The organism is Dysgonomonas sp. ZJ709 (assembly GCF_011039195.1).
In the GTDB taxonomy this organism is placed as follows: domain Bacteria; phylum Bacteroidota; class Bacteroidia; order Bacteroidales; family Dysgonomonadaceae; genus Dysgonomonas.
On the sequence record NZ_JAAKEM010000017.1, the window covers coordinates 1 to 57,671 of the forward strand.

47 protein-coding genes and 1 pseudogene (1 of these 48 running past the window's edge) are annotated in these 57,671 nt (G+C 35.2%); 17 read left to right on the forward strand and 31 right to left on the reverse strand.

Annotated features, from left to right (window positions below; all coding sequences use genetic code 11):
* Positions 1 to 127: 127 nt before the first annotated feature.
* The 11 genes and pseudogenes from G7Y56_RS12050 to G7Y56_RS12100 all read right to left on the reverse strand — a co-directional run.
* Positions 128 to 832, reverse strand: a pseudogene (locus tag G7Y56_RS12050) (YWFCY domain-containing protein); the annotation flags it as partial.
* Positions 833 to 1,151: 319 nt separating this feature from the next.
* Complete coding sequence (locus G7Y56_RS12055) at positions 1,152 to 1,469, reverse strand: hypothetical protein (RefSeq protein WP_165043762.1); 318 nt, start codon at positions 1,467 to 1,469, stop codon at positions 1,152 to 1,154.
* Between the two features lie 10 nt (positions 1,470 to 1,479).
* The gene (locus G7Y56_RS12060) at positions 1,480 to 3,315 is read right to left on the reverse strand and encodes a hypothetical protein (RefSeq protein WP_165043764.1); all 1,836 of its coding nucleotides are present in this window, start codon (positions 3,313 to 3,315) and stop codon (positions 1,480 to 1,482) included.
* 44 nt (positions 3,316 to 3,359) lie between these two features.
* On the reverse strand, positions 3,360 to 5,276 hold the full coding sequence (locus G7Y56_RS12065) for a WG repeat-containing protein (protein ID WP_165043766.1): 1,917 nt from the start codon (positions 5,274 to 5,276) through the stop codon (positions 3,360 to 3,362).
* A 38-nt stretch (positions 5,277 to 5,314) separates the two neighbouring features.
* Positions 5,315 to 6,226, reverse strand: coding sequence for a hypothetical protein (locus tag G7Y56_RS12070; RefSeq protein ID WP_165043768.1), 912 nt, complete (start codon positions 6,224 to 6,226; stop codon positions 5,315 to 5,317).
* Positions 6,227 to 6,337: 111 nt separating this feature from the next.
* Positions 6,338 to 6,628 (reverse strand): hypothetical protein, encoded by a 291-nt coding sequence (locus G7Y56_RS12075; protein WP_165043770.1) that lies wholly within the window; start codon positions 6,626 to 6,628, stop codon positions 6,338 to 6,340.
* A 230-nt stretch (positions 6,629 to 6,858) separates the two neighbouring features.
* Positions 6,859 to 8,880 (reverse strand): DUF4280 domain-containing protein, encoded by a 2,022-nt coding sequence (locus tag G7Y56_RS12080; protein ID WP_165043772.1) that lies wholly within the window; start codon positions 8,878 to 8,880, stop codon positions 6,859 to 6,861.
* A complete protein-coding gene (locus G7Y56_RS12085) occupies positions 8,877 to 9,695 on the reverse strand; it encodes a hypothetical protein (protein ID WP_165043774.1) in 819 nt (272 codons plus the stop codon). Before G7Y56_RS12085 ends, G7Y56_RS12080 begins: the two co-directional genes overlap by 4 nt.
* A 59-nt stretch (positions 9,696 to 9,754) precedes the next feature.
* On the reverse strand, positions 9,755 to 11,062 hold the full coding sequence (locus G7Y56_RS12090; protein ID WP_165043776.1) for a WG repeat-containing protein: 1,308 nt from the start codon (positions 11,060 to 11,062) through the stop codon (positions 9,755 to 9,757).
* A gap of 69 nt (positions 11,063 to 11,131) precedes the next feature.
* Positions 11,132 to 12,391: a hypothetical protein gene (locus tag G7Y56_RS12095; RefSeq protein WP_165043779.1), complete on the reverse strand. Its 1,260-nt coding sequence runs from the start codon at positions 12,389 to 12,391 to the stop codon at positions 11,132 to 11,134.
* 25 nt (positions 12,392 to 12,416) lie between these two features.
* Positions 12,417 to 14,264: a type VI secretion system Vgr family protein gene (locus G7Y56_RS12100; protein ID WP_165043781.1), complete on the reverse strand. Its 1,848-nt coding sequence runs from the start codon at positions 14,262 to 14,264 to the stop codon at positions 12,417 to 12,419.
* Between the two features lie 199 nt (positions 14,265 to 14,463).
* On the opposite strand from G7Y56_RS12100, the gene G7Y56_RS12105 reads away from it, so the two are divergent.
* Positions 14,464 to 15,207 carry a TetR/AcrR family transcriptional regulator gene (locus tag G7Y56_RS12105; protein ID WP_165043783.1) on the forward strand — a complete coding sequence of 248 codons (744 nt, stop codon included), beginning with the start codon at positions 14,464 to 14,466 and terminating at the stop codon, positions 15,205 to 15,207.
* Between the two features lie 212 nt (positions 15,208 to 15,419).
* Here G7Y56_RS12105 and G7Y56_RS12110 read toward each other — a convergent pair whose 3' ends face one another.
* Both G7Y56_RS12110 and G7Y56_RS18625 read right to left on the reverse strand, forming a co-directional pair.
* Positions 15,420 to 17,093, reverse strand: coding sequence for a tetratricopeptide repeat protein (locus tag G7Y56_RS12110; RefSeq protein WP_165043785.1), 1,674 nt, complete (start codon positions 17,091 to 17,093; stop codon positions 15,420 to 15,422).
* Between the two features lie 55 nt (positions 17,094 to 17,148).
* On the reverse strand, positions 17,149 to 17,277 hold the full coding sequence (locus tag G7Y56_RS18625) for a hypothetical protein (protein WP_255498745.1): 129 nt from the start codon (positions 17,275 to 17,277) through the stop codon (positions 17,149 to 17,151).
* Between the two features lie 816 nt (positions 17,278 to 18,093).
* Here G7Y56_RS18625 and G7Y56_RS12115 point away from each other — a divergent pair.
* Both G7Y56_RS12115 and G7Y56_RS12120 read left to right on the forward strand, forming a co-directional pair.
* A complete protein-coding gene (locus tag G7Y56_RS12115; RefSeq protein ID WP_165043787.1) occupies positions 18,094 to 18,279 on the forward strand; it encodes a hypothetical protein in 186 nt (61 codons plus the stop codon).
* Positions 18,280 to 18,406: 127 nt separating this feature from the next.
* Entirely contained in the window at positions 18,407 to 20,065 is a 1,659-nt protein-coding gene (locus tag G7Y56_RS12120) for a M48 family metallopeptidase (protein WP_165043789.1), read from the forward strand.
* A gap of 114 nt (positions 20,066 to 20,179) precedes the next feature.
* On the opposite strand, the gene G7Y56_RS12125 is transcribed toward G7Y56_RS12120, so the two are convergent.
* Positions 20,180 to 21,514, reverse strand: a complete 1,335-nt coding sequence (locus tag G7Y56_RS12125) for a tetratricopeptide repeat protein (protein ID WP_165043791.1) — start codon at positions 21,512 to 21,514, stop codon at positions 20,180 to 20,182.
* A 79-nt stretch (positions 21,515 to 21,593) separates the two neighbouring features.
* Positions 21,594 to 21,935 carry a hypothetical protein gene (locus G7Y56_RS12130; protein WP_165043793.1) on the reverse strand — a complete coding sequence of 114 codons (342 nt, stop codon included), beginning with the start codon at positions 21,933 to 21,935 and terminating at the stop codon, positions 21,594 to 21,596.
* A gap of 572 nt (positions 21,936 to 22,507) precedes the next feature.
* Between G7Y56_RS12130 and G7Y56_RS12135 the strand changes: the two genes are divergently transcribed.
* Positions 22,508 to 22,783, forward strand: coding sequence for an HU family DNA-binding protein (locus G7Y56_RS12135; protein ID WP_165043795.1), 276 nt, complete (start codon positions 22,508 to 22,510; stop codon positions 22,781 to 22,783).
* Positions 22,784 to 22,896: 113 nt separating this feature from the next.
* Here G7Y56_RS12135 and G7Y56_RS12140 read toward each other — a convergent pair whose 3' ends face one another.
* The 3 genes from G7Y56_RS12140 to mobA form a co-directional block, all read right to left on the reverse strand.
* Positions 22,897 to 24,525: a hypothetical protein gene (locus G7Y56_RS12140; RefSeq protein WP_165043797.1), complete on the reverse strand. Its 1,629-nt coding sequence runs from the start codon at positions 24,523 to 24,525 to the stop codon at positions 22,897 to 22,899.
* A gap of 130 nt (positions 24,526 to 24,655) precedes the next feature.
* Entirely contained in the window at positions 24,656 to 25,918 is a 1,263-nt protein-coding gene (gene mobB / locus G7Y56_RS12145) for a conjugal transfer protein MobB (protein WP_165043799.1), read from the reverse strand.
* A complete protein-coding gene (mobA, locus tag G7Y56_RS12150) occupies positions 25,903 to 26,337 on the reverse strand; it encodes a conjugal transfer protein MobA (RefSeq protein WP_165043801.1) in 435 nt (144 codons plus the stop codon). Before mobA ends, mobB begins: the two co-directional genes overlap by 16 nt.
* A 672-nt stretch (positions 26,338 to 27,009) precedes the next feature.
* Between mobA and G7Y56_RS12155 the strand changes: the two genes are divergently transcribed.
* From G7Y56_RS12155 to G7Y56_RS12165, 3 genes are read left to right on the forward strand one after another with little or no spacing between them, the layout of a single operon-like run.
* Positions 27,010 to 27,774, forward strand: a complete 765-nt coding sequence (locus tag G7Y56_RS12155) for a ParA family protein (RefSeq protein ID WP_165043803.1) — start codon at positions 27,010 to 27,012, stop codon at positions 27,772 to 27,774.
* A gap of 3 nt (positions 27,775 to 27,777) precedes the next feature.
* Positions 27,778 to 28,272 carry a DUF3408 domain-containing protein gene (locus G7Y56_RS12160; RefSeq protein ID WP_165043805.1) on the forward strand — a complete coding sequence of 165 codons (495 nt, stop codon included), beginning with the start codon at positions 27,778 to 27,780 and terminating at the stop codon, positions 28,270 to 28,272.
* Positions 28,273 to 28,280: 8 nt separating this feature from the next.
* Positions 28,281 to 29,012, forward strand: coding sequence for a hypothetical protein (locus G7Y56_RS12165; RefSeq protein WP_165043807.1), 732 nt, complete (start codon positions 28,281 to 28,283; stop codon positions 29,010 to 29,012).
* A 142-nt stretch (positions 29,013 to 29,154) separates the two neighbouring features.
* Here the strand turns inward: G7Y56_RS12165 and G7Y56_RS12170 are convergent, their stop codons facing one another.
* The 10 genes from G7Y56_RS12170 to G7Y56_RS12215 all read right to left on the reverse strand — a co-directional run bounded on the left by G7Y56_RS12170 (position 29,155) and on the right by G7Y56_RS12215 (position 44,588).
* Positions 29,155 to 30,186 carry a hypothetical protein gene (locus G7Y56_RS12170; RefSeq protein WP_185153998.1) on the reverse strand — a complete coding sequence of 344 codons (1,032 nt, stop codon included), beginning with the start codon at positions 30,184 to 30,186 and terminating at the stop codon, positions 29,155 to 29,157.
* Positions 30,187 to 30,234: 48 nt separating this feature from the next.
* Positions 30,235 to 31,461 carry a hypothetical protein gene (locus tag G7Y56_RS12175; RefSeq protein WP_165043809.1) on the reverse strand — a complete coding sequence of 409 codons (1,227 nt, stop codon included), beginning with the start codon at positions 31,459 to 31,461 and terminating at the stop codon, positions 30,235 to 30,237.
* A gap of 658 nt (positions 31,462 to 32,119) precedes the next feature.
* Entirely contained in the window at positions 32,120 to 33,439 is a 1,320-nt protein-coding gene (locus G7Y56_RS12180) for an MFS transporter (RefSeq protein ID WP_165043811.1), read from the reverse strand.
* The gene (locus tag G7Y56_RS12185; protein WP_165043813.1) at positions 33,432 to 34,328 is read right to left on the reverse strand and encodes a glycerophosphodiester phosphodiesterase family protein; all 897 of its coding nucleotides are present in this window, start codon (positions 34,326 to 34,328) and stop codon (positions 33,432 to 33,434) included. Before G7Y56_RS12185 ends, G7Y56_RS12180 begins: the two co-directional genes overlap by 8 nt.
* Before the next feature lie 95 nt (positions 34,329 to 34,423).
* The gene (locus G7Y56_RS12190) at positions 34,424 to 36,175 is read right to left on the reverse strand and encodes a PKD domain-containing protein (RefSeq protein ID WP_165043815.1); all 1,752 of its coding nucleotides are present in this window, start codon (positions 36,173 to 36,175) and stop codon (positions 34,424 to 34,426) included.
* Positions 36,176 to 36,194: 19 nt separating this feature from the next.
* Positions 36,195 to 37,349: a glycerophosphodiester phosphodiesterase family protein gene (locus tag G7Y56_RS12195; RefSeq protein ID WP_165043817.1), complete on the reverse strand. Its 1,155-nt coding sequence runs from the start codon at positions 37,347 to 37,349 to the stop codon at positions 36,195 to 36,197.
* 19 nt (positions 37,350 to 37,368) lie between these two features.
* Positions 37,369 to 38,820, reverse strand: coding sequence for a RagB/SusD family nutrient uptake outer membrane protein (locus tag G7Y56_RS12200; protein ID WP_165043820.1), 1,452 nt, complete (start codon positions 38,818 to 38,820; stop codon positions 37,369 to 37,371).
* 19 nt (positions 38,821 to 38,839) lie between these two features.
* Positions 38,840 to 42,391: a TonB-dependent receptor gene (locus G7Y56_RS12205; RefSeq protein ID WP_165043822.1), complete on the reverse strand. Its 3,552-nt coding sequence runs from the start codon at positions 42,389 to 42,391 to the stop codon at positions 38,840 to 38,842.
* A gap of 209 nt (positions 42,392 to 42,600) precedes the next feature.
* Positions 42,601 to 43,587 (reverse strand): FecR family protein, encoded by a 987-nt coding sequence (locus G7Y56_RS12210; RefSeq protein ID WP_165043824.1) that lies wholly within the window; start codon positions 43,585 to 43,587, stop codon positions 42,601 to 42,603.
* Positions 43,588 to 43,979: 392 nt separating this feature from the next.
* A complete protein-coding gene (locus G7Y56_RS12215; RefSeq protein ID WP_165043826.1) occupies positions 43,980 to 44,588 on the reverse strand; it encodes an RNA polymerase sigma factor in 609 nt (202 codons plus the stop codon).
* Positions 44,589 to 45,276: 688 nt separating this feature from the next.
* Between G7Y56_RS12215 and G7Y56_RS12220 the strand changes: the two genes are divergently transcribed.
* From G7Y56_RS12220 to G7Y56_RS12240, 5 genes are all read left to right on the forward strand, one after another.
* Positions 45,277 to 45,813 (forward strand): helix-turn-helix transcriptional regulator, encoded by a 537-nt coding sequence (locus tag G7Y56_RS12220; RefSeq protein ID WP_165043828.1) that lies wholly within the window; start codon positions 45,277 to 45,279, stop codon positions 45,811 to 45,813.
* 624 nt (positions 45,814 to 46,437) lie between these two features.
* On the forward strand, positions 46,438 to 48,045 hold the full coding sequence (locus tag G7Y56_RS12225) for a glycerophosphodiester phosphodiesterase family protein (RefSeq protein ID WP_165043830.1): 1,608 nt from the start codon (positions 46,438 to 46,440) through the stop codon (positions 48,043 to 48,045).
* Entirely contained in the window at positions 48,026 to 48,757 is a 732-nt protein-coding gene (locus G7Y56_RS12230) for a hypothetical protein (RefSeq protein ID WP_165043832.1), read from the forward strand. Before G7Y56_RS12225 ends, G7Y56_RS12230 begins: the two co-directional genes overlap by 20 nt.
* A gap of 27 nt (positions 48,758 to 48,784) precedes the next feature.
* Complete coding sequence (locus G7Y56_RS12235) at positions 48,785 to 49,828, forward strand: hypothetical protein (RefSeq protein ID WP_165043834.1); 1,044 nt, start codon at positions 48,785 to 48,787, stop codon at positions 49,826 to 49,828.
* 72 nt (positions 49,829 to 49,900) lie between these two features.
* Complete coding sequence (locus G7Y56_RS12240; RefSeq protein ID WP_165043836.1) at positions 49,901 to 50,995, forward strand: hypothetical protein; 1,095 nt, start codon at positions 49,901 to 49,903, stop codon at positions 50,993 to 50,995.
* A 115-nt stretch (positions 50,996 to 51,110) separates the two neighbouring features.
* On the opposite strand, the gene G7Y56_RS12245 is transcribed toward G7Y56_RS12240, so the two are convergent.
* The 3 genes from G7Y56_RS12245 to G7Y56_RS12255 are packed head-to-tail and all read right to left on the reverse strand — an operon-like array spanning position 51,111 to position 53,507.
* A complete protein-coding gene (locus G7Y56_RS12245; protein ID WP_165043838.1) occupies positions 51,111 to 52,214 on the reverse strand; it encodes a hypothetical protein in 1,104 nt (367 codons plus the stop codon).
* Positions 52,211 to 53,089, reverse strand: a complete 879-nt coding sequence (locus G7Y56_RS12250) for an HNH endonuclease (RefSeq protein WP_165043840.1) — start codon at positions 53,087 to 53,089, stop codon at positions 52,211 to 52,213. The genes G7Y56_RS12245 and G7Y56_RS12250 overlap by 4 nt, the downstream gene beginning before the upstream one ends.
* Positions 53,090 to 53,096: 7 nt before the next feature.
* Positions 53,097 to 53,507, reverse strand: coding sequence for a hypothetical protein (locus tag G7Y56_RS12255; protein ID WP_165043842.1), 411 nt, complete (start codon positions 53,505 to 53,507; stop codon positions 53,097 to 53,099).
* A 393-nt stretch (positions 53,508 to 53,900) separates the two neighbouring features.
* Here G7Y56_RS12255 and G7Y56_RS12260 point away from each other — a divergent pair, with 393 nt between their 5' ends.
* The 5 genes from G7Y56_RS12260 to G7Y56_RS12280 all read left to right on the forward strand — a co-directional run.
* Complete coding sequence (locus G7Y56_RS12260) at positions 53,901 to 54,194, forward strand: DUF4134 domain-containing protein (RefSeq protein ID WP_165043911.1); 294 nt, start codon at positions 53,901 to 53,903, stop codon at positions 54,192 to 54,194.
* Between the two features lie 10 nt (positions 54,195 to 54,204).
* Positions 54,205 to 54,534, forward strand: a complete 330-nt coding sequence (locus tag G7Y56_RS12265; RefSeq protein ID WP_165043844.1) for a DUF4133 domain-containing protein — start codon at positions 54,205 to 54,207, stop codon at positions 54,532 to 54,534.
* Complete coding sequence (locus G7Y56_RS12270) at positions 54,531 to 57,032, forward strand: TraG family conjugative transposon ATPase (RefSeq protein ID WP_165043846.1); 2,502 nt, start codon at positions 54,531 to 54,533, stop codon at positions 57,030 to 57,032. Before G7Y56_RS12265 ends, G7Y56_RS12270 begins: the two co-directional genes overlap by 4 nt.
* 72 nt (positions 57,033 to 57,104) lie before the next feature.
* The gene (locus tag G7Y56_RS12275; RefSeq protein WP_165043848.1) at positions 57,105 to 57,626 is read left to right on the forward strand and encodes a hypothetical protein; all 522 of its coding nucleotides are present in this window, start codon (positions 57,105 to 57,107) and stop codon (positions 57,624 to 57,626) included.
* A gap of 26 nt (positions 57,627 to 57,652) precedes the next feature.
* A protein-coding gene (locus G7Y56_RS12280) for a DUF3575 domain-containing protein (RefSeq protein WP_165043850.1) crosses the window boundary here: on the forward strand, positions 57,653 to 57,671 show its beginning. It continues 527 nt past the right edge of the window; the window shows 19 of its 546 coding nt (coding positions 1–19); it begins with the start codon at positions 57,653 to 57,655; its stop codon lies beyond the right edge, outside the window.

A 57,671-nucleotide genomic window follows, 5' to 3' on the forward strand; every position in this document is an offset into this window, starting at 1 on the left:
CGAGCGTGCTACACTCCCTGTCGTCTTTCGTTGAACAGATGAGCCGGTGATGATAGGTCATTTTCAAAGAACACTTGCCTAATCCTTGCCAAAGGGACGATTATTATACTACCTTGACTGGCGCACCGTATATATACATCGAGAAGCCTTTTTTTATGTGCTGCTTGATGTAATTATTGACTACTGCATATGATTTTCCAGATCCCGGAGTTCCTAAAACGATTGTTGCCCGAAATGGGTTCACAACGTTTATCCACCCTTCGTTCCATTTTTTCTCATAATAGAATCTCGTCGGAAGGTTAACAGAGTATTCGTTCTCCATTAAACGTGTCTCTTGCATGAAAGACTCATTCTCGATATTGAATACATCATCCATGAGGGTATTTTTTAGTAGTCTGCTCATCCACAAGCCTGCAACAAATAGTAAGACGAAACCCAATGAAATTACAGTTATGTATAGAGCAGCATTGGCTTCAATGGGTAAAGGGAGTTTTAGTATCCACCAGTTCAGAAAAAACAGGACAAAGCCGAAAAATAAACAGATATTTATATTTCGCCAGGTAATCTTCTCGTTTTTAACGCCTTTAGATCCCAGACAGGAAAGAGCCAGAAAGACGAATGAGAAAAGTTTTGTCCACAAGATATTAGAAAAAAGCCCTGATGTGTTTTGGAAGTTCAGTAAGATCCTGTCTACAACTCCAATGTTTATACCCCATTTTACAACGCATTGGTAACAATACCAATAAAGATGTATTACTACAAATAAAATACTCAATGTACGCATAAAGCCCATTACCTTACCCAATCCTTTTACATCATCCTCATTTTGCATAAAATATCTATTTTAGTTAACGAATTAATTAATCCGTCAAAAAAAGTAGTTACCTATTGCTATTTGAAAGATGTATGTATATATGTCCGCATATGTCCGCATTATACATCTGAAGCTCCTGCTAACATTGGGTACTACCCGAATAAGAATCCGTGGTTGACCTAAGAAAAACTAGATTATTGCTTATTTATTTTCTTTAAGATATTTTCAATAGAAGCCATTGGTCTGAAGGTATATGCCATTTATTTCTGTCCTGATTACTATATTTGAAGTGCCTGACTTCATATCAGCATTAATTATACTTGAATTTGATTGCAGGTTATTTATCATCATGAAGTACTTTGAAAAATCCACTCTCGACTATATTTTCGATTTCTTCTTCATAAAGATTCCAATATTTCTCAGCAAATTCAGAGTCGAAGTCTTTTACATATTCCAATATTCTGGAAAATAATATCCGTCCTTTTTCGGTATGTGCAACAAGCAATACAAGTTCAATTATGCCACTAAGGATAGCTGCTTGTTGTTTCTGGTCATAGTCGGTTTTAATTTTTTCAACCGAACTTTCAAAAGAATCCATCCTCTGATAAACATAAATCCTTAGCTTTGAAAAAGTATCGTATTCTTCTTGCGTCATAAAAGGCATACTACATATTACTATTGGGTGATGATGGAGTTTTTTCCTGACCTGATTCCCCTTCATTTACTACAGACTTAATTTTTATATTGAAGTTAAAATTGCCGGGAGATCGATTTCTCATTCTTATCAATAAGTCTCTCAATACTCCTTTGCGTTTAATCAGGTAAGGATATTCTTTAGAAGGAGTAAGTTGAATCTCCATTACATTGATAATTCCTTCGTGTGGTTTGGGACTTATCTTGGCTGCTCTTTTTGCATCTACATCACTGATAGCACGACCTAGTTCAGCCTTACAAAAGGAGGTTATATTATGGTGTGTAAGTATACGGTCTCTCGATGACAGTAAATAGAAGAACACTGCATTAAGATCAGCTATTTCTGTAAATTCCTTACCGCCATGAACATCGACTAAAGATAATACTGGATTATTGTCTAACCCTGCTCCTTTTTCAGCCATAAAAGAAGTTCCCTTTTCAATTCCATTGACAAGCTCACCGTTACAGACCCAATACTTTACATCAATAACATTTGATTTTTCACTGTCGATGAAAAACCTTGCGATTGTTTCTTTATAATATTTATCGTTTTCTGATTTGCTTTCTGATGTAGTTTGTAATAATTGGTTTATTTTATCTACCTGATTTTCTATCGACTCAATATCGATCTCTCGAAAGGCTGTCTTTTCGTTTGTAAGTGTATGAACCAGCCGTTCCATAACACTATGCAAATCAATTTTTTTGTGGAAAATCCAATTCGTATTCTCAACACAATAATTATTATCTTCTAATTCATTCCTGCCATTTACAGCATTGAATTTAGTTTCAAGATCATCGGAAACATTATCCACTGCCAGGAATTTTTCGGTATAATCGCCTGTTAAATCTTCAAATTTATAGGATTGTTCGCCTGTAATTTTTTGTTTATGTAGCCTCTTATTACTCGCAGGAAAAGTATTTATTCCTATAAGCATTTTTGCCAGATCTGGTGGCGTGAAATTAGGGAGAAATTGCAGTTCAATCCAACGTTTAGGGGTTAATCCGGAAATTGCTTCGGTATCTGCAAGTGCTAATAGTTCGGGTGGTAAGACCTCTAAAGGTATATCACGCACATATGCTGTTTCTTTAATAGTCAGATAATTGTTTTTGTAGTAGTTCAGTATGTTTTTTTCGAAATGATCGATCTCTTTATTAGATAATAGGGGATAACCTTGAGTTAGTTGCAGTTGTTTACCTCCTGCATAACATTTGGTATATGATATGAGTTCAAAAAAGTCGTGGAGTTCTGGTAATTCAGGAAAATCGATATAAAAAGAAAGCCCTTTGAGATCAATAATTGCCGGGTCTATATCGAGTCCCAGATAAATCTTATTATAAGTGGAGTGGTGTTCTGTCGTTGTTATTATGCTCTTCTTGTCAACCGTATCGATGTAATATAATTCTTTTCGGTGAAAGAGGTAATTAAATTTGATATTGTACAATTTAGAATCTACAACGGGATGAAAGCTGATTATTTCAGCTCCGGAAGATTCAATTTGTTTGGGTATAGTATTCAAATAGAAAGCTGTATACCGATCAAAAACTTGCTCGGGAATGAGGGGTTGTGCCTGAAGTATAGTATGTGCCGGACGGAGGGCTAAATAGTATAAGGGCGTGAGCTCTCTGGCCAAATTATCCTTCGCAGAGTAAGCTATATCTTTCATTCTGGATTCCAAGAGGGAAATCTCCTGAACTACGCATTCAAACATTATTTTTACCAGAGGATCCAAATTATCGAACTTATTTGTTTCCCAAGCTAAGCAAGCTAATTTTTGAAGGCGATTACGGATTTTTTGGGCATGTGGCATAATTGGAGTCTATTTTTTATCTACTTGAATGTTCTAATTTATCATTAGAGAATAATAGTCATTCGGTCAAATGTATAATCTTCGAATGGATAAAATTCTTTATCTTTTTTTGTATGCTCCTGTCTTAAGAACTGAGCAGCATTGATATGGCATTTTATGCTATTACTTATAATGGTTTTATAATATGATGTTTTACCTTTTGTCCCGGATTTTACCCCCAGATTCACTATTAGCCTCATTTCAGTTTCAAATCCACCATCATAGACTGGGGTAAGTACTGCCCAATATTCATTGGGTTTTAGCATGGTCTTTTTATCGGTTACTGTATGAGATAATGATCCTGATCGTGATTGAATATCTTGCCAGATACCTTTTTTATCTTTAGCTTGTGCGGTTATTTCCAATTTGGAATCGTCTATTGATATTGTATCATTTGTCGGATTTATCAAATAACATTCGTAATGAAGTTTTTTGCCATTAAAAATATTTTCTTCTACCTGTATTGGCGATATAACCAAAGAAATAGAATTATCATGTTTAAGGTCATTTGTTATTTTTTTTGCAGATTTATACCCATAGTCTTCGTACTGGCTATATTCTTTTACTTCATAAAAATGTCCGCCATCAATTGCATAATCTACATTATACTTCGACTGCTCTCTACAATCTTGCATCCATATTGTGATTAGATTTTTGTTGATATAGGCATGCTTACCTTCTGATAATTCAACATAAAGCAAGTCTCCAATTAGCCCACTTTCATAATCCACACTGTAATAAAACGAATTTGACTCATTATTTATATGGTTATTGGCGAGATACCAACAGTCTGTAGCGAAATTTCCGCCAATTGCCGGATTTATATTGTTCAGTAACCAAAAATCCCCCTCCTTTAAAACCGGATACCAAGGGTTTCCTTCTGTACCTATTTTTGATATAACTGTACCCTTTTTATCCACAATGGCATTATCGGTTAGGTACAATTCTTTTTCTTTGTCATATCCATAGACAGGTGTATTATCCAACCTAACAATATTACCGTCTACATCCCACAGATAATACATTGTTTCTGCTTTATTCTCTTCTATAAGTGAGTAGCCCAAACGAAATGGTGAGATTGTGGATACATTTTCTCCAATATGTGAATAAACAATATTTCCTTTTTTATCGAGTATGTCATACATGGTTATATTATCTGTGCCGGACTCCCATTCGACCAAACATCTGTCATCAGAATATTGCTTTCCAACGAGTGTAGATTTCTTCCTTTTAAATACAAGTTCTCCTTTGGTATTTATAAATCCTATCGTTTTGTTCTCCCAGTTTTTAGATTCAACCAGCGCCATACCGTTTGAGAATTCGCTTATATGGTTATATTCTCCAAAAGGTACTATTATTGTTCCTTTTGTATTAACTACACCATACTCCATATACCCCTTTTGAACAACAGACACATCATCATTAAAAAGTGAAAAACGATCAAACTTTTGTGGACTCATTATTGATTTCCCATATTTATCCACCAGACCTGTCAAGTTATCTTTTTGAGTAGTTACTTTAAATAATGGTATATTCTTATCTGTACAGGCATGATCAATAAATTTATAATTATGGCTGAACATTATATTCCCTCTATCATCAATCAGGTAAGGCTTTTTGTTTTTCCATACCCTTGCTACCCCGGCATGAAAAGGCAATGCATATTCAAACTGAGGCTTTATAATAAATTCGCCTTTTCTGTTTATATAACCTGCATAACCATTTAGTGTTGCAACAGCTTTGCCTTCGAAAAAGCGACCTGCATGATCAAATGTTTTGTTTATAATTAGGTTACCATTATTATCAATATATGTATAGCCTGAATCTGTCTTTATCAAAAAGATATCCTTGTCTTGTGTTTTTGCAGCCAAGCTAAAAATAAAATATAAGATTAATGATATGGATACTCTGATTAATGTCATTGATTTGTATCTGAGATTATTTTTGCCTATTTTCATTTCTATTCAAGAAAAGGATTTTCTTTACCTTTTCTTAACTTAACTGGTTGCCTTTCCCATTCTACAGCTTTTTTTATTTTCTGATCCATTTCTTTACTATTGTAAAATCGATATTCTGTAATTAATTCCCCTTTGGAATATTTTTCAACGTATATATTGCATATCTCTACTATCCCATTTTCATTATTAATCTTTCCAACATAATATTTCCATGTACCGACTTTTTTCCCTTTTATTAATGCTCCTTCAACTAATACATCATCATACCCCGTTGGGTAATAATCTTTATAGTAACCAGTTCCATTAACAAAATCAGTATTGTAGATATATTTTCCTGCGTCATTCAATACTGCATATTTTCCATCTAATAGACCATCTTTAAAGTATTCAATTTTTAAGATTGATGTATTTTTCCAGATAGTTTTATTGTTTTCTCCAAGAAACTCATCATACTCATCCCATTTAATTCTTGAATACCTACTACAACAAGGCACGCCTTGATCAAAACAGCCTTTTACAGAAACTATTATTTTATCAGCCTTCCTAAAATTCTCTAATAAAGCTGCTGAATAATTTGGAGAACTACCCATTAATCCTTTCTGGCTATTATCTGTTATTAATCTTGAAATGAGATCAAAAGAGTACCAACCATGAAGACTAGTTCCATTTTTATCAATGTAATTCCTATTTAAAGATTTTGTTAAATCAAATTCGTAAGACAACTTATTAAGTCTCTTAAAACCAGAAGTACTTGATTTATTCAACTCATCATATCTATTCTTGCACAATGAATCAACATTGTTTTGAGCTTGTAGATAAAAAGAAAAGAAAAGGAATAAATATAAAATTATCTTCATCATTATTCTGTGTTTTGATGGTTTATTGCTGTTAAACGTAGTCTTATCCATTGCCATTTGTAAAAATCATCATGATTAGAATAGTAATCCATTACATTAGATGTATTACCGGCACAGGTTTGTCCCATTATATATAAAACCTTTTCAGATGAATTAATTCCATTAAATCTATTTCTTCAAATCCAAAAGTGTACTATCTATTACTAATGTCCATTGTTGTGCTGTCAGTAGATTCTCCTTATTAGCAATATATTCAGGTATCGCATGTTCCATAAATGAATTATAATTTAGTTCCTTTAAAAGTTGACTTTTATCCTTATTATAAATTTTAACATAGAATGCTTTGGGGAATTTTACAGAATCGGTTCTCAATACAGGTAATAATAAGCTTGATTCATTACTCGGATAATGATTAAGCATAAGAGAATCCCGTTTACTAAATGAAACTATTGAGTCCATTTTAGACTTAGTATATGATAAAGAATCTTGCGAAGTGTATTCGAAATTAATCTTGATAAAAAAATAGGTAGAATCATATTTATTTTCAAATCGAAGAGATTTATATTGAGTTCTAATTTGACTTTGTATCTCTCTAGGATCAGGTGCTCCTCTCCACATGTACCAGACCAAACATATGATAGAGATCCCAAGAGCTATTAATAAATATAATATTATAAGTGATATTTTTTTCATTTTGATATTTTTATGCTTGTTAACCAAATTAAACCTTTCAAATCTTCTTCTGCTGCAACAATGCGACCAAAAGCTTTGCCTCCATGATAATATTTCATTAAGTCTTGCTCCCCTGTGCTTGGTGCATTTTCTCCTTTAACATCTTTCATCTGATCTTTACTCCAATCCCAAATATTTTCTGCTAATGTTTTATCATACCATTTTTTGTTGTCAGGAGTTGTAGGTTTTGTCTCCTGAGTAAGATAAGAAGAGCCTTTATGTTGATAAGAATAAATATCACCCCCAAACGCTTGTAATATTTCGTGTCCAAGCTCATGTGCTGATGTCTCAGTAAATTCGTCATCAGCATCTTTATCAGTCTCGTACCCCCATCTACCACTTGAATATCTGAGATAGCCTACGCTATAAGTTGTTTGTTGTATCATATTAATAATTGCATCTATACCTTTTACTACTTTTGCAATGCCTAGCCCATAGGAAGAACCTCCCGGATTGCCCGATCGCCCCCAATCTCCATTCGTATTATATATAAGGGGCATATCATCCAGAGAATAGGGCGGTTTCTTAGTTGTATTTTCTGCTAAAGTATTGACTGTGAAGTTTACATTATTTACAGTAACACCATTGTCTCTGCTACCATTACGGCTCCAATAAATTTTCATGCCCTTTAATACCATATTAACCAGATCATCAAAAGAGCGGGTTCTTGACTTAATAACTGGGTTTACAGGATTGATAGATGATGCTGGAATTTTATCCCAATCACAAACAGTACCTGAGTGGTATTCTCCGGGAGCTCCAACAGTAGGACTTCCTCCAGTGGTATAATGATATGTACTACAGCTCAAACCTTTTTCTCCACCATCAACCAGATTTATATTGATTGCAATGTCAATGTTTTTTGTACTGCCGGTATTGGTTATTACAGCTTTTACCCATTTTGCTGCTGGTTCTATTTTCTCGGTTGTCACTTCTTTCGCGGAAACTACTGATATTGAGCCGTCCGATCCGACTACAGAAACCTGAAAACGTAGGCTACCTAACAAATTTGCCGTATCTAAAACACCTTCATCACTGAAACCATCCCATTTTATAACATGACTTCCTTGTTTCAGATGTTTGTCTTCTATAATCCTATTTTCCATGATAATACTGTGAGTCGCCTTTTTATCAGCTTTGTTTCCTGTTTTTTGACCTGTAACTACTACTTCCTGTAAGTTAGCTAAAGATGCGAAACCGACTAAATTGCCATATTTTGTAAAAACTGAAAAGCGTATAGATGTCGCATCTTCTCCTGTTATTTTATATTTTATGGAAAAATATCCTGATGTTTTTATATTCTTATTTACAGGATTCTGAATTCCCAGTGGTGTAAAATACTCAGTATCTATTGATTCTAAAGTAACATGAATCTTTGATTCTTTTCTATCCGGCTCTATTTTGGTCAAAGTTGCTTTCTGACCGCTATCTTTTATTTTCAGGTCTTGTCCGCTTATCATACACGGAATAGTTGACTCAACTACAATGGCGTTCTTACCATCGATCAGCGTTTTCGAGAAATTCTTCCATGCTCCCAGACTGATTACAGTTTTGCAGGGAGGAGGAGGTGAACCCGGTTTTTGTTGTGAAGGATGCTTACAAACTCCGGTGAAGTTAAAGTTCTTTTTGCCATCTTTATCATCAACAGTAACCCACGGCTTGTCCTGCAATTTGACAGTAGTGGAAGTTACTATTATATCAGCAAATGTCGGAGAGCAGAATGAACACTCTATTTTACCGCCCATAATTACATATTTGGCATGTTCATTGGGGTCGCTCCACTTATTATCTTGTTTTTCTTTCTTGTAAGCTTCCTTATCCTTATCATTCATCTTGTCGGGAGTGGTCGGCTTGTTCTTTTCTTCCTCGGCTGCCTTTTCTTTCATATTTTCGTTCATCACGAAATTTATACTGGCTATTATAACTATTAACATTATTACAACAACGATTGCTATTGCAATTAATCCCATTAAACTCATAATGTCTGATTATTTAAGTTTTCTATTTTTTCCAATCTGAAATTCCATTTGTTGATGATACTGTCATCATAAGCAAATGTGATATGAGCTTCAGCTTTTTTTAAAGTATTGCTGAGTGTACAATATTCAATATTTCCTTTTGCTTCTTTTAGTTCGATTGGTGAATCAGGATCATGTTTCTTCCAATCCAAAATATACCTTCTGGTATTTTCGTGTTTATCTTTAAATGATAAGGTTTCCATTAGTTTTGTTTCCGGCGTGTTATCCAGTTTTATTAAACGCTGTATTTTCCATTCTTCCCCATGAGATTCAGGTATGGGAGGGTAGAGCAGTCCATACTCGTAATACTGGCTGAATATGTCTTTAAAATGATTGTCATGTTCAAAATCATCAGATATTTTTTCCAGATAAGATTCAGCAGCCTCTCCTTTATAATGGTGTAATATCCGTTCTTTCAGCTTAATCCAGTTCTTACGTAATTCATCCAGATTAGATACTCTTGTTATTTTGCCGTTATCATTTTTTTCAAGGTGAATCCAGTCGTATTTATAATTCAGCCTACGAAGAAAATCTTGGGCTTTGCGGAATTCTTTAGCCATATTCACATGTATATCCTCCACTTCTATTTCATAGGAATAGAAAGATTCCGGAGACTCAAAATGCATATTCAATTCCTTGTTATAGAATACTTTTTTGTCGGTCTTCGTTTTTAACGGTATGACTCTAAGGTATCTTCTATAAGAAAATTCCTGAACAGAATCCGTATCTTTTATCTTGCTCCTGCTATAAGTGTTAGTCTGTATATAATCAATCATATATTTAAGGATTAATCCGATGATTTATATTGTTTTGTGTTATTTGAAATAAGAGATATTCATTTTAGTATTCTAACAGGTAACATTTTTACGATATACTCTCTTCCATTTTTATCTAATAGCATTGTTTTATTTTGAAATGCAAGCGAATCATTTTTTGTATACACAAATCCGTTTCCAAATAAATCGTCTGAATTATATTCAATTTTATATTTACTTGGAATAATGAGTTCTGCCTGTGTATTAATAAAGCCTTCTTCTCCAGTAGTTCCTCTAACTATGCACATTCCATTCTTAAATTTTGAAATATCTGCAAATTGGGCTGACAAACGTTCTTTTCCCGACTTATCTATAACTGCATACAAACCATTTGTTTTACCTCTGTAAAACCCGTATTCGATATATTCTATCGATTCGTATCGGTATGGAATAATTTCATTCAGTTTGTTATCGACCAGTTTCGATTTCTGTATTTGCTTATTGTAAATTAAGATTGTAGAATCTTCTAAAATAGTATATGTGGAGTCCAGCGTAAAAGGCAGGACTAATTCATTACTTTTATTTATAACCGCATTCTTATTCTTTGTTGGGTTCTCTCCTTTCTCGGAAACAACGGCAAATCCTCCAATGAAACCGAAAGTATCAACAAAGTCGTACGTATAGGGTATAGCCAGTTTGCCATCGGTATCTATAAAGCCCCATTTGCCATTTCCATCACGTTTTATAAAAGCCATCAGTCCTTCTTTATAAGCGGGGGAACCTACCCAACCATATCGTTCTGAAAATATGGTTTTGCCTGTTTTGTCTATCACGCTGATTCTATTGTCCCCCTGGTCGATTATCCTGACATTATCCTGATTTAATTCTTTTACGTCTATAAGCTGGTTTAAGGTAATGAAAGAGTCACCGTTAGATATTCCGGGCATGTTATTGTAGATGCCAAATTCATTATATTCCAATGGTATGTTTTCCCGTTGTTCCTGTATATCATAGCAGCCCCATTTACCATTTTTCTTTACAAAAAAGTATCTGCTGTCGGCTGAACGGATATCTTCATAAATGCAGGGAATAACTTCTTTCATCTTAGAGTCGAACAGGCATGCTATGTTGTCTTTCTTTGCATGGATATACCCGTTTTCTATATAAATCAGTTTATATTCAGGATACAGAGCATAATTATCCAAGCTATCTATAACACCGAATCTGAATTGTCCGTTTTCCTCGAATCCGACAATTGCATAACTATTTATAAATGGGTATGCCAGATTGTATTTAGGTGGTATAACTTCTTTATGGGAAGTATAGTCCATATAACCCCACAATCCTTTTTCATTGTCAAACGGGACTAAATCTTTTCTTTCTGCCATCGAACAATTCACAAACAGAAGAAAGCATAAGAAATAAGTAATTGTATATTTTATGCTCATAATAATATTCTATTTGATTTTTACCGACTTACGAACTTGTGTCACAAAGTATTTTTTGTAGCCTGTTGCACTGATAAATGTATTTGTAGCGGATGAAGTCATCGTATTCTCAATACAGTTACTATATATTTTATTACTTGTGGAATAGCCATTAGATACTGCATTATCAAAAAAGTAAAAATAGCAGGTCGACTCGTTCCCATGAATAATGCTACTGTCTTTGTCCATACCTACAAATACGATGAAATGATCAGATGTCCCGTCTCCACCTGTACTGGGATAGCTGGCTGACCGTTGTGAATGATCGACTCCTACGATAACAGGGACAGAATTAGGCATCGATTCTTTCAAATATGCAACCGCTTTAGTAAAGGCTTCCTTATAGATAATCGGATCTTTGGGTTTGTTTGTAACAAGAGGATTACCTTTAGCATCCTTATCTCCTAAACGTCCTTTTTGATCCTTGTATACCAGATAGGCATAATCAAAATCTTCACTATACCCACTGTCCGCTGTGCGGTATTTTTCTTTTTTTATCTGAGCTTTTGCAGCAACTAAACAATCTGTGGTATAAACAACAAAATCAGAATCCGCAATAAAAGGAGATACTTTAGACCAGCCTTCATTTACACAACTCCAGGGAAGAATCGCAAATTTACCGACTAAAATTTTCCCTGACACTGTTCCTTTAAAGTCAAAATAACCAGAAGTATCATCGTAAGCATAAAATTCGATACTTGGTGCTTTAAGCATGTTTTGCGTTTTCCCGGAAACTGAACCTGACTCAATATAAGGTGTGATTTTATTAACTTTCAGTTTGATCTTTATTGTTTGTCCAATGTTTACATCAAATTTTTGAGTACCGACTAACTCAAATTCCGATTTGTCAGCCACAAGTTTCACTTCAATGACACCGTCATTGTCTGTTGCATTTTTATTCCCGTTTATTATTTTGAACTCTAACTCTATTTCTCCTTTACCCCATACTTGAAGATATTCAAGTTTTCTCTCGTTTTTCTCTAAATAGTTAGATAGTTTATAACTTAAATAATCAAAGCCTTGGGCTTCTATTTTTTGTTTTCTTGCACTTTCACAAATCGGGCAGGTATTAAAATAGACACTTCCTTTCCATTCGTTTGATATCCCTGTATTATCCCATTTATAGAAATTTCCGGCACTCTTATTACCCGAAAATACAACTTCGGGTACAAAATCGTATTTACTGACTGGTTCTACTTTCCGGCTTTCATCGAATGCTAATGCAGACATAGGCTTTATTATTTTATTTGTGAATTTATGCTTTACTTATTCTCGCGTCTTCAGCACCTTGTATAAGGGCTACACCGGCACTCTGAACTGTAAAATCGCCACTTTCAGCAACAAATTTAGTTTCTCCGGAAGTAATATCCAGCTTAGTTCCAATCGTTACATTGGATGCTTCGGAAACATCCTGAGAATGGTTGGCTGATCTTGTTTTGATATCACCGCCTACCATATTCGTCTGGTTCTCTCCAACCTGAATATCCATATTTTTTCCGGCTTCAGCACTTATATTTTCATCTGCCTGAATAATTATATTTTTAGCTGTGAGTGTCATGGTTTCCAGAGCAGTAATCTCAATATTATTTCCTTTGCTGTCTATATGTAGGAAATTACCTTTCTTATCCTTAAGGGTAATACTTAACGATTCTTCGGCATCATCAAATTCGAGTGTATGCCCACTACGGGTAATCATACTTTTAATATGGTTTTCGGCTTGTCCCCCCATACCGTTCTTGCCATGAAACATGCTGCCCATTACAAACGGAAAATTGGGATTGCCAAATTCAAAGCCGATCATTACCTGATCTCCTTTTTCGGGAATAAATACAAATCCTCTGTTTTTAGATACATCTTCACTCATACCTGCATTAGGGGTCATAACACGTAGCCACGCCTTACTGTAATGTTTATCCGCGAATGGAAAATCGACCTGAACCCTTCCTATAGCTTGTGGGTCCTGATTACTTGTTACTGTTGCCCTGACAGAGTGGGCAGTCGGTATTACCGGTGGTGTATCGACCGGCATTACTTTTAATTTGGCAGGTACTGCTTCAAATTCATTTGTATACCGATGGTTCTGATCGATTATATGTTTTGATTTGATAACCCTGTAAGTTCCCAATTCGCGTCCGTTAGACATGTTTTTGGGAAGGGTGATTTGAATTATCCTGCCTATTGTCGGTTTATATGTATTGGCTTCTCCATAAATGTAAACGGATTTTGCTGCATTACGGACTTGTTTTCTTTTGACAAATTCCAGAAGGGAACCTACATCTCCCGCATTTACTTCAATCGGCATATTGGGTACTAATTCGCTGTTCAGGGATGCATTTTTAGCATGCATTTTGTCTATATATACATCCGAATTCTCAACGTTCTTAGGGGTGTCTCTTGTTAAAGTATCGTCACGGTCTGCCATATATTCATAGTTCAGGAACATATTCGGTAGATATTTTGTGCACGATTGGAAAGAAGTTATTTCCTTGTCATAGGTTAGATTTATGGTTGAAAATTCTTCATATTCACCAATCAATAGCTGACTACCGCTATAGAAGATATTTTCAGTATACAGATAGGCTGTCCGTTTTAAAAATTCCCAGTCTGTTTCATTGTATTGCATCAGAAAATCTACTTTTCCTTTATGAATCGGGGAATTTACGATCTCCAATAAGTTATCGTCTATTCCATATGCTGCTTCTTCGAAAACTTTTTTGAGTGACATATCTGAATATATATCATATCGTTTACCCCTGTCCAATAAGATTGTCGGGCTATATCCCGATAGTATGAAATAGCCGTTTTGTCCTCTTTCTCCTGTTTTTCTTACATCTGTTATGATACCTTTAAAGGGATAAGTCGTACCTCCGCCATCACCGTGCATAAATTGTATTGTAACAGGTTGACCGTTCAGTTCTATCTGTTCTAGGGGATTGTCCATGAATGTTTGTTGTAGAAGCACATAATCCAGTTTTATACTAAACTGGTGATGTTCACCATAGGCTTGAATAACGGATAATTCTACAAAATTCATTTCTTTACCGGCGACTGTTAATTTCGCAGATATTTGAATGTTTTTTTCATTTGAATTTGGTGTGGCCATAGTAATTATATAATTAGTGTATATTTGTTGTCTTTTGTGCTAATTGAAAGAGGTATATTAAAGTTTGTGAGATATAAATTCCGAATTAGAACGATCTTATATTAGTTAATATACAAATATATAATTAATTTTATTTAAATAAATACAAGTCTTTGATATAAATAATACTATCTAATTATTTTATATGCAATCTTCGGTTATGGAAAAAGATCAAAAGAAAGTAAATCGCCGGACTAATTATAATTTGGAGAAAGATATAATGGCTGCTACAAAGCAATTGATTGAGGCTATGGGTTTTCAAAAGACTACGCTTACTAGCATTGCTCAATTATCTGAAACGACAGCTCCTGTTTTTTATAAGTGGTACGATGGTTTGGACGGATTATTCGATAAGTTTGTGGAGAAACAAAGTTTATGGTTTACCGATATTGTGGATGATGCTTTCGATAAGAGAAAGGCTGAAGATGTGGAAGCTTATTTAAAACGGATATTAAATGGGTTGGTAAAAGACCTGTATAAGAATAAGACAATGCAACAGGTTTTAATATGGGAAATGGTTGAAGATAATAAGACAACCGCAAGAAGTGTTAAATCAAGAGAGATTATTTATAACAGATACCTTATTGAAGAATACCTTAAGTCTTTTACAGAAAGAGGTGTAAATATAAATGTAATAATGGGCTTGTTGGTCGGTGGTATATATTATCTGACTCTTATAAAGGATAAGTCAACTTACTGGGGGATTGATTTTAATACACGTGACGGAAAAAAACAGTTATTAGAGACATTGGATCAAATCTGCGAGTGGTTGTTTTCAAAGTTATTGCCCGATAAACAAGTAATAGAAATAGCATCTAAAATGAAAAGCAAAGGTATTGATATACAAATCATTTCTGACTGTACAGGCTTGATGTTAGACCAAATCATAAAGTTGTCAATTTAAACCGATTAAAGGATATTTCACTCTAGTGAACGGATAAACAAATAGATAGAAATCAGAATTATTTAGCTTAAAAATTTTAAACCAAAAATATGTTCTAAAATTTCTTCACATAAATCTTTCCTGTAAACTACGATTAATTCAATTTGTAAAGCAGTAATACCTACTTATAAGCAGCAAAATAAGTTTTATAAAATTGATAAATATAGAGTAATTTATAATTGTTCCGGATTTAAGATCAGCCTGATAGAATGCTCACTCATTCCGGCATTGCGTAATTTAGCGTGTATTGCAAGTTTAGATTCATTTAAATCAAATATCCGGGAATTGTTCCCTGTAATAATTGCTATTGCAGATTCACTATATTCAAGATGACACAACATTAGTATGACCAGTTCCATATCTGTCAATGCAGCAGATGCTTTTTTCCCGGTATGAACATGTGAGTATAGATAGCTTTTTGCCAGTTCCTTTAATTGTTCATTAGTTTGATACTTTAGCTCTTCAACCATTGATTTAATTTCTACATAGATGGATAAATTTATTTCTTGCCCCAACAACAATATTTGGGTAACTTTTTCATCAATATCTGCCCATTTGATTATAAAATTTTCATATATTGTTTCAAGGTAGTTTTTACTGGCTATACTATGTTCATAAAGGACTTGCTGAGTATTAAAATGTAGTTTTTCTTCGAGTTTTTTTTGTCGTTTGTATGTGGTTTTACGACAAAATAAATAGGTCATTATTATTATAATTACCACAATTATATTTATTGAAAGCATCTGTTTTCTTTTAGCAGCATATTCCTGATCCAATAAATACATCCTGTACTTATTTTCTGCTTTCATGACATTTTCTAAATTAGTTTCTTCAGCTATTTTCTGAACAATCGCCATTTGCAATGTTTTATAATGTAATGCCTGCTGATAATCTGCCGACTGATAATGATAATCGGATATAGAACCATAAACACTCCTGAGTATATAATTATTCTTTATTTCGGCCAATCGCTCTTTAATTCTGTCTGTATAGTATTTAGATGAATCCAGTTGATTTGTTTTATTGAATATTTTCGATAGGTTTAAATATATTTGTATAGAATCTCCTGAATTTGTATTCTGATGTAAAGCTTTGTGTAAATAATCAGACGCTTTTAAATATTCCCCTTTTTCACGGGAGACCACTCCTAATCTGTGATTAAAAGTTATAATATTAGGTACGTTATTTATTTTAGTCGCCAAATCTAAACCTTTTTGATAATTAAATAATGCACTGTCAAGTTGATTAAGATTAAAGTAGGCTGATCCGATAGAATTAATTGCCTCTAATTTAAACAGGTCAGTAGAAGGGTTAGTATTATATATGCTTAATGCCTGCCCGTAGTAAACAATAGCACTATCCATCATTCCCTGATTGTAAAATATAAAACCAATATTATCATTTATCTTTCCTGTTAATACTTGATTTTGTGATTTACATGCAAATTCTCCTCCTATCAGAAAACTTTCCAATGCTTTATCAAAAAAACTATTTTCTTTGTAAACAATTGCTGCATAAAAATATGCAAGCGCAGCTTCATCCGGATTGTTTTTTTTGTTGAAATAGTTCTGAGCTTTAAATATTAAAGTGTCATTTTTTACATCCTGATATGTCTTATATTTTGCTTGTACATGTGTAACTATAAATAGCATGTATTTATCGCACCCCATTTCTTGCGGATTTCGTATTGAATCAAGAAAATTAAGAGCGTCAATGGGGCTGTTCTCAATGACATTTCTGGCTTTTGTTAATAATTCGTCTGAATAAGTGCTTTTATCACAAGAGGACAGTAAAGCAAACACGCTCAGTGCAAGAAAGAAAACTTTCCCGGATATTGTTATTTTCATAAATAAGCATTGAATTAGTAAGTTCAGTTCAAAATAAACTGATTAGTGTTTACTTTTACTGAAAAGTCTCTGAATTCGTCTTAGCATCAATGCTATCTTCATGTTGATGTAAAGAAGTTTGTTGACTGGCTCTTGGAGGGTTGCCGGGACTTACATCTCCACTATCCTGTTCATCGAATTCCATCTGTGAACAAGAAGATAAAAGTAAGATAATACCTGTTAAAATAATTAAAAATAATAGGGAGTTAGTTTTCATAGTTATGTAGTTTATTATGAAGAAAAATACAGGAATAAATTAATAGCATTTGGTTTTCGAAAGAAATTCTGTTCAGCATGGGAATAAAAATACAATGACTAACTGATACTTCAAGTTAAATAATAAACAATCTTGATTCACATACAACTGATTCGTATTTTGTTTAATTCCTAACAAAGTTAATTGTGGATTATGAAAGAATAATGCCAGAATAGAGTAGATATAGATTATCTGTCGAGAAAATATATTTAAATAACTAATTTTTAGAATATTAAAAAAAACACCTAAAAGATTTTTATAAGGCTAATATCAAATTTTATCTATGATTTTAAGTTTAAATCAAGACTCATAAAAACATTTTAATCAATTCTCAACGTAAAGTATAGAATAGAATATATACATAATGTAAATAAATATTAAATAAATTACACTTATCAATAATAAATAAATAGGATGAATATAAGAGACATTCTAAGATAGCATATAACTGAATTCCCGGTCAACTACTAGAGATATTGATTTCTTTATTTTGACAATAACATATAATAAAACAATAACAGAAGTCACAATTCATTTAAGACTTTCAATAGTCACTCCTATAATTGCCTGGTATTTATCAATATACTATAAAATCATTTTATTTATACTATCACAATACGTACGTCCTCCCCCTACCTCTTGTACATTTTATATTGTTTTATTAATATTACAGTTTAAAACACGCTAATCTATATTGCCAGAACAATGAAAAAAGTACTTTTAATAATGACTTTACTTTGCGGAATTTTATTTTCAATGGCTTCCTGCTCAAAACTATGGGATGATAAAGATGATCCGGGAGAAGGAGGAAGACCTATTGAACCAAATTATAAAGAATCTATTACTATCCCACGAGATAGTATGGACTTAAAGGATTCCATTAGAAATTGATTAATTCATAATTAAAGTATGCTAAATCAAAAAGTTCTCGATTGCACTTACTTTGATTACCTCGCAATCATATTACATTCAGTAAACTTATACTGAAAACCAATTCACGATATTTATGAATAGCACTATGAAAGACAAGGTAAATTGTCTGCTTATACTTCTCCTATCTATGTTGTTTTCCTGTAAAGAGAACAGTAAATCAGTTGAATTATTAACGCAATCCAGAAACCTGCTATTTGATAAGCCTACTGACGCTTTGATACTCTTAGACTCCATCCAAAATCCGGAGCTAATGGACAGTGAAGATTATATGTCATATATTGTAACATATGTTGAAGCAAAACTTAAAACACAGCAAGACATTTCCAATGACACATTGATTTACAAAGCTCAGGAATATTACAACAATTCGAATGATTCGGATAAGGGGGCAATTGCTAACTATATCTCTGGAAGAGTATCAATGGTTAGAGAAAAGCAAGATATGGCTCTGGCATCCTTTCTCAAAGCCGAATACGATGCACATCAGTCCAATAATGATCCTATTATTGCAAAGAGTTTGCATAGTATAGCAAACTTATATTACTACAACGAGAATACAGATACGGCAATAGTGCGATATAAGGAAGCCTATCAGTACTATATTAAACTCGAAGGCACTGAAAATAACCAAATACTCGTTTTACAACAAATAGGCCGGACATATAATGATATGAATAGCTTAGACAGCGCGCTTGTATATCTACACAATGGCTTGGAATTAGCAAAGAAAAGAAATAATCAAGCCTATGAAACAAGTATCACCCATCTAGTTGGCACAGTTCTGCGTGAAAAAGGAGAGTATCAAAATTCAAAGGAGTACTTAAACAGGGCATTAAAAAAAACGAAAAATGAAGAAGAGTCTTTGAGGGTACACCTAAGTTTAGCAAGGTTGTATTTAAAAATGCAGGAAAATGATTCGGTACTGTTTCATATCGATGAAATAAAAAAAGGTTTATCTAAAATAAACGACAATTTAATTCTTAGAAGTATTTATACATCTTTAGCCGATTTTTATGCTTTGAATTCCGATTGTAATGAAGTTTCACTGTATTACAATTTAATACAGGAGGTAAACAAAAAGATAAGTGATGATAAAGGATTGAAAAACTTGATGAATGTACAAAAAGAACATCAGCTATATCAAAAAAATGAGGAAATTGCCAAAGGTGAGCTAAAGTTCAAAATAGTTATCATACTAAGTATTAGCATGGTTCTGATCCTTACTCTAATTATTATTCTCATTGTAAAGAATAACCGGCTAAAACATCAGAGAGAAGAGGAAAAGAGCAGGAAAGAACAGGAGAAAAGTAGATTGTTAGAGACTGAAAATGAATTTTTAAAACTCAAAGTAGAAAACTTATCATTCGTCCAGGGTATTTATCAGAACATAATTCATGACTGGGATAATGTTGAAAATGAGATAAAAGAACTGGCTGTAGAATTTGGCGCAGATGAATATCCCGAATTAATTAATAAAATCAAACACATTATTGAGGATCTGAAGAAAAAATCAAACAACTACCTAATAGAAAATGCCAAAATATACCTGCGGAAATCCGGTGTCAAAAATCAAATTATAAAACATTTAACGGATAAACAGTTACTTATATTCATTCTGAATGAATATGGCTACTGCAAAAAAGACATGCTGGCAATAATAAACTTAGGAGAACCCATAGACGAAGATAATATTGAATTTGAATTAACGGCAATAAGAAAACAACTCAAAAAGTATCGTCTATAATTACTGCAATACTGCTTTAGAACATTACCCGATAAATGTAAATCCGATGTTGCCAAAAAGCAAAAACACCACAAGAAAAACTCCTGCGGTGCTAAAAAAAATTGAGTGTAGTATTTATTTCTCTCCTTCTTTACTTTTTTCTTTTTCTATTTCATCCAGAATCGCTTTTATTTCAGCTCCCGAATTATCACTCTTATTCATTGAGCGAAGCATCCCTAGAATTAGGTCATACTTTTCAGTAATTCCTTTGATTTCTTCTTCATCCTTTTTATTATGCCTATAAACACTTATTACAAAAAATAAGATAGTTCCCAGAACAAGTAGCCCTCCAATAATACACTGAATAACAAACATTCTGAATTCCTGAGCTACCATGTCCTTTTGAGTCAGGTAGAAGTTCTTGTCAGCTTCAAACAATCCCGCTGCATTTTCTTCATCTTCGATCTGAATCTGGCTTATCTTTTCAAGGTCTCTGTATTGTATTGCTTTTTGATAGTCACCCGTTAATTGATAATACTCGGAAAGTGCCACATACGCTGATTTTAAAGTATAATTATTTGTTATTGCGGGCAGGTCTGCTATTGTTAATTCGGCATATTGTTTAGCTAGATCAGTATTTTTCTTTTTATTATAAATCATCAGCATACCTACATTCATCTTTCGTACATTTTCTTTGTCTGTAGCAGCTAAATTCAATGCAGACAGGTAATACTCAATAGCCTTTTCATATTCCTGCATATTATAGAATAATACTCCTAAATTTTGTAAAGAATAACTTTGAAATTTTTCGTTATTTGATTCTATTGCCCTATTCAATGCTTTATTATAATAAAAAGAAGCACTGTCAATTCTTTTACTTTCTTCGAATGCACGACCGATATAGGTGTATACTGTCAGAATTTTATTATCCGCATTTTCTAATTTATCGAAATGCTGTAATGCTTTTTTGTAATTAACGATTGCACTATCGAGTAGATCTTGCTGATAATAAATATACCCGATATTATTATAACTTTTAGCAGCTAAAAAATTATCATCTGTTTTTTGACTATAATACGCTGCATTCATAAAAGATTCCAACGATTTTGGAAGTTCTTTATTCGAATAGTCGACCCAGGCTGCATAATAGTTAGCATATGCTGTTTGCTTATAATCGCTTTTAGCGTTGTAGTAATTTTGAGCCTTAAATATATTTTTCTCGGTTGATATATCTGCTCTTGTTTCTTGCTTGGCAGCCACATGAGCAACTATAAATTGCATATAATCATCTTCATTCATCTTCTGAGGATTCTCTATAGAGTCAAGTAATAATAGAGCCTCTTTCGGATTATTATCTAATAAAGATTGTGCTTCCTTTAATAATCTTGTAGAAAAGTTGTTTTCTTTACAAGAATACAATATTGTGCTGGAAACAAATAGAAATAGTATAAAGTTTGTTGTTACTCTCATAAATGATATCCTTAGATTATTAAAGTAAAAAAGAACGGCTTCATTTAAAAGATAGTTGAAACCGATTTATTTTGGCATTTTACTGAATAACGAAACCATCCTGTTGAATAGTCTTACCATCTGGTCCTAAAATATCAATGTAATAAATACCCCTTGGCAGAGAGGAAGTATTCATGTTTAAACTTGGTTCAAGCGAAACATCGATGTTTCTTTCAAAAATGATATTGTTATTCTCACTGGTTATTCTGACATCAACCACGCCTATATCTGCATTTTTTTCACAAGATCGAAGTATTTGGATAGATGACCGTAACATACCATCATCCCCAGCTCCAATCCCCTTATCCATCTCATCTGTACTACAGGAAGTAAATAATAATGCTATAAAGCTAACGGCAATCAATAAACTTTTTGTTTTCATTTTTATACTTTATGCGTTAAAACATTTGTTATAAGGTTAACCTATTCACTTTTAGTGTTTAATTTCATAAAGAAAATGGAATATATTTATTTACAGATATATAAAATTCGCTTTAATGTTTAAAAGAAGCATTTTGAGTAAAAAGTTAGAAAAAGAATAAATAACTAAAATACCCCTAAAATAAAAAGGTCAATCTATATTTCTGATTGTCCTTTACCAAATAAAAGTCATTTATTATTTCTTGGACTCTACTAGAGGTAACCGGCGATTCCTGAACTTAGTCAACTTAAGAACTTTAGACGTCCTCCCTTCTCGTATTCCGGCTGCTTTATCTCCGTTTCTACCTCAAGCGTAGTGACAGTTACAAATTTGGAAATTAGGATTATTAGTCTTAGTTGTAGATTCTCAATAATTATTGTTTGTTGCAAAGTTAAAGCAAAGTGAATCTTAAGATTTAACTCTGCAAAAGTTTGATTTTTATCTATCTATAGAACATTTTAAGACTGCTTCAATAGAAAAACATCTATATTTGCACATTGAAACAAAATACTAACTTATTTAAAGATTATCCAATGACAAAAGCAGAGATTGTTAATGAAATAGCACTTAAAACAGGTATCGATAAAACTTCAATTCTTAAAACAATAGAATCATGCATGGAGATAATAAAAGAGTCTCTTAGTAAAAATGAAAACGTTTATTTGAGGGGATTTGGAAGCTTTATAGTTAAAGAAAGAGCAGAAAAAACAGCGCGTAATATTTCGAAGAAAACGACGATAATTATTCCTGCACATTTAATCCCTGCTTTTAAACCGTCTAAAACATTTGTAGCTCAGGTAAAAAAATAATAAAAGAGATATTATATTATTTGATTTAAAAGCCACAGCCTATTATTATACGTTGTGGTTTTTAAAATTTCATATCAATTTTTATAATTCCCTTTTATTAGCAGTATAAGTCATTAAACAGGTTCTTGTGCAGGTGGTAAAAAATATGGATGACCAATTCTTTCTGCTGGATTATCCGGATTAATTATCACATGTCCGAGCCAACCATTGAAAAAATCTGGTAATTCTTTTATTGTAATAGCTCTATATTTCCCATTGAACATATAAAAAGTGGGAGCGTTAATAAAGAAACAACATTCAACTGAATAGTCTTCAAAAGATAAATCATCCGTTACGAATTTAACCTTGAAATGTTCTTGAAGTTCACTTATATGATTACGTATCCAATCTGCTTTTTTTTGTAATTTACTTTCATACGTCTTTATGAAGTTAGTGAAATCCTTTTGCCATCCCACAGCTTCATAACGTGCCCTATTGAATTTTATATCAGATACTATAATACGTCTAAGTGCCGGAATAATAATTATACAGTCGATTTCGCCAGGATTCTTTATTATACTTATATTTTGATTATTTTTTCGCAGTAAATTTTCAACATTATAATCAACAAGACATTCTACATTTTCTATTAATTCTTTTATTTTATTAATATAAATGGATTCATGTTCTAAGTCTTTTCGATTCATAAAATCTTTTACATCTTGATTTTCTAGCCATTCATTCGGTAGACCTTTCCAATGCAAAGCATTAGTTGTAAGCATTTGGAATGTTTCATCTATTTTATTTGTTCCAATTAACGCACGATCAACACCTTCTATATTATAAACAAGAATCGGTCTGTAGGCATATCTGTTTTCATCTGTCGGTTTATAAATTGCTGTTTCAATAGAAGGCTTATTATTTCTATTAATGGTCAATCCATTACAAAAAGATTGCATTAAATCTTCTGGTTTATTCAGTAAAGTAGACAAATTCAAAGGTAGTATATATGGTTCAATAGTTTGAGAATTAGGATTTGTTGGATTATGTGTTCTTTGTATATCGCGTATATGAGCGATAAAGTTACCTACATGAAAGCCATACACCTCTTGTATTTTGTCGACTAGCTCCTGAGCTGCATTTTCATCACATATAGCTGCTTCATATTGGCCAGGCATTATTCTTGTTTTAATGGATTCATATGTCCAACCAAAATGATGATTCAAGGTTACTCCGAATAAACCCTCTTTAATATCAATAGTATAACAATCTTTTATCATCTTATTATAAGAAAGATTTTCGGATAATTCATACATCATTGTACCTAAGTATATAAGATGTTCTAAAACATTCTCTATTCGCAGAGCTTCTTCATTTGTTATCATACCCCAATCCAAATCTATGGCACAGCCTTCTTCAAGAACTAGTTTCAGAATTCTTCTGTAAATAGAAAACTCATTCTCTTCAATCTGGCTTAATACGTATCCCACTTGAGCTTTTAAAAGTAATTTTATTGATTCTTCATGTAGTTTAAAAATATGAGAGTAAAAGCTAAAATGAACTTCATGATGAATTTTATTTCTAAATAAATCTACTAAGTATTGAAAAGCATCTTTTAAAATTGATTCGGTTTGATTCTTATCTGCAAAATCATCATCTGTATATTTTTCTCTTAGGTAATTAGATAATTCTACCCAATAAATGTCTTTCAATGACGTTTCATATGTTATTACAACATGTCCATCTTCAAATATCTTAGCCATTATATTCGTTTAATTAAGGTTAACTTATTAAAGTAAGACTAATGAATTTATTAATCTCTTGGAGTCAAATATATACATAAAAAACTGCAATCTTCATCACAAATACTCACAATAACAAAACAGAAACTATCTAGTGATTCCTTTTTCTGCCTTTCTTCTTTTTTCTTTTCAGTTTTCTAGCAAATTCTTCCTCTTGAGGATAATAACCACTATTATCTAAAAAGAATGTACCGAATATTTCATCGACAGATGCAGGAGTGTGAAAACTGCTCTCAACTATAGGTGACATATCTTTACTTGGCTCAAAGCCCTTCTTTACGTCTTGCCTGGCAGAAGCACTATTCTCATTGAAAACAGTGTTGAATACATTGGCTGAAAATTCTTTCCCGAGCCGGGAGCCATTATAAACCATCTTCTGTTTGTGATCCACAAATGTTACTCCATAGATACGCTTTTCTTCATTTTCTCTGAAGATTACATCTATATTTCTACCTTTTAGTCCCGATACAAACACCTCTCTATTAGGTGATTTTTGCATGAACTGCTTAATTATATTTTTAGAATCTGAAACATTCAGTCCGTCCTTTTTTATTTTCTCACTTATCCTGTGCATCTTTTTTTCAATTGCATCATAGCCTACTGACTTACTGATTCGGGATGACTTTATAGGATTACCGACAAGTTCGCCATTGTCTTTAGTCGCACAATAAATTATTCCTTTATATTGATTACCCTGTTCTTCTCCTTTTACTTGTTTGGAATGGATGTTATAACAAGACAGTAAGGCATTAAACTCCCCAAAAGTCTGAAATCTGTAACTGTGAATCAATGTCTTTACTGTATTAGCAATCTGTCTTTTAATGTCTCCTTTTTCGTAATCTACTTTTCTTAAATAAACAAGTGATTCCTCTTCTTTTTTATTTTCAATTTGTTTCAAGCCGTATTTTATTTCCAGTTCACGGCAGGCCTTGACTGACCGTTCATAATCAAGACTGTCGCTTATCTTTTGTCCGCTCTCTTTAATTCGTACTGAAACTACATGAACATGAATCCTTTCAATATCTGTATGCTTGTAAACGATATAAGGCTGATCCTTATATCCCATCTTTTCCATATAATCATCCGTTATCTTCGCCAGATCATTATCCGACAGCATGTCTTCGGGAGAAGGGTTTAACGAAAAATGAACTACCGGAGCTTTTACACTTTTGCTGGCTGACAAGTAATCTTCAAACGATCTCAGGCTATTCGAGAAATTATGTGATGTCTGCCCGGTAATATCATTTATCACCTTATTGCTATGAATAATCACTGCCTGATTTTCATCTACTTTTTTTTGATTATAGGAAACTGCTCCATAGATGGATGAACCATATATTATTTTTGCAACCATTTCCTTTCATACTCTTTGGTCAGTTCGACAGATTCTTTGGTTACTCCAATCAATTCAATAGTAGCTTTTTCCAGTCTATACAACATAGCCAGTGCCCTCTTTTCAGCAAAATTTGCTCTTATAGCCTTAACCGTTTGATTATAATTCACCCCAATTGCCCTATATTGTTCATACAGATTTGTAAGTCTCATATAATAGTCTTTAGCTACTTTGTCAATTTTCACAACTTTAATTTCTTTACCCAATAATACGGAAGCGATAAACCTGCTGATGTTTTTTGAATCTGATTTTCGCAATAATGTCTGAAATTTCAAATTCTCAACCTCATCAAAGTTTACACTATACCGAAATATTTTCGGATTATTTTCAGGCTTACGACCACCCTTTTTTCTCTTCTTGCCTTCATTCTCTTTGCTCATAATTGTAATTTTTTATGTGTGTATTCCAGATTCCCGACTTTGGAGGGAATCGCTCCCAACCGTCAGGTTGGGCAAGTTCGTTTATTGCTGCAAAATTCATTTTTGCTGCAAGAAACATAACTTGCTAATAGCAGGGGCTATTAGAATCCGCTGCATAGCGGATTACTGCTTTCAAGGAAAGCAGTGACATTAGTCCCATATCCTTTATTTTAGTCGAATTCATACTGTTATTGTATATATTATACTCCATAAAAGCATCGTGAATTACTTTTTAATATCATTTAGAAATAATTATTCCCTTTTTCATGACAGCCTTTACATCAATAATTTGTCTTTCAGTTTACAAAGCTACACCCATAAAAACCTATACCCAAGCAACTTATCGGTGACACAAGCGGACAAATGCGGACTTAAGAAGTCTGCGTATCAAGATGATAGGTAATTATTATCTTTTTTGCTGCCGAATGGTGCGTGCGGTGGTTTGGTGGTGTGTGCAGTGGTTGAGTGGTGCGGTAGTTCGTGCGGTGGTGCGTGCAGTGGTTGAGTGGTTCGTGCAGTGGTGCGGTGGTTGAGTGGTGCGTGCGGTGGTGCGTGCAGTGGTGCGGTGATTCGTGCGGTGAGTGGGTGATTCCAAGAACTAATAAAATAGTATAAATCAATAAAATTAAAATCATGAAAAAGGAAACGTTATTTATTTCAATCAGTAATCAAAAAGGTGGTGTTGGCAAGTCTGTTATATCAACATTGATTGCTAGTTATTTACATCTTACAAAAAAAAAGAATGTTGCTGTGATCGATTGCGATTATCCTCAATATTCTATTTTCAATATGAGGGAAGACGACAGAAAAACAATTTATCAAAGTCAGGATCTCCAAGTAGCATTGACTAAGCAATTTGATAAGTATGATAAGAAAGCATACCCAATTATTAAGGCAACTACTGACAATGCTTTGGAGGAAGCTATTAATCTTATTAAGAGTTCAGAAAGTAAAATCGATGTAATCTTTTTTGATTTACCCGGTACAGTCAATAATCCAGGCATACTCAATGTCTTACTAACCATGAATTTTGTCTTTATACCCGTAATTGCAGATAAAAGAATACTACAGAGCAGTTTAGCATTTATGCTTCTCCTGAAGGAATATATAAATGCCTATTCAGACAAAATCAGCTTGAAAAAATATTACGCATTCTGGAATAAAGTAGATAAGAGAGAACACACAGAATTATATGCTGATTTCAAAGAAATACTAGTAGATGCGAATATACCATTATTGAAAACTGAATTACCTGATACCAAAAAGTACAATAAGGAATTGTCTATTTATCGTACTGCGGTATTTAGATCCACTCTTTTCCCTCCGGATGCAAGGCAACTCAGAAGGAGTAATATAGACAAGCTTATCAAAGAAATATCAAACATCATAAAATTGTAAGCCATGAATAATAGACGCAAAATACAGGTGGATGAAGAAAAATTAAAAAAAATGATGGCAGGTGACATACCTATGAAAGCTGATCCGGTAAATGACATCATATTTCTTGACGAGAACCCTGAAAATCAGAACAAAATTGAAGAGCCAGCTAAAAAGGAGAAAAAACAGATAGCCGATACAGAACCAAAAGAAAAAGGTAGTCCGGGTAAAACCGCTATTGAGAATGCAGAGCCTGATGAGATTGTAAGAAATTCAAAACGCAAAAAGAGTAAGGAATCTTATGAGGAAACGTTTCTAGGCAAACCAGTAAGTACTCCTTTTAAACAATTGACAGTTCGCTTGGATGAAACAAACTATAAATATATCCAAAAGCTTCTTATTACCTCAAAAGGATTAAGCATTTCAAATTTCATAAATAATGTGCTTGCCCAGCATTTTGAATGTTACGAAGAGGACATAATGGATCTGCGACGCACTTTTATAGATAACTATAAATAAATTGAAACATGATGAAAATAATTACGATCAGAATATTGACTCTTCTTCTACAAATCCTTAAGCTAATTCTTTTAGCGGGTAAAGGTATATTCTTTATCGGATTCTGGATATTTTCTTATAGCTGGCACTATGCAAATAAACTGAAACGCTTATTATATATAAAACTATACAAGTGGAAAAAGCAGTCGGAATTAGTAGTGGGCTCTAAAAAGCTCCCTAAATTAGATCCTGTAGTAGTAAATAATTCAAGTATTGTGGGGCAGACTAAAACTGAATTTATCAAAGAAGCACCTAAAATGAGAGAGATAGAACCTTTTAAGAGTGAGCCTTTGGATATGATTATAGAACCTGCCGACTATGAAGAGGAACCGGATTTGAACCCGGATGACTATTTGAATCAAATCGATGAATCATTAAAACAGGAGATTGAAGAGGAAGAAGCCGAACGAATTGCAATTCAAGGCAATTACATGCCAGAGGAACAGTCCTCCGGTGTATCAATTGAACAGCTATCTGAAACATACAATACACTAAAAAAATTAAACCCGACACCTCAAGAGGAAAATAAGGCAGCAGATGTATTGTATAACATTATAGGTACTACGATGTACGACTTCTATATGACACAAGATGAGTGTACCTATAAGGCAAAGCAAATTATGGAAAGAAAGAGATCTGAAGGTGAACCATCTGTAGTATCTGAAAGTCTGAAAAAGTTTGACATCAATAAGTTTATATAAGTAAAGAATACCTCAACAATTTTAAATATTGAGGTATTCTATTATTCTAGGTGAAAATCTTGATACTTGTTAATAAAACGCTGTGTTCTCAGAAATACCTCCACCACACTACGGGAGAAGAATAACACCGATTGTTGAGATATTATTTGGATTCATCAGAATGTTTAGAAAATGATTTTGAGGGTAAACTGCCCGTTATTTCAAGATAAGCATTTTCATATTCCCGAACTGTCATTTGAGGATATTTTATACCGATTCTGTTCATTATTTCGTCAATGGTAAGTTCCCGGTGGTATCTTAAAAGTGCTGCCAATTCATCCTGCATATTATCATATTCTACGACAAACGAGTTAGTTCTTCTATCCGGTTCTCTTCTTAAACCAAAAAAATAACTTCTGCTAGAAGGGATTCCCAAATTAAACTGTTTTCTGGATACTTTTTCATGTTTATATACTCTCCTGCAATTAACTATAATGTATTTGACCAGATCCAAACATCTGATCAGATCTTTTATATTGGTAAATTCATGTTCACTGTGGGGATAGTAATAACCACAGGAGATATTTACACAGGAAATATTCAAACCCTTATCTTTGAGCATTACCACATCTGTGAGCATTCCATCGACTTCTTTATACCCAAAATTGATTGCACAGACATCCTGTAAAAAATTTCTCGAACACAGCTCTGTCATATTTGCTTTGGTAACTATATCACTGTAGCCTCTTCGGTCGCATTGTAAAACAAAACGGCAATCAGAAAAGAATAACATATCTGCAACAGAACTTCCAATACAACCTATTTCCTCCGATACAAAGAAAGCACATTTAAGTACATCAAACTCCTCCAGGCATTTCAGGCAAATCCATATTCCATTTTTATCATCTGCTCCAATTCCCACATGCTGCCTGCTGTTAGGATCGTATCCGAAAATCAGATTTTCAGCAACTGTTAGTATCTGAAAACCTTTAGGATGTGTTCGATGAACTTCATCCGTATGAGAAACTATACACGGATAAGTACCAGATATTCCTTTTGTAGCATATATATTTCCAGACTTATCGATAGTATATTTTACACCCATCCGGTTTAATTGTTTTAAAATGAACTTAATCATAACTTTTTCTTGACGAGACGGCGAGGATATTTTATATAATTGTTCTAATAGTTTCATAATTTGGATATAATTACTGATTAATTAATTTTATTATATTCAAAACAATCATTTATAAAGCTTCTCAACCTGCATATAGAGGTTGAAATTTGCAGTAGGACGCCCTCGTTTGAATAATACCGAAGGATATGTTTCATTTTTATATGTAACTATTTTACAATTCATTACATGACCGAATTTTGTCGATTTATATAATTCAGAATAACATTTTTCACACAAATCATGCGAGTTGTTGTGTATTTCACGGCAATGAGGACAAATATGTCTATTCCTTCCGGCTAAACCATCCGTTTTTCTGCATTCGGCAATGTGTCCGTCTATTTTTTTGTTGGATAACAAGATGAATCCCTCCTTATCCACCGCTACATTATAGAATGTATCCATGTAAGGGGCTCCATTCTTATACCACCTGGAAGCTAAAGCTCTTATATACATATGTAAATCTTCGATCTTTGTACCTTCAGATAATCCAAACGATTCAATAACATTCAAGACAATTAATTCCTGTGGAGAATCGAAATCATTTTTGAGTTTACGCAAATGAGCACCCTGGCTTTTTGCATAATCGTAAATAAGATTGATTATAAAAGTATGTGAGAAGTAAACCCTGTCAAGAACAGAGATTTTTATTTCTTTTTCCGGATTTGAGAGAATAACTTGTGGCCAGAAAATAGCTCTACCAAGTATATTATTGGCTGAATCTTTAGCGACAATAATCTTAGCTCCTGCTAAGTTGTGATAGAAGTCGGCGGCATTACGTGCTGTATCTTCATGCCTCATGCATGAACCATGAAGCGAACTTTCACCTGTCTGGGCAATATTCGAGTAATTATCCGCTGTATACGCTTCTACAATATCGCTCATTTTGTCATACAACCTGACATGAATCTTACTATTGACACAAATACAATTACCAAAATAGGCTAGGGCTTCCGAGTCGTATTCAGGTAGGTTCTTAAAATAACCGACGAAAGTACTGACCTCTATTTCTTCTCTGTTTTCCGGAAACCAGGGTGCTTGGGGATTATCCTTATCCGGAAAATTAGGATGCACTAAATTTTTTGTGCAAACAGTAAAAGTTATCCGTATTTTATTGTAATTAGTATATGATTCTTTTTTTCGTTTGGTTCCAAAGTAGTTGGCTGTTCCTCTGATTATTTGAGAAACATCTGTATTTTTTCTCAATTCTGTAAGAATATCCCTTGCTATAATACTACCATTGGATGCTGCGTGAAGCAAGCGACTTTTTAATTCTTTTGTTATTTTCGTTTTCATGTTAATTCAGTTTAATTTATTAATTTACATATACGGCTATAATCTAGAATGGCAGGGTTATCTACCCTGCCTAATCTTAATTTGATCCTTGTACTTTTTAAATAAGTAATTTACTACCAGTAGTCTTGGTAGACAGCTTGTTTTGATCTTATTCAAAACCACAAAATATGCTATATACTTTGCATCTTATTATATCATACTTTCTCCATAGGCTTTCATTTTAAATTTCAGCGGCAAAAGCATGATAAGTTCCGGATCTACAAGGTTTTTTTATTAAAATTTTATGCCTATCGGCAAAATTTTCTTAGAAAACCCAACGGGCTGGACCTTGTAGCATCCGATTAGAACTTATTCATAGCTTAGCCGGTTGAAATTAAATGAAAGCCGCACCTATTTCCCATTGACTCGTGCCAGCCATTTATGCAGAATCTATATTATTGACAGAGTGACTGTTTACTTAATTAACCGATAACATAACTAGTAAGAAACATAAAAGAAAAGTTTATAAGCCAGTCGCCAATTACAATAAAACTTTTTCATAAAAAAGGGGAAGCCTGTCTGACTTCCCCTTTGGTGTTTAATTAAAACTGTAAACTATTATTTATTGTCCGTCCTCACGACGTATTAATGAAATTTCATTGTGATTTTTTGATTCGGCTTATACTTCCTCCTTTCTCTTCACTTTCCAGAGTGTAGCACATAACATAAAGGATAAAGCCGCTGCACCAATCCAGAAATACCGTATTGAAGAAAAATCGTAAGCGGCGATACCGTCCGTCATAGTTTTACCGTCCCCGATCAGATAACCGCTGATAATATCCTGTACGCCTGCTCCAATGTAACTGGCAATCCCGACTACTCCCAATGCCGCACCGGATGCTCTTTTGGGAGCGATATCCACAGCCATTAACCCTCCCAGAAAACAGATCAGGACGCCGATGGAAAGTCCAAAGATTACCATACTGATTATGTCGATAATATAATAACCTTGCGGAACAAAGACAAACATACTCAACGAGAGGGTATTTCCTATTCCGAATATCAAAGCCGGTGCATTTCGGTTCCCTTTGAAAAATTTATCCGAGATAAACCCTGATAATACAGTGCCTATTATACCACAAACCGAAGAAACGGCAATAATACTGCTTGCCTGAACAGATGTATATGACTTTTCATTTTCCAGAAAGAAGATACCCCAGCTATTGACGGCATAGCGGCTGATATACATTAAAGCACTCGATAATGCCAGAACCCAGATAAACGGATTTTTCAAGACTTCCCGTTGTGTTGCACCAACCGATTTATTCAGTTCTTTAGGTGGCATTACAGGTTTTAGTCCTTTACTTGTCGGGCTATCGTGCATAAACAGCATAATAATTACAGCACCTATCAGACCTGCAAAACCTGCCGCTTCAAATCCCCAACGCCAGCCGGCTATACTTACCACAAAAGCGGTTGCGATAAAAGTTATAGCCTCTCCGATATTATGGCTGGCACTCCAGAAGCCATAGTAAGAACCACGTTCTTTATCTGGAAACCAACGGGAAAGACCAACAACGCTTGAAGGAGCACCCATACTCTGAGCCAAACCGTTTAATCCCCATAGGATAAGGAACACCCAAAACGAATGTGAGAAACCCAGTGTGATATTTATCAATGAAGACAGTAGTAAGCCTACAGCCATAAACCGCTTGATGTTCACCCTATCAGCAAGGAAACCACTAATCAGTTTACCTGCCGCATAGGCAAAGAACAAGGCTGAACCCACCAGTCCCAGTTCACTTTCACTTAATATACCTCCATCCACAAGTGGCTTTTTTACCACACTCATACTTAGACGGCAAACGTAATATAAGCCATAGCCTAATGTAGCTGACAAGAAAAATGACCATTGCAGTTTCTTTAAGCGTTTTGTATCGTCTACCAACTCCTTATTTTGGGGCAAAGGAGAAAAAAAAGAGACCAGCTTCTTAATCATGCAGACCTCTCTTTCTTAAATAATCTATCAGATAAGCAGGCCTGTCCGTTTGGAGAATACGTGCACCGAGTGTATCGATCAGGTAGCCATAACCTTTGTCGGGATCATCCAGCGACATATCATCATCATGTCCTCCTGCCATCGTGTCCCACAATGTATTGTACCAGATAAGTACTTTACCATTGAGCTTTTCTTTTACTTTTAAAGGTAAGGGGTTGAAGTCATTTTCATACAGCAGTTCAAATGCTACCGGATTCAAATCGATTACAAAAAGGTCTATCTGCTCTTCTGCATCTTGGCTGTCTAATTTGACTATCGGCATATAAATCACATCATCTAAATATTTACCGAATTGTTTTCTGACTTCTTCAGCCGACTTATTGCCTTTCATGATTACCTGTTTCGTTGTCCCTGTCTTCTCCAGCAACAGGTAAATTTCATCGAAATACCGGTCTGCCTTGTCCAGATTCACTAGAATCTTTCCTTTGATATGAAGTAAGGCTTCTTCAAGTGTGGGAACTACCTCTTTTGTCTTTATATTGCATCCGTTCTTAAGTTTTAGGGTACGGATAGAGTCCAGCATCCATGCTGAAACATCTCCCTTTCCGGTAGTTGTACGGTTTAATTTAGCATCGTGCATCAGGATGAAGTGACCGTCTTTAGTCCTCTGTATATCGATCTCTACTATATCCACACCCATTTTGATGGCATTGTCAATAGCCGGCAATGAGTTTTCGGGAGCAAAGCGCCAGTCACCACGATGGGCCACGACAAGTACCGAAGACTGATCCCCTGTCATTAACTTGTTTCTTATTTCAGCAGCTTTGTCCTGTGCATAGGTGGTAGAAAAAGCACATAAGGCAAAGAGCAGTATATATAGTTTTTTCATTGAAATTTTCATTTTACATTGTTTAATTATAGAAATAGTAATAGCCTCCTTTCAATCTTGAAAAGCAAAATAAGGAGGCTATTTTTTAGCATATATTATTTCTGTAAGAATGTTTTTCGGGCATTCTGTCCTCGTTGTGCCCATGCCGATTTTGCAGGACCCTGAATACCATAATCGATGGCTATGAGTTTACATGCACCACCGTCTTCTACCGTAACATAGATAATACCGTATTCGGATATAACCGGAGAAGACCAGATTTTAGTTCCGAGTTTAACCTGTGTTTTCTTTGTTCCGTTTGCACCCACAATGGTATAATTGCCACTTTCATCCGTGAAATGGATATTACCTTCGGAGTCAATTGCCGGAACGCATGTAATGGAACTCCCGTTCAAATATGTCCATTTAAGGCTACCGCCTTTGTTAATAGCGTAAAACGTACCATCTTGAGAACCCATATAAATTGTGCCGTCCGTACCAATAGCAGAACCTCCCTGGGTTATTGAACCCGAAGCCGGGTATTCCCAGTTCTTAACACCCGACTGGTTATATGAAACCAGTGTTCCGGTACTTCCATTGTTAAGAACAAGATACACATTACCCGATTCGTCAATGGCAGGGCACGTACCATTAGCACCGTAGCCTGAACCCAGATAATCAGATGAAATTTTCCCTGTTGGGGAAATTGAAGCAAATCCGTTTGTTCCGGTAGATCCCGAATAGATCGTGCCGTTTTTAGCCACTGCGATAGCACCTCCGACACCACCGGAAGGAATAGCAGACCATACAAGGTTCTTATTCCTGTCCACTAATTTAACCGCACCGCCTGTACCCCTGTTGCCAATTGCAATGTTTCCATCAGACGAAATAACAGGTGAGGTATAAGCCACACGTGCACCTACTCCAATCTGTAAATTCCATTTTTCTGATCCGTCCGCATTGACAGCGTACAGATAAGCATTGGTGTTGCCTGTTCCTTGTCCTACACCGATATATATTGTTCCGTCACTATCAACCGATGGAGAACCTTCCTGATTGCCAACAGCTCCGTCTTTGGCTAAATCGAAAGACCAGTTAAGCATGCCAATGGGAGAATAGGAATGTAATTTCAGTTTGTTTGAAGTTACATAGATGTCCCCGTTATCCCCCACAGCCGGAGATACAGAACGAAGAGTTGAGGATGTTTCAAAGGTTTGAGTCCAAAGCACCTGAAAGTTTCCGGGAGTAAGTGAAGCCCTCACATAGATGGTTTTTTCACGTACTGCCGACTCGCCCCTGTCATCGGTAACAGTCAGTTTAATCTTTATAAAACCGGCATTAGCATAGGTATGCTTCGGATTTTGCTCGGCAGATGTCTTTCCATCTCCGAAATCCCATAACCACGAAGCAATTTCACCGTCTTGGTCTGTTGACAAATCTTTAAATACAACCTCAGAACCAATTATACTGACTGTAGGATTGAATGAAAAGTCAGCTAAAGGAAGCAGATTGACAGGTAATATGGTTATCTGTTTTTCGGATGTTTTATATCCGCCCTCTTTATTACTTGTTGTCAGTCTGATCGTATATGTCCCTGCTTTGGGATAGGTAATGGAAGTATTCTTATCGGTTGAATAACTTCCGGCTCCCTCAAACCCAAAATGCCAGTAATAGGTAGTTACGTTGGTATCATCCGGAGTCTTGTCAAAGAGGTAGACTGTTTCTCCAAGCGAATAATTTTCTTTATCAGTTGTGAACGCTGCCTGTGGAATAATACCCAGATCAGTTTCCGATTTTTCATCGGTGCAGGATGATGCTACAATTACCATCATCAACAGTAATAGCGGATTTATTATATATTTTTTCATACTTATTTTTATCTAATCGTTATCGTTTTCCTTTTGATTTTAAATACGCATGCAATACAGGAGCATTGTCGGTTTGAATAAACAAAGCTTTCTTTGCGATAATCAGATCGACTCCGGCATAATCGCCTTTCATCATCTGTGCATCATAGGAATATCCTCCCTGATTGAGCATATTGGTTGACGGAATAAAGCCTTTAGTATAGAGTAAGGGTATATATCCGGTATTTAGAGCCTTGGTAGGGGTTACGTATGCAAAATTGATCCTGTTTCCGCCTCCGGCAGTAGAGAGAAAATCGTCATCGCCATCATCGGAATGTTGACCTAAAATATGGATGGTTCTATTATAGCCTAGCATATTAACCAGCACATCTTTTTTTGTTCCTACCGTAAACAGTACCCTATCGAGCATTCCGTTATTTCGGACAAGTTCATAAATCTCTTTGGGAGAAACCTTATCTATAAAATCAAGATTCAGAAATACCTTGCCCCGTACTTTCAACATCACATCCTGTAAAGTCGGTACGGTATGTTCGGTGACAGTCCCATCAGCTAACTTGAGATTTAATTGCTTTATCTGGTCATAATTCAGATCTGACACCTTACCCGTACCATTGGTGGTACGGTTTACGGTTTCATCGTGCATCAGTACCATCACTCCGTCTTTGGTTAATCGGGGATCAACCTCGATCATATCAATAGATTCGAGGTTAGACAAACAAGTTTCAATAGCAGCCATCGAGTTTTCGGGTATACGGTCATTTGCGGTATTGCCTCTGTGAGACATAATCCAGAGTTTACTATGATCAAAGTCTTTTATCGATTTTGTCAGTCCGATGCCTTCCACTTTTACCGTTTTAGTTTGTGTAACCGGATTACCATTATTGCCTGTCGCTTTAATGGTAACAGTAAATGTTCCGTTTTGGCTATATTGGTGGGCAGGTTTACTTTCTTGTGTGATAATACCATCCCCCCAGTTACATTCTACTGAGGTCAGTATACCTGCTGTAGCAATAACATTTAATTCAACAATTTCTCCTGTTGCCGGATAGCTGTTACTTAATTCTATGTTTACAGATAATGCTTGCGTGTCTTCTCCCTCTTGGGGATCACTGCCACACGAACTGAAAGTGAACAACAGAAATACAATTAAGTACCTGATAAGTATATCTTTCATAACTTATATATTTAATCTTTTAATTATATCCCGGATTCTGGTACATCCTCTCTGTATCCAGTTTATGCTCATCGTAAGGAATAGGAAGTAAAAAATCCTTTTCAGAGAAGTTAGTGTAACCTTTATCATGAAAGAAAGTAATCAACTCGTCTTTCGTATACAAGCGAAGCAGATCATACCACCGTTGGCCTTCAAAAGCGAATTCAACTCTGCGTTCGTGACGAATAGCTTCTTTCAGATTTGAACCTGTATAATTCGGCATTCCGGCTCTGTCCCTTACCATATTCAGGTAATTGACAGCATCAGCTTCTGCAAGGTGCATTTTGACTTCTGAGAGCATCAAGGCAATGTCTGCATATCGGAGTATAACCCATTTATTACCTCCGAATCCATTGGGATCATCCAAATCGGTATATTTTCTTGTAAAATTTACACCACCTGATACCCCCGATGAAATATCCTTCCTTGCATCCAATGGTTCATATTCGCCCATCATATCATTTGTCGGAATATTGTTACCCGTACCCGATCTGACAGAAGTAAGTCCGGTCATAGCTATAGGTTGAAATATATAATTAAAATTAGATGACAGGTCGGAGCTGCCGCTTTGGTACATTACCTGAAAAAGTATTTCTGAACAGGTAGCTTGCTTGTCCTTGTCAAATACATCGGCATAGTCTATATCTTTGAGTGCTGAAAAAGGTTTAAGAGCCCACGCCGCTTCAAGGTATTGTTTGGCAGCCGTTAAACTGGCTTGTCTATCGGAAGCAAAATCAGGATCGGCGGCTTTCATCAGATATACTTTACCCAACAGCCCGTTAGCGGCTGCTTTGGATGCTCTGCCAACTTTATTACCTATCTGAATGTTTGGCAGTTCGCTTTGCAAAACGACATTCAAATCGGAAACAATCAAGTTATACACATCGGATTTCGGGTTTCTTTGAGTATGTGCCCATATCTCATCTTTCGTGCGTAATGGTTTTGTAACTATAGGCACATCTCCGAATTGAAATACCAGATGTGTATAGGTCAATGCCCTTAAAAAGTGCATCTCGGCAATTACCCTGTTCCTGTCAGATTCATTTTGGAACGGAACCTGTGTAGCAGATTCTAAAACTACATTAGTGCGTGTAACACATTTATATAAGTCAGCCCAATGTGTCTTTACATATGAATTATCGGTCATTAATGTAAAATTAGAGAACTGATATAAAACACCGCTGTTAGCACCGGGATCTTGCTGTGTGGTATTATCGGAACGCACCTCGGTATAGAGGTACATATTCTTATAATAACCGTCTCCACGCAGGGCAGCATAAGCACCGTTTGCACCCATTTTTACATCGGCTTCCGTTTCATAAAAGCGGTTGGAAGGAATACTGTTAGGGTCTGATTCATTCAAAAAATCAGAGCAGCCGGAAGTTAGCAATAGACAAACGACTGCTGTTATATAATATAATTTACTTTTCATCTTGATCTGTTTTTATATATTAGAAAGTAAGCTTTGCTCCTACACTGAATGTTCTTGCTAGAGGATAAACACCCCAGTCAAATCCGGGCAGAAGGTTGTCTCCCTTATAGTCAACTTCGGGGTTATAACCCTGATAATCGGAAATTGTAAACAGGTTGTCTACACTTCCATACAGGCGTAGTCCCTGCAATCGTATTTTCCGTAAAAGAGCGTTATTGAATGTATATCCAAGGGTTATATTCGCACATCTGAAATAGGATGCGTCTTCGACCATATAAGAAGCAAGCCGCATACTTACATTGGTAGTCGAGTGTCTTGCTGCTCGAAACACTTCTCCATTACCCGGGTTGGCATCAGACTGCCAGCGATTAAGCACACTGCTCAACTGGTTACCCGAACCTTCCATATTATAGAGGTAATATTTCTGGAAATTGATAACTTTTGCTCCTTGTGAACCTGTAAATACGGCACTCAGGTCAAAGCCTTTATAGGCAAAATTGGTACTTATCCCATACGTGAAATCAGGAAATGCGTCTCCCAGAATACCTCTGTCCTCATCATTTATAGTACCGTTTCCGTCTACATCCCTCCACAGAACATCACCGGCACGAACCGAAGAGTAATTGGGTACGGCAGGCCCTACACGGGTATATCCTTCGGGTAGTTTACCATTGACCAGATTGGATTTATCGATCAATATATTCCGGTAATCGCTTTCGGAAATAATACCGTCAGCAAAATATCCAAAAAATGAACCGATGGGGCTGCCTGCACGCGTAACATGGCTGACTACACTTCGTTCACCCACTAGATACAAATCGTTTATACCTCCCATATTAAGGACTTTATTCCTGTTAACGGTAAGGTTGGCACTCATATTCCAACTGAATGCTCCGGTAAGAATACGCCCGTCAACCTGAAAATCAAATCCCCTGTTACGCACACGTGCATCGGTCAGGTTGGTTTTTACGGATTTTGATCCTGAAATGGATGAAATAGGCTGGTCATAGAGCAGATCGTAGGACTCACTATTGAAGTAGTTACCGATCAGGTTGATACGTCCTCCGATTAACCCAATATCAAATCCGAGGTTATATTGTGCGGTCTTTTCCCAACCGATTGCTTCGTCTCTGAATCCGCCTTCCCAGTAAGCACTTTCAACTGAATTACCAAAGGGATAGCCACCGCTTGACATGGAGCTTGTATGCTCGTAGTTACCGATATTGTTATTTCCACTTAATCCCCAGCTTGCACGAAGCCTTATGCTTGTACTTTTCCCATACTTTTCCTTAAAGAATTTTTCATTGGATAGCGTCCATCCTCCCGAGACAGAAGGAAACCACCCCCAACGGTTTTGTGCCCCGAAGCGTGATGAACCGTCCGTACGGACTGTTCCGGTAACAACATACCGGTCATCAAACGAATAATTCAGACGGCTGAAATATGACAGCATCGTCCATGCCGCTTTTCGGGTAGCATTATCCAAGGTTATATCGCCGGGATTAGGGCCATGTGCCGTAATTTCATGGATACGGTCATCGGGGAAGCCGATACCTGTTATATATACACGGTCATAGGTTTTCTTCTGTGCTGAAGCCCCTAACAGTGCTTGAAATTTATGCTTACCCAATGTTCCATTGTAATTAAGCGTAAACTCTCCCAACTGATCAATATCACGGACACTTTGGTCTTGTGCTTTGACACGAGCTACAATAGATTCGGAATTGGGCATATCGCCATCCTGACCTACTGTGCGGGGACGGTAGTAATTATATCTGGAGTGAAAATACTGTGTTCCCAGATTGGCATTTGCTTTCAGATTCTTTAAAATATCATAGGATATGTTGGTGTTAAAGTTCATCCGGTTTGATTTGGAACGGATATCAATTTCATGGGCTAGTGCTACCGGATTTTCGACCATCTGGAAACCAAGTGATTTCATGGCGATCTGATTGCCTACAGCATAACTGCCGTCGTCGTTATAAACCGGAAACTGAGGAAACATCAGCAAAGCACTTTGTACTACCCCGTCATTAATGTAACGCCCTGAAGCCTGTACCTCACGGTTGTTGATATCATCAAACGAGAAATTGACTCCTATATGTAATTTACTGGTTACATCAGCATCTACATTTGCCCTTACGTTTACTCTTCTGTGATTGGAAGGTGCGATAATTCCATCTTGATCGAGATGTCCCAAGCTAAAACGATATTTGAGGTTTTGTTGTCCTCCGCTGATACCGATATTATGCCTGTGCATGGGTGCATTGCTGAAAATGGCTTCCTGCCAGTCGGTATTGTACTTGGATGTGACGGGTTTGCCTGTGGTAAAATCAAAAAACATTTCGGGAATACCTACCTGATTAATGGCAAACCCTTTGGAGGCACGTGTAGCATTGTCATCCAAGGGATTCCATGATTTGCCAGCTGCTTCAGCAAGGTCGCGATACGAATTATTCCTTGCTTCGATAACCAAGTCCCTGTACTGGTCTGCATTAAGCAGGTCGATCTTTTTGGAAACCTGTTGCACACTGAACTGATAATCGTATTCAATCAAAGCCTTACCGCTTTTTCCTCTTTTAGTGGTAATAAGTACTACACCACTTGCCCCACGTGAACCGTAGATAGCTGCGGATGCAGCATCTTTAAGCACGTCGATAGTTTCTACATCGTTGGGATTAATATTTACATCCTCGGTAGCAGGATAACCGTCAATAACATAAAGAGGGGTGGAACTTGCAGACAGGGAGTTAGTTCCTCTTACTCTTATCTTTACGCCATCACCCGGTGCACCTGATGCCTGTGACACCTGTACACCTGCAATTTTACCTGCCAGGGCTTGTCCCAGTGTCGGAGAGGATAAGGGTAATTCGGAGGCTTTGACATTGGCTAATGCACCTGTAAAATCACTTTTACGCATAGGGGTATAGCCCACAATAACTACTTCATCCAACAGCCTAGTGTCTTCTGACAACCTGATATCAATATGCTTTTTATCCCCTATTTTAATATCCTGTGATAAAAAGCCGATATAGGAAATAACAAGTGAAGCATCAGTTTGTACTTCTATAGCAAACTTACCATCAATATCGGTAATAGTTCCCGTCTTTTCCCCTTTGACTAACACAGATGCACCAATAATGGGTTCTGATTTCGCATCGGATATAACGCCCGTTACAGTTCTTTTGGATTGGCTTGCCTCTTTAGCTTTAGATGCGACCTCTTTCTTTCGACTGACAGTAATAGTTTTTTCCTTCAGCACAAAATCAAGACCGGTTTGAACGGAGAGTTTCTTAAGCACCTCTTCTAGATTTACATTCGAAAAACCGGCGTTTACAGGTGGTATATTTTCAATGACGTTTTCATCATAAAAGAAGGTGAAGCCCGTTATTTGAGAGATTTTATCAAAAACTACCGTTATCTGATCGTTTTTAGTATTTAAGGTAATTTTTTTATCCGGAGCTTGTTGCCCATAGGTATTTAAGCTGATACTGCATATTAAAATAAGCAGTAGGGATAAAAATTTACATTTTGGTAAAGATTTTATCCCAATTGTTAATAAAAAATTCATATTTTTACTATGTTTTGATAATTTGACGAAATTATTAAAATGTGTTTGCAACCATTTATCCATATTTAGCGATCCGGAATAAATGATTAGCGGCAAAAATCGGGGAGCGTTCTTTCGGGAACGCTCCTTTTTTGTTCCTGCTAAGTGGGTGCTGTTTTCATATTTTTTTTCATGACTATTTGTTTTAAATGGTTATAGAATAGAAAACTCTATTTATTATAGAGCAGGATTTCGTTGTTGTTACTTAGTTTATAATGTATTTCTGAGGTATGTTCGATGGATTGCAGGACAGATTCGAGGCTCTTATTGGAGTGTTCTCCTGTGATCTGATTATCGTAAGTCTGTCCTTCCCTGAATTTAATTTTGCAATCGTATACTCTTTCCAGCTCTTTGACTACTTCCCGGATGGGTGTTTTATTAAACAACAGGTTACCCGAACGCCAGACGGCTATTTTATTATTCTCCGATTCTTTATAATGGTTATTATTGTGGGTATTGATAATAAGTTTTTCATTGGCGACCAGCCGCGTCATGGATTCGGGCATATAGATCTGTACCTTGCCGCTTTCCACATTAACGGATAATTGTTCATCTTCGCAGTAAGCTCTTACATCAAACTCTGTTCCCAGTACTTTGACATCGAATTTGTCAGTATGGACTATAAAGGGTTTATCTTTATTCTTTGCCACATGAAAGTAAGCCTGTCCTGTAAGGTTGACTCGTCTGCTGTCTTTTGAAAAATATTCAGGATATTCGATTTGTGAACAGACATTGAGTATAACGGTTGTACCGTCAGGAAGTGTAACCTGTTTTTGTTGGCCGATCGTAGTCGTTTCTTTTATATATGAAATCTCATTTGGTTTAACCGGTGTCAGGTATCTGGTATAAAGATAACCGGCAGAAAGTAGAACCATAATTGAGGCTGCAACAGTAATTAACCGTTTAGAACGTTGTAAAAGTGTGTATCTGCGGGTTATCTTACGCAGTAGCCGGGTCGATTCATTGTAATATTCCTGTTCTTCTCCCTGCGTATTTTCAAAGTTTTCACTGATCATCCATTTATCTTTTAAATGTTTGTCCAGAACATCGGTGTTTTCATCCCGCTGAATATCTTCGATAACTTTGCGCATATCATCTTCTGAATAGTTTCCGCTTAGGAAACGTTCTATATGGGCTTTATTCTTGGTATCGCTCATGGCTGATTCTAATTTTGTTTGTTTATTAATTTTTACCTGTTTATACGTTATACGGAGACATCAATAAAAAGTCTAAAACATTAACATATTTTAATATGCCGGAGTGTTATCAGGTTTTTTTATGATAATCTTGTTTCTCTTTCATATTTAACCGTTTTATAGCTATTTTTTCGAGGTGGAGGCAAAGTGGCGTGTTTAGCATCGGCAGCTATTTACTGTTAAATACGCTCGCCCGAAGGGAAAGAGGAAGATTTAACAGCAAATAGTTGACAGGGCGTAAAGGACACGACACTATTTTTGCCGACGAAAAAATAGCTATAAACGGGTATATCCGTTATCTGATTTTTTTATCGGATTTGAAAATGGAGAATGAAAGTGGCTGATTAAAATTTTCAGACAGACAAATCAGTAATAGCTGTGAATAAAAACCATAAAACTGACAGGACGCCATACTTACTTAAATTAATCCTTATGGATTTTAAAGCACCGGATATCAGATATTTGACTCTCGAAATGGAAATATCTAAATTATCCGCAATCTCCCGGTAGGAGAGATTTTCCTCCCTGTTCATTATAAAAGCCATGCGTTGCTGAACGGTTAGCTTATCTACCGACTGCTTTATTAATCCTTGCAGTTCAATAGTAGTTAAGTGACTGTATGTATCTGATTCAGTATCCGCAAACTGTGATAATAGATATTCAGGCAGCCGTTTAAATATACGAATGCTTCTCAAATGATCAAATATTTTATTGCGAACTATTGTAAATATAAATGAAGAGAAAGATGTATCAGGGTCTAAATATTTTCTTTTCTGCCAGATAATAGTAAATGTTTCCTGGTATATATCTTCGGCAAATTCCTTGGATTTGATGAAATTGTATGCAGTGAAAAAGATCCTATTTCGATAAAGAACATACAGTGCATGAAATGCTTCCTCGTCGTCTTGACTTAGGCGGAGAATTAAATCCCGTTCATCTTCTTTTGTTTTATTATTCTGCATAGATATTCTTAATTTCTTTAAAGAAAAAAATTAGCAAAAAAGGTGAGGATAGGTAACCGGTCAATTAAGGTTATGCTGAATTTATATTTAGTTTGAATATGGTATAATTACAGGCTTCTTTTATTACTTCATGTTTTATACTATATTTTAATTTATAAAAATCAACAATTTAGCTATTCAGGATTCACACGCTGTATATAGTAAGGTGTCTGTCTGGGTCAGTTATTATATACATTTTATATAAATAACTTCCGTGTAGAATCCTAAATAACAAATTGGTTGCAATTGTTTTTAAGACTATTCAGGTCTCACAACATTTAGGCAATTAGTATATTTATATTGACTATAATTAAGTAATGTCGTGATTATTTATTAATATGTGAAACCTGAAAAAGTCTCGGCTTTAAATTGAATTGCTCTCCTCTCTCTTGATATAAAAAGTGCTTTTTTTATTATTAGATTTATTGTAAGATTAAATATGCAACAAAAATATGTATAGGAATTGGGATAAAATCATCTTTTAAATGAAATAATATTCACTGTTTATCAGCATTTTACGCTTAAGACCAATTAATATGCCAGATTTTTTTATTAATTTTGAGAGATTAATATTTCTCCTTGAAAAATATATACTATTTTTATAGTAAATTGCAGATGAGAATCGGATTTAAACTAAAAATATAGTGTTATGGATACAGAAACAGCTAAAAGGAAGGAAAAAAAAACACATCATGGGCATAATATCAGATGTGTTAGAAGATTGTACGATAAGAATCAGGATGAACTTGCCATCCTATTAAATACTACTCAGAAGGCTATCCATAATCTGGAACAAGAGGAAATAATTGACGATAAAATTCTTCAACAGGTAGCTAATGTATTTAATCTACCTGTTGAAGTTTTCAAGAAAATTCAGCCGGATGATATGCTAGAAAAATACGTCATTGAAATTACTACATTTTCTCCATCAATGACTAATGGCGATACGTCTAGTAATAACAATCAAAATGAATATATCGCGAACAATCAGGAAAACTATACATATAATTATGGAACTGACCCTAAATACATAAAACTAACTGAAGATTTAAATAGGATGTCCGAACGGGTATTTAAAATGGTTTCAAAGGATTTAAATTTTGAATCTGCAAAAAACAAGAAACTTGAAAAAGAAATGGAAGCTCTTCGAAAAGAATTGGAAAAATTAAAATCAGGTAACAACTGATACAACCAGATAAGACTCATAAAAGACAGGCACTCTATAGTGTCTGTCTTTTTTTTAACATAACTCCGCAAGCAGCCAACTCAACATCTATTTTTTAATTTATCTATCATATAGTAAAAGGAGTTTTATTCTTAAAGTCCGGCTTATTGAGTTCAAACCATTTAAGTTCTAACTGTCGATATGTTCTTTAATTTATATAGTCGAATGTATTAATATTTCATATGTTGATTCATATTCTAAGGTCTCAAAGTCGTGTGTTTTTTATTTTCCTATTTTCATTTCTGTTCTTAACAATAAATTAATACATTATCGTAACCCTTTATTGATCCTATTTTATTCAATATAAGATAAATAACTCTAAAAAAACAGTAATAATAAGTTTATTAATTAAATATTTTTTTATATTTTTAGAAAGTTTCTAAAATTGGGTTGACTAATACCCCCTCTTTATACGATTATACGACAGTAAACTTTACTCTTTTACAAAAATACAGCAAATAATAGTCCGCTAAAACGAGCCACATGGCTGAAAATAATATAAGATTGACTAGTATTAATTAAAATATAACACAACAGCTTTCTTCTTCATTAATTATTGTAAGTCATTAACTAAAAATTAGAAACATGAATCTGCTTTATTATTACTTAAAGAGGGGATTACTAATTCTTGTAATTTACTTAATCGTAGTTCCCTGGGGACATGCACAAGTCTCCAATCAAACCTTTTCATTTGAAAAAGTCTTCAGACCTCAATCAGACATTAGTGGAGGTATTATTGGTACAGTGAATTCAGGCGGGGAGATCCGTATCAGAGTAACTGAAACCAGGTACAATACACCAATCTATGAAGTGTATTCAAATGTAACGACGGCACAATTTGCAGGAAACTCAGTGCAGTATCAACGAGCCGATCTGGGCACTTCCGGTCAATATTTCCCGCTTGTCTGGGATAGCAGAGATATCAAATCTTCTGCGTTAGGTATTGACAGGTATTACTTTGATAGAAGTACTGTACGTCCTTATTCTTTCTTACAGCAACCATTTAATGTAACAGTAACAATCAGCCTAAGAAATGCCACGATGACCGAAGTTAAGATTCCGGGAATTGGCTACATTGGTGTTAATCCTTTATTCAATCCCGGACATCGTTGTTATGATGCCACGCTAGGAGATCAGTTCCCTTGTTCTGCATGGAATGCCGTTAAAAGCCCTGATATTGAAAAGGGATCGGACATTGTACTGGCTGCACATAGAGGACTATGGGGATTCGATTTAGGCGAATCAGCTCCGGAAAATTCAGGAGAAGCCATCATTAATACTCCCACTATGACTCCTGTTCTTGAAACGGATGTAATGATTACTAAAGATGACCAGTTGATAATCAGTCATGATTATAATATGCATAGGTTATCAAACTTTGAAGGGCCAAATACAGTGTTCTTATTTAACAAAAATTTTGATGAGGTAAAAGATTTGAAACTCAGAAGGCGAAACGAGTCGGTAAGTGACTTTAATTATTTAAGATTCGAGGACGTGGTGGATTTACTGGTGGATCACAAAATCGTATTGCTAGTTGATATCAAAGAACTTATTCAGTGGAATCTGGATGGGCAATGTGTAGCCAACTGCGATGTAACACCCGAGCAGAGCAAGGCGAGCTGGTTCAAAATTTTCAAACGATGCTATGATATAGCCAAAGAGAAAAATGCACTGGACTATCTGGCATTTAAGATAAGTTTCCAGTATCAGGATGTGTTATCGGTTTTAACTGAGGAAGAAACTACCAAGATATTATTCTGGCCAATGGTACAACCAAATAATGCTGCGGATGCAATGGATAAGGCTTTGGTTTTTGTAGATACATGGCATCAGCAAGCCGGTACAAAATTATTAGGAATCGAAACTAACTTCAAGCTTTTAACTGACAATTATTTAAAGTCATTTACACGAAATGGTAGAAATTATGAAAATCTATTACATTACGTATATGTTCAGACAGGGCTGAGACCCGGAATCTTTTCTGAAGAGCCTGTAGGAGCAAGAGGAGTTGTAAATCGATGGGGAGTCTGGAATATGAAAAATGTAACCCAGGATATGCGTGGAGATCATTTTTCATTGGCATCAGTACCTTATGGGAAAATAATGGTAATAACAACAGACAGACCGGATATATGGAAACAAGTAAGTGATATTTTAAATAAAAACAATAGTTATGAAACTGCAAATGAATAGATATATTTTAAAATTGATACTTGGGACAGTTCTTTTTATTTTTAGCAGTAACCCTTTGTCAGCCCAAGGAGGACCTTATGACTATGATACACCGTTAAATCCCTTATCTCTTTGGGGATTACATGCCGATACAAAAATTGCTACAATTTATCCTTTAGAATGGGGAAGTAGTGCAACGGAGTTTGACGGTTTAGTGATTGTAGCCAAAATGCAATTTGACCCTATAAACACTACGCGAAAATTATATACATTTTATAATCAGTATGCGGAAAAGTACCTCGAAGTATTTTATAAAGAAAATACAATTATGTTCAGAAGGTATAATGTAGGTTCTTTAATCGATTATTACGATTACACACTGTATGATCCGCTTTTTATTACCTATAGGCCGGATTCTTGGACAGTGAAATTCTATTTTACTTCTGCTTTCTTCTGGATTCAGACTAACCTTGAGAGTGAATCTAAAAATTATTTATCTCCGGTTTTCTTCGGTGTAAATACACTTCAAAGAGATAACATGAAAGACATGATTGATCCCACAGATAGACATACTATGATTGAAGTGGGAGATGAACATGCACCTGATGATTTTTTACTGAAGCAAATTCATGTACATCCTTTCAAGTATTATGAATTAAGAAGAGATATCTATACTAATTTTTCCAGAGCTACTGCTACAGCAATTGATGGAGCTAATTTTGATTATGATTAAAAAAGTAAAATAAATAAATTATAAGTTATGGAAACAAATATTTCAAGAAACTATTCGAAAGTTGGAATTACAAGGTTTATTTCATTAAAAATATTCATTCTTATATTAGTATTTTCTATACCGGAATTCATATCAGCACAAAGATCATACAATGCTGATGATTATTGGTTTGTGAATGGAGGAGGCTTAACAAATAGGCTTCACGGTGGTAGTAACAGGGGGGTACTAAGTTGGTTTGGAAATGGCCCTAGCTGGCAGTTAACTATTCAAGCAGATAGGAATTTCATAAATCCTGATTGGATATTTCGTCGCCCTAATATGGGAACTGCATTTCCTGTACTTCATTCTCCCTGGACTACAGCAAGGATTATAGGAGCCGGTGAATTGCAATTTTCAGGAGGTGGCAGAGGATTACCAAATGGAGGTGTAGCTCCGGATATGGCAATCCTTACAAATGGGAGGGTAACAATTGGTACTTCAACTGTTGCTTTGCATGATTTATTTACTGTAGCAGGAAGTGCAGGATTTAATTTATCCAGCACAGCAGGTAACATAGGAGTACAGATAAGAGACTTTTGGAATAGAGGACAAGGTTCCATCGGAACAAATACAAATCATCCTTTTGTCCTTTATTCAAATAATGCAGGACGTATAAGATTGGATGCTGATGGATCTGTTATTGTTTTTGGCAGAAACGCCGATAGTTTTAATACTATCAGCCAGACTAACAGAAACAGATATTCTCTTTTTGTATTAGGAGGAGTGTTATCTGAAGATTATGCTATTGGACCTAGGGCAACATGGGCAGATCATGTCTTCAATAAGGATTATAAATTGATGGATTTGAATGAAGTCGAAAATTTTATAAATCTTTATAATCGATTACCTGACATACCACCTGCATCTGAAGTAGAAGCTGATGGCTATTCACTTCATGATATGAATGTGAAGTTGCTACAAAAAGTAGAGGAGTTGACTTTATACTCAATTGAACAAAATAAGGAAATAGAACTTTTGAAAAAGATCGTTGAAAATCTTGAAAAAAACAAAGCAGATAAATCTAATAATTAGATATGATTATTAAAATAAATACCTTTCACTCTCATTGTTTGAAAAGCATTTTAAAACATTTAATTATAAGTTATGAAAACAAATATTTTGCATTATCTTAATTTGCGTATCTTTAAATACTTAGCATTGAAGATATTTATCTTTTTATTAGTAATCTCCTTACCTACAGTTGTTTCGGCTCAAAACGATTTGAATAAGAAGGATTCTACTGATCTTCCAATTACACCATTTACAGATTATGAAGCAGCTAATTTTTTCCTTCCGGGACAAAAAGGTGGGTTAACATGGAATGGCAATTATAATAGGGTTGCTTTGTTTAATAGTAATATATACAACGGACAAATAACTTTTCATTTGGATAGGAATTATGAACCCGAATTTATGATAAGACGTCCTGTCTATAATGTTTCATATCCTATATTTTACACTCCCTTTGAAATGGCCAGATTCGTTTCAAGAGTTGATCTACAGTTTGCAGGTGGCAATAAAGGTTTGTCAGATGGTAGAGATGAGCCTCATATGACAATTAAAGCGAGTGGTCGAATTGGTATTGGAACAACCGATCCTAGTGAAACATTAGATCTGTATGGTACTTTTCGTTCTCAGTTATCATTTAAAGATACTCCAGGTATTTTCAAGATTAGAGCCGGATCTAACAATGATCGTTTTTGGGTAGGCTCAGAAAGTAATCACAGATTAACGATCGGTTCTTATAATAAAGGCATAATCAGCTTATATCCGGAAGGTTATGCTGTAATATATAGAGGAGGAACTAATGAATCGGAAACGACAATTATTAACCAAGCTAATAAAAACAAATACGCTCTTTTTGTTACCGGTGGTATATTATCCGAAGATTATTCCATAGGACCGAAATCTTCCTGGGCTGATCATGTCTTCAATAAGGATTATAAATTGATGGATTTGAATGAAGTAGAAAATTATATCAAAACCAATAATCGACTGCCTGATATCCCATCAGCATCTGAAGTAGAATCTGACGGCTATTCTTTACATGATATGAATGTGAAATTGCTTCAAAAAGTAGAGGAATTGACATTGTATTCTATACAACAAAGTAAGGAAATAGAACAATTGAAAAAAGATGCTGAGTTCTATAAATCAATTTTAGAGAAAGTTGAAAATCTCGAAAAAAAGATAAAGTAGCCACAAGTTGCTACAAGTGAAATACATATTATATACAAATCAAAACAAAAGAAGCCTCGGTAGCCTTTTCGGCTATTGGGGCTTCTTTTATTAATAAGACAGATTTACTCTACATTCATACTCTTTTATAAAAAGCCATAAGCCTTCCACCGGGAGCAATATCTACAGCATAATAATCACCCTGATAATAAATGCTCATTTCACCCTGTCTTTTAAAAGATTTTTCAGGATTCAGCTCAAAATGTTTTTGGATTTCCTCCTCAATTGAAGCTAATACATTTTTTACTACAGTTTTTATATCTTTAAATTTATATTGAAAAACGGTTTTTGCTTCAAAACGTTCTCCAACCTGTAAATCCGAAACATGCCTGATATATATATGTATAAATCTTTCATAATCCCACCAAACAGGAAGTTTATTATGCGTTAACCTTTCCGGTTCAAAAACAGAGGTTAAAGCCATTATACGTGTAATCTCATCTGCATAATTTATACCAATTTCCTTATATTTTTCAGTAGACTTCTCAAGTTCTTTCTTTAGCTGACTTCCTCTTTCAATGGCTATCGATTCAAGTATTTTAGTGAAGTCAGCTTGTTCAGCTTCTGTTAACCCTTCAGCTAAAAATTTATTTTTTAATAACTTATACTTCAGTCCCATGGGGAGCTCACCTGTTTCTTTATCTGCAACTGCATTGTAAATATTCTCCTTTAGAACCGGATTTTTACAGTATGTTAGAAGCAAAGCATAATTCTCATCCTTTTCAAAAGGACATAATGCATAGCCACTCTCTAGCATTGATGAATAAAGTCCTAAAGTTATTCTTCCATCCTCGAAATCATCTCCGTTAATCCGTATTTCTAACGGCTTGGGTAATTCACGAACTTCAGCTTTAATAAACTGATTTTCATCAACTTTTTTTAATTGGAGTATTTCTTCAATATCCGATGCTAAAATACCTTGTCTTTTAAGTAATTCTTTTTTATCATCTGATAGTTGATTCAGAATCTCATCAAATCGGACATACCCATCTGTTCTATCCGGAGAGCCATCATCAATTTTACCTTGCAATGATTTTCTTTCTATTGGCGTATATACAAAACTGCCTGTTATAAAATTGCTAAATAACTTTCTGGATTCACTTCCATACTTAGTCTCCACATTCACTACTTTATCAAATTGACCTGAGTGCTTATAAATATCTTCTACCGAATATTTCATATTAAATTCTTTTGCTCATGTATTAATAATGTGAGTTCTTCGATACTGTAATGGTGACCATCATTATTTATCCGATGGAGCATACTGTGGCAATTAGAGCAGACTAATGCGATATCTTTTACGCGGGTTATTCTTTCCCCTTCTCTTATTGCTATCTTATGGTGGCATTCTATGAATCCGTAACCAAGAACCCCATATACTTTCAAGAAGTCAAATTTGCAGCATTCACAAAGAATACGCCCATTTCCATTTTTAAGGGCTTCTTCTTTTGCTTTTCGAACAATTACAGCATTGCGATTAAACACCTCTTTATTAATATGTTCTATTATATCCAGTTGTCCCTCTAAGGCTTCGTCTTCCAGCCTCGACAAGCCAGCTATCAAATCAGCATCAACATCACTTAATACTTCTTTATCCTGTTTTACTAAATAAGGAGTAAACAGATTCCATATGGTCTCTTGCAGTAATGACTCTGACAGTTTATTATTCCCAATATGTTGTATCAAATAGGAAAGGCCGGTATTTACTGTTGTGAAATTTAGATTGATAGGTTTTGGAATCATAAACATGGGATCTGCACACGCAACAACTTCGATTTCACGATACCATTTATGTTTTTCTGATTCATCGTCTATTAAAACATCATTAGAAATTGGAGAAACCAAGTGTGTTAGGAATACATTGTTATTTTTTACCCCATTAATTAATTTTGGTTTCTGAAAAAGAATAATGATATCCCCAATCTTAGGTGTTATGGCATTGCCTTTACGTTTTGTTGACCAGTTTAATATCTTGCTATCTTTTCCATATGCCCATTCAAAACCATCTTTTCTTTTTACATTTTTGATCCAAATAATATTTTCTGATGTATACATATTAGAATTATAAGATTATATCATTTCTGTCTACTACAAGATCAAATCCTGTAAGATCCTGATAAATGTTTTGTAATTGATGGAGAGTTATTAAGTAATTGCCAGGACTTAAATAATAAGAATTTGTATAGGGTTCATTTGGCTTATAATTAAAGATAAACAGAGGGTATTCTTTCAATTTACCTGTATATATAGAAGTTGGCGATATCACACAACTTTTATGAAACATAAGCATTCCATCATCATTTCCCTTTTTTTCAAAACCATTTTTAAGCAGAATCGATTCATTCAACCAAATAGGCTTAAATGTTGTCAATTCATTTGCAATATCTTTCAGGTATTGCAAATTTACTTCTGTAAGTCCTTCATTCTTATCATTAACCCAATTTCCTTCTCTTATATCAGCATTCTCATTCATAGTGTATATTTTTTAAGATTTATTGTCAAGATACAAATAAAATTAGAGTTATGTATTGCTAATTAGAGTAAAAGAATAAATTTTTTATTCGGGTAAAACACCTCCAATTTAGTTTACTAAAAGATACTTCAATGTGACGTGTTTTTTAGTAAGTAATTTAGCTAAAAACCAAATTATCGTATTAAATCTAAAGGCACATTTTCTTATTCCGTCATATGGTATTATCAGTTTCCTACCAATCGATCAGACGTAATTAAGCCTTAAAAAAAGTGTCCCAAGAGGACTTAGGCGGACACATGCACACACATACGGACACACCTATTATTCAAGCATTTACCATATATATATTTGATCTCGAAGTTCATTTTAGTATTAATTAAAAATGTTTTTGAGATGAAAAAAATTATTGTGTTCGCTGTATTATTAACAACAGCATTAAGTGCATTCGCACAGGGTAATGGCATGCAGGGAATTACCGATGCTACAACTATGGTAACGGGCTATTTTGACCCCGCCACAAAGCTGATTTATGCAATTGGAGCCGTCGTCGGCTTGATCGGAGGCGTCAAAGTTTACGGAAAATTCTCGTCCGGCGACCCCGATACATCGAAAACCGCCGCGTCGTGGTTTGGAGCCTGTATCTTTCTTATTGTAGCTGCAACCATCCTTCGCTCATTTTTCCTATAAAATTAAACCTATGGCTGAATTTTCAATTAACAAAGGAATCGGAAAACCCGCAGAGTTTAAGGGCTTGAAGTCTCAATACCTTTTCATTTTTGCAGGTGGGCTACTCTCTGTATTCATTGTATTTGTCATTACCTATCTGATTGGTATAAATCAATGGATTTGCATCGGTTTCGGAATTGTAGCTGCTTCAGTGCTTGTCTGGCTAACTTTTATGCTGAATGCCAAATATGGAGAACATGGCCTGATGAAAGTAATGGCTTTGAAAAATCACCCCCGCTACATTATCAACCGTATGGCTTACAAAAGATTATTCACACAAATTAAATCAACTCAGGTATGAGAAATACATTTAAAGCCGCTACTCTGGAGAGTAAGTTCCCGCTGCTTGCAGTTGAACATAATTGTATAATCAGCAAGGATGCGGATATAACTGTCGCATTCAAACTTACTCTGCCCGAATTGTTTACCGTTACTTCGACCGAATATGAAGCAATGCACGCTGCCTGGTTAAAAGCCATTAAGGTACTTCCCAATTATTCCATCGTGCATAAACAGGATTGGTTTATTGAGGAAAACTACAATCCGGATATTCAAAAGGACGACCTGAGTTTTTTAAACCGTTCGTTTGAAAGACATTTCAACGAAAGACCCTTCTTAAATCACACTTCTTACTTATTCCTGACAAAAACCACAAAAGACAGAATGCGCCATCAAAGTAATTTCAATACACTTTGCAGGGGATTCCTTGTACCAAAAGAAATGCAGGATAAGGAAATTGCTTTACACTTTCTGGAAACGGTAGAACAGTTTGAAAGGATCATCAACGACTCCGGTTTTTTAAAACTCGAAAGGCTAAAAACGGATGATATTGTCGGAACGGATGAAAAAGCAGGTATTGTAGAAAAATATTTTTCCTTGTCACAGGAGAATACAACTTCTCTGATGGATATGGATCTTGATCCGGCTGAAATGAGAATCGGCAGTAATTATTTATGCCTGCATACCCTCTCAGATGTGGAAGACCTACCATCCGCTGTCGGTACGGACATTCGCTATGAACGCCTGTCTACAGACAGATCGGATTGCCGTCTTTCCTTTGCTGCCCCAGTCGGTGTTTTGCTTACCTGCAACCACATCTACAATCAATACATTTTTATCGATGATTCTGCCGAGAACCTGAAACGCTTTGAAAAGAATGCACGTAATATGCACTCATTATCAAGGTATAGCCGTTCAAATCAAATCAACAAAGAATGGATCGAACTGTATCTTAACGAAGCACACTCTTACGGCCTGCTATCAATACGCAGCCACTGCAATGTCATCTCCTGGTCTGATAATTACGAAGAGATGAAGCGGATAAAGAATGATGTGGGAGCACAACTGGCTCTAATGGAATGTAAACCCAGACACAATACGGTTGACCTTCCTGCTCTTTTCTGGGCAGGCATACCCGGTAATCAGGCTGATTTCCCATCTGAGGAATCTTTCTATACTTTCTTGGAAAATGCTTTGTGCCTGTTTTGTGGGGAAACAAATTATCAGGATTCATTGTCTCCTTTCGGGATAAAAATGGTTGACCGGATTACAGGTAAACCCCTACATCTGGATATTTCCGATCTACCTATGAGAAAAGGTATAATCACAAACAGGAACAAATTTATATTGGGTCCTTCCGGTAGTGGTAAATCATTCTTTACGAATCACCTAGTAAGACAGTACTATGAGCAAAACACCCATGTAGTACTCGTTGACACAGGTAATTCCTATCAGGGACTTTGCGAGCTGATTAATCGGAAAACAGGTGGCGAAGACGGAATATATTTTACATATACGGAAGAAAATCCCATTTCATTTAATCCTTTTTTTACCGAAGATGGTGTCTTTGACATTGAAAAAAGAGAATCAATCAAGACCCTGATACTAACGCTTTGGAAACAGGAACATGAAAAATCCTCCGGAGCAGAAAGTGTAGCACTATCCAACGCTGTAAGTAAGTTTATTGAGAAAATCAAAAAAGACCAGTCGATCATTCCGTGCTTTAACTCATTCTACGAATTTGTAAAAGAAGACTATCGCAACAGCCTGAAAGAACAGGAAGTCAGGGAGAAAGATTTTGACATTGCCAATTTCCTTTTTGTTCTGGCTCCATTTTACAAGGGTGGTGAATACGATTATCTGCTGAACTCGGATAAAGAGCTTGACCTACTAAATAAACGCTTCATCGTTTTTGAAATTGATACCATAAAAGATAATCCAGTTCTTTTTCCGGTGGTGACTATCATCATCATGGAGCTGTTTATCAATAAGATGCGGCGGTTAAAAGGTATTCGTAAAATGTTGCTTTTGGAAGAGGCATGGAAAGCTATTGCCAAAGACAGCATGGCTAACTATCTGAAATACATGTTTAAAACTGTCAGGAAATATTTCGGGGAGGCTATTGTCGTCACGCAGGAGGTCGATGACATCGTTCACTCACCTATTGTCAAAGAAGCGATTATCACAAACTCGGACTGTAAGATTCTGCTCGATCAGCGAAAATACATCAATAAATTCGACGCCATACAGGAGATGTTGGGACTAACCGATAAGGAGAAAGCACAGATCCTATCGATCAACATGGACAACAACCCGAATCGAAAATACAAAGAAGTATGGATCGGCTTAGGAGGTGTACAATCGGCTGTATATGCCACAGAAGTCAGTGTTGAAGAGTACCTGACGTATACAACTGAAGAAACGGAAAAACTCGAATTATTCCAGTTATGCGAAAAGCTGGGAGGCAATATTGAGCTTGCTATTAAGCAATTAGCCGAGAGTAAAAGAAATAATATTTGAAGATATTATCATGTATCTAAACTAAAAAGTTTATCAAATTAAATCGAAAGTAACAATTTAACAATTAAAATTATGAATGTAAATTACAGTAAAGAACAAGTAAAATCTATGGCTTATCACCTAACCCAAATTGCAAGGATATTAGGAAATGTTCAACTAGAGACTTTAGTAGCCCCCATAGATATTGAAACAACTGCTGCTGAATTATCGATGGCAAAGTTTTTAAAAGTAATGGGCGATACTGATAATCCCGAAGAGTATACGGAGAAAGAATTAGAAGAACAGAGATTGGATGAAGAATACCAAGAACAAAAATTTGAACTTCTTTGCGGACATTGGACTCCTTGGTCAAAAAAACAACTTCCGGATATTCTCATTTCAAAAATTTGCAAAGGGACGTATTTATTAAAAGTATACGATTTCGAACAGGGAATTGAATATGCTTCAGTTAAACTGGATAGTAATGACTATGGCAGAATATTTTTCATTTTGATGGGTGAAGAAATCGTACTGGATTACGAAGGGCCCGACGATTGGGATGATACAGCTATGCTTACTTTCAAACGCACAACCTATATACGTAAAAAAGACTAAATACAAGTAATAATAAGGCTCAAATTATGAAAAGAACTGTCGTAT

What these genes read in the sequence shown, in the direction of transcription:
- G7Y56_RS12190 (WP_165043815.1), bottom strand. Translation starts at nt 36,175, where the DNA reads ATGAAAAAATATATAATAAATCCGCTATTACTGTTGATGATGGTAATT.
- G7Y56_RS12265 (WP_165043844.1), top strand. Translation starts at nt 54,205, where the DNA reads ATGGCTGAATTTTCAATTAACAAAGGAATCGGAAAACCCGCAGAGTTT.
- G7Y56_RS12160 (WP_165043805.1), top strand. Translation starts at nt 27,778, where the DNA reads ATGAATAATAGACGCAAAATACAGGTGGATGAAGAAAAATTAAAAAAA.
- G7Y56_RS12175 (WP_165043809.1), bottom strand. Translation starts at nt 31,461, where the DNA reads ATGAAAACGAAAATAACAAAAGAATTAAAAAGTCGCTTGCTTCACGCA.
- mobA (WP_165043801.1), bottom strand. Translation starts at nt 26,337, where the DNA reads ATGAGCAAAGAGAATGAAGGCAAGAAGAGAAAAAAGGGTGGTCGTAAG.
- G7Y56_RS12055 (WP_165043762.1), bottom strand. Translation starts at nt 1,469, where the DNA reads ATGACGCAAGAAGAATACGATACTTTTTCAAAGCTAAGGATTTATGTT.
- G7Y56_RS12070 (WP_165043768.1), bottom strand. Translation starts at nt 6,226, where the DNA reads ATGGCAATGGATAAGACTACGTTTAACAGCAATAAACCATCAAAACAC.
- G7Y56_RS12255 (WP_165043842.1), bottom strand. Translation starts at nt 53,507, where the DNA reads ATGAATGAGAATGCTGATATAAGAGAAGGAAATTGGGTTAATGATAAG.
- G7Y56_RS12140 (WP_165043797.1), bottom strand. Translation starts at nt 24,525, where the DNA reads ATGGCTAAGATATTTGAAGATGGACATGTTGTAATAACATATGAAACG.
- G7Y56_RS12075 (WP_165043770.1), bottom strand. Translation starts at nt 6,628, where the DNA reads ATGGACTCAATAGTTTCATTTAGTAAACGGGATTCTCTTATGCTTAAT.
- G7Y56_RS12110 (WP_165043785.1), bottom strand. Translation starts at nt 17,093, where the DNA reads ATGAAAATAACAATATCCGGGAAAGTTTTCTTTCTTGCACTGAGCGTG.
- G7Y56_RS12275 (WP_165043848.1), top strand. Translation starts at nt 57,105, where the DNA reads ATGAATGTAAATTACAGTAAAGAACAAGTAAAATCTATGGCTTATCAC.
- G7Y56_RS12125 (WP_165043791.1), bottom strand. Translation starts at nt 21,514, where the DNA reads ATGAGAGTAACAACAAACTTTATACTATTTCTATTTGTTTCCAGCACA.
- G7Y56_RS12100 (WP_165043781.1), bottom strand. Translation starts at nt 14,264, where the DNA reads ATGGCCACACCAAATTCAAATGAAAAAAACATTCAAATATCTGCGAAA.
- G7Y56_RS12090 (WP_165043776.1), bottom strand. Translation starts at nt 11,062, where the DNA reads ATGGCAGAAAGAAAAGATTTAGTCCCGTTTGACAATGAAAAAGGATTG.
- G7Y56_RS12065 (WP_165043766.1), bottom strand. Translation starts at nt 5,276, where the DNA reads ATGACATTAATCAGAGTATCCATATCATTAATCTTATATTTTATTTTT.
- G7Y56_RS12250 (WP_165043840.1), bottom strand. Translation starts at nt 53,089, where the DNA reads ATGTATACATCAGAAAATATTATTTGGATCAAAAATGTAAAAAGAAAA.
- G7Y56_RS12105 (WP_165043783.1), top strand. Translation starts at nt 14,464, where the DNA reads ATGGAAAAAGATCAAAAGAAAGTAAATCGCCGGACTAATTATAATTTG.
- G7Y56_RS12115 (WP_165043787.1), top strand. Translation starts at nt 18,094, where the DNA reads ATGAAAAAAGTACTTTTAATAATGACTTTACTTTGCGGAATTTTATTT.
- G7Y56_RS12270 (WP_165043846.1), top strand. Translation starts at nt 54,531, where the DNA reads ATGAGAAATACATTTAAAGCCGCTACTCTGGAGAGTAAGTTCCCGCTG.
- G7Y56_RS12225 (WP_165043830.1), top strand. Translation starts at nt 46,438, where the DNA reads ATGAATCTGCTTTATTATTACTTAAAGAGGGGATTACTAATTCTTGTA.
- G7Y56_RS12130 (WP_165043793.1), bottom strand. Translation starts at nt 21,935, where the DNA reads ATGAAAACAAAAAGTTTATTGATTGCCGTTAGCTTTATAGCATTATTA.
- G7Y56_RS12185 (WP_165043813.1), bottom strand. Translation starts at nt 34,328, where the DNA reads ATGAAAAAACTATATATACTGCTCTTTGCCTTATGTGCTTTTTCTACC.
- G7Y56_RS12060 (WP_165043764.1), bottom strand. Translation starts at nt 3,315, where the DNA reads ATGCCACATGCCCAAAAAATCCGTAATCGCCTTCAAAAATTAGCTTGC.
- G7Y56_RS12210 (WP_165043824.1), bottom strand. Translation starts at nt 43,587, where the DNA reads ATGAGCGATACCAAGAATAAAGCCCATATAGAACGTTTCCTAAGCGGA.
- G7Y56_RS12095 (WP_165043779.1), bottom strand. Translation starts at nt 12,391, where the DNA reads ATGTCTGCATTAGCATTCGATGAAAGCCGGAAAGTAGAACCAGTCAGT.
- G7Y56_RS12200 (WP_165043820.1), bottom strand. Translation starts at nt 38,820, where the DNA reads ATGAAAAGTAAATTATATTATATAACAGCAGTCGTTTGTCTATTGCTA.
- G7Y56_RS12215 (WP_165043826.1), bottom strand. Translation starts at nt 44,588, where the DNA reads ATGCAGAATAATAAAACAAAAGAAGATGAACGGGATTTAATTCTCCGC.
- mobB (WP_165043799.1), bottom strand. Translation starts at nt 25,918, where the DNA reads ATGGTTGCAAAAATAATATATGGTTCATCCATCTATGGAGCAGTTTCC.
- G7Y56_RS12165 (WP_165043807.1), top strand. Translation starts at nt 28,281, where the DNA reads ATGATGAAAATAATTACGATCAGAATATTGACTCTTCTTCTACAAATC.
- G7Y56_RS12180 (WP_165043811.1), bottom strand. Translation starts at nt 33,439, where the DNA reads ATGATTAAGAAGCTGGTCTCTTTTTTTTCTCCTTTGCCCCAAAATAAG.
- G7Y56_RS12230 (WP_165043832.1), top strand. Translation starts at nt 48,026, where the DNA reads ATGAAACTGCAAATGAATAGATATATTTTAAAATTGATACTTGGGACA.
- G7Y56_RS12135 (WP_165043795.1), top strand. Translation starts at nt 22,508, where the DNA reads ATGACAAAAGCAGAGATTGTTAATGAAATAGCACTTAAAACAGGTATC.
- G7Y56_RS12235 (WP_165043834.1), top strand. Translation starts at nt 48,785, where the DNA reads ATGGAAACAAATATTTCAAGAAACTATTCGAAAGTTGGAATTACAAGG.
- G7Y56_RS12260 (WP_165043911.1), top strand. Translation starts at nt 53,901, where the DNA reads ATGAAAAAAATTATTGTGTTCGCTGTATTATTAACAACAGCATTAAGT.
- G7Y56_RS18625 (WP_255498745.1), bottom strand. Translation starts at nt 17,277, where the DNA reads ATGGAATTCGATGAACAGGATAGTGGAGATGTAAGTCCCGGCAACCCT.
- G7Y56_RS12155 (WP_165043803.1), top strand. Translation starts at nt 27,010, where the DNA reads ATGAAAAAGGAAACGTTATTTATTTCAATCAGTAATCAAAAAGGTGGT.
- G7Y56_RS12085 (WP_165043774.1), bottom strand. Translation starts at nt 9,695, where the DNA reads ATGATTGATTATATACAGACTAACACTTATAGCAGGAGCAAGATAAAA.
- G7Y56_RS12220 (WP_165043828.1), top strand. Translation starts at nt 45,277, where the DNA reads ATGGATACAGAAACAGCTAAAAGGAAGGAAAAAAAAACACATCATGGG.
- G7Y56_RS12240 (WP_165043836.1), top strand. Translation starts at nt 49,901, where the DNA reads ATGAAAACAAATATTTTGCATTATCTTAATTTGCGTATCTTTAAATAC.
- G7Y56_RS12195 (WP_165043817.1), bottom strand. Translation starts at nt 37,349, where the DNA reads ATGAAAGATATACTTATCAGGTACTTAATTGTATTTCTGTTGTTCACT.
- G7Y56_RS12120 (WP_165043789.1), top strand. Translation starts at nt 18,407, where the DNA reads ATGAAAGACAAGGTAAATTGTCTGCTTATACTTCTCCTATCTATGTTG.
- G7Y56_RS12245 (WP_165043838.1), bottom strand. Translation starts at nt 52,214, where the DNA reads ATGAAATATTCGGTAGAAGATATTTATAAGCACTCAGGTCAATTTGAT.
- G7Y56_RS12080 (WP_165043772.1), bottom strand. Translation starts at nt 8,880, where the DNA reads ATGAGTTTAATGGGATTAATTGCAATAGCAATCGTTGTTGTAATAATG.
- G7Y56_RS12205 (WP_165043822.1), bottom strand. Translation starts at nt 42,391, where the DNA reads ATGAATTTTTTATTAACAATTGGGATAAAATCTTTACCAAAATGTAAA.
- G7Y56_RS12170 (WP_185153998.1), bottom strand. Translation starts at nt 30,186, where the DNA reads ATGAAACTATTAGAACAATTATATAAAATATCCTCGCCGTCTCGTCAA.